This is a genomic window from Nocardia sp. NPDC004711 (assembly GCF_053601595.1).
Genome location: NZ_JBSGCB010000056.1, coordinates 1 through 55,910, shown reverse-complemented (window position 1 = coordinate 55,910; position 55,910 = coordinate 1). Strand labels below are relative to the sequence as shown.

General features: G+C 67.3%; 55 protein-coding genes. 25 read left to right on the top strand and 30 right to left on the bottom strand.

The features are described 5' to 3' along the window. Positions 1-42 precede the first annotated feature (42 nt). Together ACWEKS_RS39145 and ACWEKS_RS39140 are read right to left on the bottom strand one after the other, a co-directional pair. Positions 43-273: a hypothetical protein gene (locus ACWEKS_RS39145; RefSeq protein ID WP_452344778.1), complete on the bottom strand. Its 231-nt coding sequence runs from the start codon at positions 271-273 to the stop codon at positions 43-45. A 4-nt stretch (positions 274-277) separates the two neighbouring features. Further along, the gene (locus ACWEKS_RS39140) at positions 278-1,234 is read right to left on the bottom strand and encodes an MBL fold metallo-hydrolase (RefSeq protein WP_452344777.1); all 957 of its coding nucleotides are present in this window, start codon (positions 1,232-1,234) and stop codon (positions 278-280) included. Between the two features lie 47 nt (positions 1,235-1,281). Between ACWEKS_RS39140 and ACWEKS_RS39135 the strand changes: the two genes are divergently transcribed. Further along, entirely contained in the window at positions 1,282-1,704 is a 423-nt protein-coding gene (locus ACWEKS_RS39135) for a MerR family transcriptional regulator (RefSeq protein WP_452344776.1), read from the top strand. 106 nt (positions 1,705-1,810) lie between these two features. Further along, the gene (locus ACWEKS_RS39130) at positions 1,811-2,425 is read left to right on the top strand and encodes a DUF4232 domain-containing protein (protein ID WP_452344775.1); all 615 of its coding nucleotides are present in this window, start codon (positions 1,811-1,813) and stop codon (positions 2,423-2,425) included. Positions 2,426-2,435: 10 nt separating this feature from the next. Here the strand turns inward: ACWEKS_RS39130 and ACWEKS_RS39125 are convergent, their stop codons facing one another. Continuing rightward, the gene (locus ACWEKS_RS39125; RefSeq protein ID WP_452344774.1) at positions 2,436-3,764 is read right to left on the bottom strand and encodes a cytochrome P450; all 1,329 of its coding nucleotides are present in this window, start codon (positions 3,762-3,764) and stop codon (positions 2,436-2,438) included. A gap of 137 nt (positions 3,765-3,901) precedes the next feature. Between ACWEKS_RS39125 and ACWEKS_RS39120 the strand changes: the two genes are divergently transcribed. Both ACWEKS_RS39120 and ACWEKS_RS39115 read left to right on the top strand, forming a co-directional pair. Continuing rightward, complete coding sequence (locus tag ACWEKS_RS39120) at positions 3,902-5,050, top strand: epoxide hydrolase family protein (RefSeq protein ID WP_452344773.1); 1,149 nt, start codon at positions 3,902-3,904, stop codon at positions 5,048-5,050. 56 nt (positions 5,051-5,106) lie between these two features. Next, complete coding sequence (locus tag ACWEKS_RS39115; RefSeq protein ID WP_452344772.1) at positions 5,107-5,760, top strand: maltokinase N-terminal cap-like domain-containing protein; 654 nt, start codon at positions 5,107-5,109, stop codon at positions 5,758-5,760. Between the two features lie 52 nt (positions 5,761-5,812). On the opposite strand, the gene ACWEKS_RS39110 is transcribed toward ACWEKS_RS39115, so the two are convergent. Then, a complete protein-coding gene (locus ACWEKS_RS39110) occupies positions 5,813-6,616 on the bottom strand; it encodes a glycoside hydrolase family 25 protein (RefSeq protein WP_452344771.1) in 804 nt (267 codons plus the stop codon). 205 nt (positions 6,617-6,821) lie between these two features. On the opposite strand from ACWEKS_RS39110, the gene ACWEKS_RS39105 reads away from it, so the two are divergent. The 3 genes from ACWEKS_RS39105 (at position 6,822) to ACWEKS_RS39095 (ending at position 9,665) form a co-directional block, all read left to right on the top strand. Next, positions 6,822-7,991, top strand: coding sequence for a helix-turn-helix transcriptional regulator (locus ACWEKS_RS39105; RefSeq protein WP_452344770.1), 1,170 nt, complete (start codon positions 6,822-6,824; stop codon positions 7,989-7,991). A 20-nt stretch (positions 7,992-8,011) separates the two neighbouring features. Continuing rightward, positions 8,012-8,578, top strand: a complete 567-nt coding sequence (locus ACWEKS_RS39100; RefSeq protein ID WP_452344769.1) for a DUF308 domain-containing protein — start codon at positions 8,012-8,014, stop codon at positions 8,576-8,578. 214 nt (positions 8,579-8,792) lie between these two features. Next, positions 8,793-9,665, top strand: a complete 873-nt coding sequence (locus ACWEKS_RS39095) for an NAD(P)-dependent oxidoreductase (RefSeq protein WP_452344768.1) — start codon at positions 8,793-8,795, stop codon at positions 9,663-9,665. 93 nt (positions 9,666-9,758) lie between these two features. On the opposite strand, the gene ACWEKS_RS39090 is transcribed toward ACWEKS_RS39095, so the two are convergent. The 4 genes from ACWEKS_RS39090 to ACWEKS_RS39075 all read right to left on the bottom strand — a co-directional run bounded on the left by ACWEKS_RS39090 (position 9,759) and on the right by ACWEKS_RS39075 (position 12,597). Then, complete coding sequence (locus ACWEKS_RS39090) at positions 9,759-9,998, bottom strand: hypothetical protein (protein WP_452344767.1); 240 nt, start codon at positions 9,996-9,998, stop codon at positions 9,759-9,761. A 176-nt stretch (positions 9,999-10,174) separates the two neighbouring features. Beyond that, entirely contained in the window at positions 10,175-10,534 is a 360-nt protein-coding gene (locus tag ACWEKS_RS39085) for a VOC family protein (RefSeq protein ID WP_354832850.1), read from the bottom strand. A gap of 9 nt (positions 10,535-10,543) precedes the next feature. Further along, positions 10,544-11,392, bottom strand: a complete 849-nt coding sequence (locus ACWEKS_RS39080) for an alpha/beta fold hydrolase (protein WP_452344766.1) — start codon at positions 11,390-11,392, stop codon at positions 10,544-10,546. 149 nt (positions 11,393-11,541) lie between these two features. Next, positions 11,542-12,597, bottom strand: coding sequence for a LacI family DNA-binding transcriptional regulator (locus tag ACWEKS_RS39075; protein WP_452344765.1), 1,056 nt, complete (start codon positions 12,595-12,597; stop codon positions 11,542-11,544). 154 nt (positions 12,598-12,751) lie between these two features. On the opposite strand from ACWEKS_RS39075, the gene ACWEKS_RS39070 reads away from it, so the two are divergent. The 7 genes from ACWEKS_RS39070 (at position 12,752) to ACWEKS_RS39040 (ending at position 18,872) form a co-directional block, all read left to right on the top strand. Next, positions 12,752-14,059: an arylsulfotransferase family protein gene (locus ACWEKS_RS39070; protein ID WP_452344764.1), complete on the top strand. Its 1,308-nt coding sequence runs from the start codon at positions 12,752-12,754 to the stop codon at positions 14,057-14,059. Next, on the top strand, positions 14,056-14,919 hold the full coding sequence (locus ACWEKS_RS39065; protein ID WP_452344763.1) for an ABC transporter permease: 864 nt from the start codon (positions 14,056-14,058) through the stop codon (positions 14,917-14,919). Before ACWEKS_RS39070 ends, ACWEKS_RS39065 begins: the two co-directional genes overlap by 4 nt. Before the next feature lie 2 nt (positions 14,920-14,921). Further along, positions 14,922-15,680, top strand: a complete 759-nt coding sequence (locus ACWEKS_RS39060) for an ABC transporter ATP-binding protein (RefSeq protein WP_452344762.1) — start codon at positions 14,922-14,924, stop codon at positions 15,678-15,680. A gap of 64 nt (positions 15,681-15,744) precedes the next feature. Then, a complete protein-coding gene (locus ACWEKS_RS39055) occupies positions 15,745-16,707 on the top strand; it encodes an ABC transporter substrate-binding protein (RefSeq protein ID WP_452344761.1) in 963 nt (320 codons plus the stop codon). A gap of 74 nt (positions 16,708-16,781) precedes the next feature. Then, positions 16,782-17,264, top strand: a complete 483-nt coding sequence (locus ACWEKS_RS39050) for an NUDIX domain-containing protein (RefSeq protein WP_452344760.1) — start codon at positions 16,782-16,784, stop codon at positions 17,262-17,264. A gap of 130 nt (positions 17,265-17,394) precedes the next feature. After that, positions 17,395-17,946 (top strand): carboxymuconolactone decarboxylase family protein, encoded by a 552-nt coding sequence (locus ACWEKS_RS39045; RefSeq protein ID WP_452344759.1) that lies wholly within the window; start codon positions 17,395-17,397, stop codon positions 17,944-17,946. 98 nt (positions 17,947-18,044) lie between these two features. Continuing rightward, a complete protein-coding gene (locus ACWEKS_RS39040; protein ID WP_452344758.1) occupies positions 18,045-18,872 on the top strand; it encodes an alpha/beta fold hydrolase in 828 nt (275 codons plus the stop codon). A gap of 474 nt (positions 18,873-19,346) precedes the next feature. Here ACWEKS_RS39040 and ACWEKS_RS39035 read toward each other — a convergent pair whose 3' ends face one another. Beyond that, the gene (locus ACWEKS_RS39035) at positions 19,347-19,667 is read right to left on the bottom strand and encodes a hypothetical protein (protein WP_452344757.1); all 321 of its coding nucleotides are present in this window, start codon (positions 19,665-19,667) and stop codon (positions 19,347-19,349) included. Between the two features lie 236 nt (positions 19,668-19,903). Between ACWEKS_RS39035 and ACWEKS_RS39030 the strand changes: the two genes are divergently transcribed. Together ACWEKS_RS39030 and ACWEKS_RS39025 are read left to right on the top strand one after the other, a co-directional pair. Next, on the top strand, positions 19,904-20,632 hold the full coding sequence (locus ACWEKS_RS39030; protein ID WP_452344756.1) for a VIT1/CCC1 transporter family protein: 729 nt from the start codon (positions 19,904-19,906) through the stop codon (positions 20,630-20,632). An 848-nt stretch (positions 20,633-21,480) separates the two neighbouring features. Continuing rightward, positions 21,481-23,973, top strand: coding sequence for a patatin-like protein (locus ACWEKS_RS39025; protein ID WP_452344755.1), 2,493 nt, complete (start codon positions 21,481-21,483; stop codon positions 23,971-23,973). A 36-nt stretch (positions 23,974-24,009) separates the two neighbouring features. Here ACWEKS_RS39025 and ACWEKS_RS39020 read toward each other — a convergent pair whose 3' ends face one another. Beyond that, on the bottom strand, positions 24,010-24,720 hold the full coding sequence (locus tag ACWEKS_RS39020) for an SDR family NAD(P)-dependent oxidoreductase (protein ID WP_452344754.1): 711 nt from the start codon (positions 24,718-24,720) through the stop codon (positions 24,010-24,012). Between the two features lie 392 nt (positions 24,721-25,112). On the opposite strand from ACWEKS_RS39020, the gene ACWEKS_RS39015 reads away from it, so the two are divergent. Then, complete coding sequence (locus ACWEKS_RS39015; protein ID WP_452344753.1) at positions 25,113-25,658, top strand: hypothetical protein; 546 nt, start codon at positions 25,113-25,115, stop codon at positions 25,656-25,658. A gap of 49 nt (positions 25,659-25,707) precedes the next feature. Here ACWEKS_RS39015 and nuoN read toward each other — a convergent pair whose 3' ends face one another. The 14 genes from nuoN to ACWEKS_RS38945 all read right to left on the bottom strand — a co-directional run bounded on the left by nuoN (position 25,708) and on the right by ACWEKS_RS38945 (position 42,194). After that, positions 25,708-27,321, bottom strand: a complete 1,614-nt coding sequence (gene nuoN, locus ACWEKS_RS39010; RefSeq protein ID WP_452344752.1) for an NADH-quinone oxidoreductase subunit NuoN — start codon at positions 27,319-27,321, stop codon at positions 25,708-25,710. Further along, complete coding sequence (locus ACWEKS_RS39005) at positions 27,318-28,934, bottom strand: NADH-quinone oxidoreductase subunit M (RefSeq protein ID WP_452344751.1); 1,617 nt, start codon at positions 28,932-28,934, stop codon at positions 27,318-27,320. The genes nuoN and ACWEKS_RS39005 overlap by 4 nt, the downstream gene beginning before the upstream one ends. A 29-nt stretch (positions 28,935-28,963) precedes the next feature. Then, positions 28,964-30,853: an NADH-quinone oxidoreductase subunit L gene (gene nuoL, locus ACWEKS_RS39000; RefSeq protein ID WP_452344750.1), complete on the bottom strand. Its 1,890-nt coding sequence runs from the start codon at positions 30,851-30,853 to the stop codon at positions 28,964-28,966. 1 nt (position 30,854) lies between these two features. Continuing rightward, the gene (nuoK, locus tag ACWEKS_RS38995) at positions 30,855-31,154 is read right to left on the bottom strand and encodes an NADH-quinone oxidoreductase subunit NuoK (protein WP_357010729.1); all 300 of its coding nucleotides are present in this window, start codon (positions 31,152-31,154) and stop codon (positions 30,855-30,857) included. Then, on the bottom strand, positions 31,151-32,026 hold the full coding sequence (locus ACWEKS_RS38990; protein ID WP_452344749.1) for an NADH-quinone oxidoreductase subunit J: 876 nt from the start codon (positions 32,024-32,026) through the stop codon (positions 31,151-31,153). Before ACWEKS_RS38990 ends, nuoK begins: the two co-directional genes overlap by 4 nt. Then, on the bottom strand, positions 32,023-33,783 hold the full coding sequence (gene nuoH, locus ACWEKS_RS38985) for an NADH-quinone oxidoreductase subunit NuoH (protein ID WP_452344779.1): 1,761 nt from the start codon (positions 33,781-33,783) through the stop codon (positions 32,023-32,025). The genes ACWEKS_RS38990 and nuoH overlap by 4 nt, the downstream gene beginning before the upstream one ends. 79 nt (positions 33,784-33,862) lie before the next feature. Beyond that, positions 33,863-36,334 carry an NADH-quinone oxidoreductase subunit G gene (locus tag ACWEKS_RS38980; protein WP_452344748.1) on the bottom strand — a complete coding sequence of 824 codons (2,472 nt, stop codon included), beginning with the start codon at positions 36,332-36,334 and terminating at the stop codon, positions 33,863-33,865. Continuing rightward, complete coding sequence (gene nuoF, locus ACWEKS_RS38975) at positions 36,331-37,650, bottom strand: NADH-quinone oxidoreductase subunit NuoF (protein ID WP_452344747.1); 1,320 nt, start codon at positions 37,648-37,650, stop codon at positions 36,331-36,333. The genes ACWEKS_RS38980 and nuoF overlap by 4 nt, the downstream gene beginning before the upstream one ends. After that, positions 37,647-38,363, bottom strand: coding sequence for an NADH-quinone oxidoreductase subunit NuoE (gene nuoE, locus ACWEKS_RS38970; protein WP_452344746.1), 717 nt, complete (start codon positions 38,361-38,363; stop codon positions 37,647-37,649). The genes nuoF and nuoE overlap by 4 nt, the downstream gene beginning before the upstream one ends. Continuing rightward, positions 38,360-39,691, bottom strand: coding sequence for an NADH dehydrogenase (quinone) subunit D (gene nuoD / locus ACWEKS_RS38965; RefSeq protein WP_452344745.1), 1,332 nt, complete (start codon positions 39,689-39,691; stop codon positions 38,360-38,362). Before nuoD ends, nuoE begins: the two co-directional genes overlap by 4 nt. Further along, on the bottom strand, positions 39,691-40,440 hold the full coding sequence (locus ACWEKS_RS38960) for an NADH-quinone oxidoreductase subunit C (RefSeq protein WP_452344744.1): 750 nt from the start codon (positions 40,438-40,440) through the stop codon (positions 39,691-39,693). The genes nuoD and ACWEKS_RS38960 overlap by 1 nt, the downstream gene beginning before the upstream one ends. Further along, a complete protein-coding gene (locus ACWEKS_RS38955) occupies positions 40,437-40,991 on the bottom strand; it encodes a NuoB/complex I 20 kDa subunit family protein (RefSeq protein ID WP_326311010.1) in 555 nt (184 codons plus the stop codon). The genes ACWEKS_RS38960 and ACWEKS_RS38955 overlap by 4 nt, the downstream gene beginning before the upstream one ends. A gap of 74 nt (positions 40,992-41,065) precedes the next feature. Further along, the gene (locus ACWEKS_RS38950) at positions 41,066-41,446 is read right to left on the bottom strand and encodes an NADH-quinone oxidoreductase subunit A (protein ID WP_452344743.1); all 381 of its coding nucleotides are present in this window, start codon (positions 41,444-41,446) and stop codon (positions 41,066-41,068) included. 328 nt (positions 41,447-41,774) lie between these two features. Beyond that, a complete protein-coding gene (locus ACWEKS_RS38945) occupies positions 41,775-42,194 on the bottom strand; it encodes an Rv3143 family two-component system response regulator (protein ID WP_452344742.1) in 420 nt (139 codons plus the stop codon). Positions 42,195-42,403: 209 nt separating this feature from the next. Here ACWEKS_RS38945 and ACWEKS_RS38940 point away from each other — a divergent pair, with 209 nt between their 5' ends. The 3 genes from ACWEKS_RS38940 to ACWEKS_RS38930 all read left to right on the top strand — a co-directional run bounded on the left by ACWEKS_RS38940 (position 42,404) and on the right by ACWEKS_RS38930 (position 45,152). Further along, positions 42,404-43,600 (top strand): FHA domain-containing protein, encoded by a 1,197-nt coding sequence (locus ACWEKS_RS38940; RefSeq protein WP_452344741.1) that lies wholly within the window; start codon positions 42,404-42,406, stop codon positions 43,598-43,600. Between the two features lie 207 nt (positions 43,601-43,807). After that, entirely contained in the window at positions 43,808-44,239 is a 432-nt protein-coding gene (locus tag ACWEKS_RS38935) for a CBS domain-containing protein (protein ID WP_354832789.1), read from the top strand. 82 nt (positions 44,240-44,321) lie between these two features. Next, a complete protein-coding gene (locus tag ACWEKS_RS38930) occupies positions 44,322-45,152 on the top strand; it encodes a dienelactone hydrolase family protein (RefSeq protein ID WP_452344740.1) in 831 nt (276 codons plus the stop codon). Positions 45,153-45,375: 223 nt separating this feature from the next. On the opposite strand, the gene ACWEKS_RS38925 is transcribed toward ACWEKS_RS38930, so the two are convergent. Together ACWEKS_RS38925 and ACWEKS_RS38920 are read right to left on the bottom strand one after the other, a co-directional pair. Beyond that, positions 45,376-45,870 carry a hypothetical protein gene (locus ACWEKS_RS38925; protein WP_452344739.1) on the bottom strand — a complete coding sequence of 165 codons (495 nt, stop codon included), beginning with the start codon at positions 45,868-45,870 and terminating at the stop codon, positions 45,376-45,378. Positions 45,871-46,113: 243 nt separating this feature from the next. Continuing rightward, the gene (locus ACWEKS_RS38920; protein ID WP_452344738.1) at positions 46,114-46,278 is read right to left on the bottom strand and encodes a hypothetical protein; all 165 of its coding nucleotides are present in this window, start codon (positions 46,276-46,278) and stop codon (positions 46,114-46,116) included. Between the two features lie 163 nt (positions 46,279-46,441). On the opposite strand from ACWEKS_RS38920, the gene ACWEKS_RS38915 reads away from it, so the two are divergent. Beyond that, the gene (locus ACWEKS_RS38915; RefSeq protein WP_452344737.1) at positions 46,442-47,407 is read left to right on the top strand and encodes a zinc-dependent alcohol dehydrogenase family protein; all 966 of its coding nucleotides are present in this window, start codon (positions 46,442-46,444) and stop codon (positions 47,405-47,407) included. 238 nt (positions 47,408-47,645) lie between these two features. Here ACWEKS_RS38915 and ACWEKS_RS38910 read toward each other — a convergent pair whose 3' ends face one another. Continuing rightward, positions 47,646-48,275: a hypothetical protein gene (locus tag ACWEKS_RS38910; protein ID WP_452344736.1), complete on the bottom strand. Its 630-nt coding sequence runs from the start codon at positions 48,273-48,275 to the stop codon at positions 47,646-47,648. On the opposite strand from ACWEKS_RS38910, the gene ACWEKS_RS38905 reads away from it, so the two are divergent. Further along, entirely contained in the window at positions 48,253-48,537 is a 285-nt protein-coding gene (locus ACWEKS_RS38905) for a hypothetical protein (protein WP_452344735.1), read from the top strand. The genes ACWEKS_RS38910 and ACWEKS_RS38905 overlap by 23 nt on opposite strands. A gap of 256 nt (positions 48,538-48,793) precedes the next feature. Beyond that, the gene (locus ACWEKS_RS38900) at positions 48,794-50,275 is read left to right on the top strand and encodes an FAD-binding protein (RefSeq protein ID WP_452344734.1); all 1,482 of its coding nucleotides are present in this window, start codon (positions 48,794-48,796) and stop codon (positions 50,273-50,275) included. Between the two features lie 69 nt (positions 50,276-50,344). Here ACWEKS_RS38900 and ACWEKS_RS38895 read toward each other — a convergent pair whose 3' ends face one another. Beyond that, positions 50,345-50,707, bottom strand: coding sequence for a MarR family winged helix-turn-helix transcriptional regulator (locus tag ACWEKS_RS38895; RefSeq protein ID WP_379428619.1), 363 nt, complete (start codon positions 50,705-50,707; stop codon positions 50,345-50,347). 99 nt (positions 50,708-50,806) lie between these two features. Then, positions 50,807-52,573 carry an MFS transporter gene (locus ACWEKS_RS38890; RefSeq protein ID WP_452344733.1) on the bottom strand — a complete coding sequence of 589 codons (1,767 nt, stop codon included), beginning with the start codon at positions 52,571-52,573 and terminating at the stop codon, positions 50,807-50,809. Between the two features lie 559 nt (positions 52,574-53,132). On the opposite strand from ACWEKS_RS38890, the gene ACWEKS_RS38885 reads away from it, so the two are divergent. Then, complete coding sequence (locus ACWEKS_RS38885) at positions 53,133-53,816, top strand: MspA family porin (protein ID WP_452344732.1); 684 nt, start codon at positions 53,133-53,135, stop codon at positions 53,814-53,816. A 193-nt stretch (positions 53,817-54,009) separates the two neighbouring features. Continuing rightward, positions 54,010-54,654, top strand: a complete 645-nt coding sequence (locus tag ACWEKS_RS38880) for a hypothetical protein (RefSeq protein ID WP_452344731.1) — start codon at positions 54,010-54,012, stop codon at positions 54,652-54,654. A 150-nt stretch (positions 54,655-54,804) separates the two neighbouring features. Here ACWEKS_RS38880 and ACWEKS_RS38875 read toward each other — a convergent pair whose 3' ends face one another. Further along, positions 54,805-55,758, bottom strand: coding sequence for a redoxin family protein (locus ACWEKS_RS38875; RefSeq protein ID WP_452344730.1), 954 nt, complete (start codon positions 55,756-55,758; stop codon positions 54,805-54,807). Between the last annotated feature and the right edge of the window lie 152 nt (positions 55,759-55,910).

Here is a 55,910-nt window from a genome sequence, read left to right as displayed (position 1 = left end):
GCATGGTCACGCTGGCGACGACGCCGCCAGCATCAAGCCCGGTCATCGCACTACCGACGGCGCGGCCACCCAATCACCTGAGTGCAGTTGCAGTACTAGGGGAACGAAGTGGTGGCGGGCCTGGGCGGCGAAGAGGGCGGCGGCGCGGCGGGCCCGGGTGGCATCGTCCCGGATCAGCCAGGTGATGAGTGGATCGTCGGAGAACGCGATGCCGAGCACGCGCGCCAATTCGGGAATGTCGGACATTTGCGCTGGGCGCACGGTGATCCCCATGCGTTCACGGTAGCTGTTCGGCGGCCTCCGCATGAGGTGTGACGAGCTGCTGTGCCGCATCGTGATCATGGGTGGGGATCACCGGCAGGAGCTGTTGCGCCAGGTGCAGCCGGTGCAGGGTCTTGAAGGTCAGGTCGCGATTCTCGTCGACGAAAATGCCTGGGAAGCCGGACTTCTGGCGCACCTTCTCGATCTGCAACGCATGCCAGGCGGCATCGCCCGCCAGCAAGATCCACCCGCGCGCGGTGTGCGCGAGCAGGCCCACGCTGCCGGGCGTGTGGCCCGCGAGATCCACCAGGACCACGCTGCCGTCGCCGAACAGGTCACGGCTGCGGGTGAAGGTGAGCACCGGCGGGCCGTCGAGGTCGTACTCGACCGTGGGGCGGTCCACCAGTGCATCGCGCACACCGCCGACCGGCGCGACCGGCCCGGTCATGACCCAGTCCTTCTCTGTGCTGTGGAGGTGAACCGGCAGCCCCGGGAAGTCGAGGAGTCCGCAGACGTGGTCCCAATGCGCGTGCGTGGGCAGGGCGAAATCGAGCGCGGGCAGGGTGGGCTCGGACTGCAGGCCGGTGATGGTCGGGATTGTCTCGACGGGCGGGCGCACGATGGGACGAATGGCCGCGGGCAGCTGCGCGATGGCGCGGTGCTCCGCATCGATGCAATAGCTCGGATCGACGATGAAGGTGGCGTCGGGATGCTGGACGACGAACGAGGTCAGCGAGCTGGCGATGCGTCGCGGTGTGAACACCCCCTCCACGATCGCCGCGGTCGGCGCCGAGCGCGGAAACTGCGGCAGCGGCGTGACCGTGACGGTGCGCTCCGTCGCCGGCAGCCCGGCGTCGGTGATGGACCGCAGGAACCGCTGGTCGATGGGCCGCGGCCGGACCGCGCCGTGAATGGAACTCACTGCCGCGGTGCAGCATTGGACGATGGTGGACTTGCGCACTGGATCGGACATGCTGGAACGCTAATACTTAAGGTCGACATGAAGTAAAGGGGTAAATCGTGGCCACAGCCCAGGACATGAGAATCGGTGACGCCGCTGCGGCGCTCGGTGTGGAGACGCACGTGCTGCGGCACTGGGAGTCGGTCGGCCTGCTCGCGCCGCCGCGCAGCCCGTCGGGTCACCGCAGCTACAACGAGTACATCCTCGACTACGCTCGCATGATCCAGACGCTGCAGCGAACCGGACTGTCACTGGAGCAGATCCGGCAGCTCGGCGTGAGCGGGTATGACGGCCGTCGGGACATCATCGCCGACCGCCGCGCCGAGGTGCGCGAGCGCATCGAACTGCTGGAGGCGACGGACCGGTTCCTCGAGCACCTGCTCGAATGCACCCATCCGATCATCAGCGAGTGCCCCGACTGCTCGGGGTTCGTAGCGCGGGCGCACGCGCGGCGAGCCGCGGAGTTCCCGGACCGCCCCTAGGCTGGGCGGTGGAGTGAGCGCTCACAGTCGCGCGGCGTGAACCGATACAAGGTGTGGGGACGCGGGGGGCGCCCGCCAAGGTTCCCGGACCGGGAGGAGTTGGGAAATGCGCTATCGCACAGGGATTCTCGCCGCGCTGGGGGTCCTCGCACTCGGCCTGACCGCCTGTTCGTCGAGTGCGTCCACCACCTCACCACCGGCGACACCGCCGGGCGTCACGGGCGGGGCCACGGTCGCGGGCGGGAGCACCGCGGCTCCCGCCATCCCGCCGAGTTCCCAGGAAGCAAAGACCACGGCCCCGGCGCGGCAGGCGGCCTGCGGCGCGGGCCAGGTCGACGTGACCGCCGATGTCATGTCCCCGGCCACCGGGCACCGGGGCGTGAAACTCACTTTCAGCCTCGCCGCCGGCGCGGCCCTCTGCACGCTCACCGGCTATCCGGGCGTCGACACCGGCGCGGGCGGCCCACTGCTGTACGCCGATCGGACCCCGCGCGGATACATGGGCGGTCTGCCGCAGGGCAGCGACGAACCGCCCACCGTGACACTGGAATCCGGCCGTCCTGGTGCCGCGGTCGTCGAGGGCATCGCCGTCGACGCCTCCGGCAATCACTGTCCGCTGTACGCGAATCTGCAGGTCACGCCGCCGGATTCGACCGACACCCGCACTGTCACAGCGACTATCGACAGCTGTGCCCTGCACGTGCACCCGGTCACCGGGTGAGGCCCGGCAGCTACACCCGAACCGTGTTGTCGGTGGTGACCACCACGCGCGCGCCGTGTGCCGGAACGTGGGTGATGTTGCGCATCCGCGACGGTTCGCTGCCCGCCCCGTCGGGCAGTGAAAGCTGGTAGCGGGTCAGGATTTCCCGCAGTACCGCCGTGCCCTCCATGAGCGAGAACCCCGCGCCGATGCAGCGCCGCACCCCGCCGCCGAACGGCAGCCAGGTGTTGGCGGCGACCGAACCGTCCAGGAACCGCTCGGGCCGGAAGGTCAGGGCGTCCGGGAAGGCTTCCGTGCGCCGATGTGCCAGCAGGATCGAGGTCGCGACCACGGTTCCCTTCGGCAGTTCGTATCCACCGAGTGTCATGTCGCGGGTAAGTCGCCGTCCGGTCCCGCTGATGACGGTGTGCAGGCGCATGGCCTCCTTCAGCACCGCCTCGAGGTACTTCTCGTCCCCGTCGTGCGCCGCCCGGCGCGCCAGGTCCTGAACATCCGGGTTGGCGGCCAGCTCGTGGCAGGCCCAGGACAGCGCCGACGCGGTGGTCTCGTGCCCGGCCAGCAGCAGTGTCACCAACTGGTCGCGCAGTTCCTCGTCGGACAGCGGTACGTCGGTGGAGTTCTCGCCGGAGCCGACCGCCAGCAGCCGCGACAGCACATCGGTGCGCGCCTCCAGGTCCGGATGCGCGCGCCGCTCCGCGATCTCGCTGTAGAGCAGCTCGTCGATGGCGTTCTGGTTGTCGCGGAAGCGTTTCCACGGCCCGCGCCGTTCCAGGAACGGATACTTCCAGCCGAAGAAGATGATCGGATCGATATTGACGATCCGGCGCAGCCGCGGCGCCAGCTGGGCGCGGCGGCGTTCGTCGGTCATGCCGAACACCACCTGCATGATGACATCGAGTGTCAGGTCGTTCATCGCGTCGAGCGTGAGCACCGTCGACCCCGACACCCACCGGTCGACATGTGTCGCGGCGATGGTGTCGACCAGCCCGCGATATCCGCGCAGCGACGAGCCGACGAACGCCGGCATGAGCAGCCGCCGCGCCCGCGCGTGCTCGTCCTCATCGGTGAGCAACAGCGAATGTTCGCCCATGATGTGCACCAGCAGTCGATTGCCCTCGCCGGCGTGCAGATCCGCGGGGTCGGCGGCGAAGATCTCGCGGATGTGCTCTGGCCGCGAGAACACCACCAGGTTCTCGGCATAGGGCGCGACCAGATGGAGCGTGAAGACGTCGCCGTAGCGGCGCGCGGACCGGCGCACCAGGGTCCCGCGCCATTTGCCGTAGAGGGCGGTCTGCACCGCGCGTGGCAGCGGCGGTCCGGGTGGAAAAGCGGTGCCCACGATGCCTGATCCCTTCACCTGGCCGCCTCGCTGCGGCTGAAACGCTTGTCCAACAGCGTAGAACGCGGGCGAACCCGAGGGGAATCCGCTGACGGTATAGGACAGCACCTGACCTAGTTGGTTCCTACCGTGGACGCATGACGATTTTCGAGCCCTTCCGAATCGACATCCCGGCCACCGACATCGAGGATCTGCGGACCCGCCTGGCCCGCACCCGCTGGCCCGCGGACCTGCCCGGGGTGGGCTGGACCTACGGCATTCCGACGGCCTACGTGCGGGAGCTCTGCGAGTACTGGGGGAGCGGCTACGACTGGCGCATCCACGAGGCCGAGCGCAATCGCCACCCGCAGTTCCTGACCGAAATCGATGGTCAGCGCCTGCATTTCGTGCACGTCCGCTCGCCGGAGCCGCACGCGCTGCCGCTGGTGCTGGTCCACGGCTGGCCCTTCGCGGACTTCACCGGCATGATCGGCCCGCTCACCGATCCGCGCGCCCACGGCGGCAATCCCGCAGACGCCTTCCACCTGGTCATCCCGACCCTGCCGGGCTTCGGCTTCTCCGGTCCCACCCACGGGCCGGGGGACGCCTCGACCGAGCGCAGCGCGGAACTGATCACGAAACTCATGGCCGCGCTGGGTTATGGAAGATACGGGGCGCACGGTGGTGACGCCGGGTCCTTCATCGCGCCACAGATGGGCAGGATCGCGCCGCAGCACCTGGCCGGTATCCACCTCAACGACCCGATCACGATCCCGGCCGGGGACATCGACCCGGCCGACCTCGGCGCCCGAGACCGGGAGAAGCTTGCCCGGTACCAGGACTGGAACCGGTTGGAGACATCCGGCTATGCGGGCATGCACTCCACGCGCCCGCAGACTCTCGCCCCGGCGATGTCCGATTCGCCGGCCGGGATGCTGGCGTGGGTCCTGGATGTGGTCAACACCTACAAGGATCCGGCGAAGCCGACACCCGATGCGGCGATCGACCGCGACCTGCTCCTCACCGCTCTGTCGCTACTGTGGTTCACCGATACCGCAGGCTCCTCCATGCGGCTCTACAAGGAATCCCGGCAATGGGGTGCCGCACCGGCCGATTCCGGCGTTCCCACCGGTGTCGCGGTCTTCCCGGGCAGCAGCAGTATTCGCGGTGTCGCCGAGCACCGGAACACGATCGTGCACTGGTCGGAATTCGATCGCGGCGGCCACTTCGCCTCGACGGAAGCCCCCGATCTGCTGACCGCCGATCTGCGAGACTTCTTCCGAAAGTTGCACGGACCTAACGAATAACGCACCGCCGCAAGAAGTTCCGCCGCTATCCCGCCGATCTCTGGCAGGATGGCGGCATGGCCGAGATCCACAGGACGACCATGGCGCCCACCAAGCTGGAGCTGCTGGCGCGGTGGCTGCCCACCCGGCACTGGTACTCCGGTGCCGAGTCGCCGGTCCTGTCCAAGTCCGGCGGCTTCCGGCTCGACGATCCGGTCGGCGAGGTCGGCATCGAGCTCATGGTCGTCACCGACGCCTCGGGCGCGGAGCCGGTGGCGTATCTGATCCCCATGACCTACCGCGGTGCGCGGGCCGGGGACCTCGACCGCGCACTGATCGGCACGTCCGAACACGGCGTGCTGGGCCTGCGCTGGCTCTACGACGCCGCGTACGATCCGGTCTTCATCGAGCAGGCCGCTCTGCTGCTGACCGGCAAGGCCACCGCCCAGGACCAGAGCACGAGCGACACCCCCGACCTGACCGTGCACGTGGTCCCCGGCGACATTCTCTGGCCCGCACCCGGATTCCGTCCGACGGTCATCGACACCGATACCCACACCGATATCGCCTTCGATTCCGACCGCTCGACCAACGCGGGCGCGGAGCTGATCCGTGTCCACCGCCGTCTCACCACCGGACCGGCGCTGGAGCGCGACCGCAGCCACGTCGACGCGCTGTGGTCGGCCGCGGACGGACCCTCGTCACGCGGCGTGTTCCTGAGCGCTCCGTAGACGCGGGCCGGCCGGTGACACACCGTACGTCACCGGCGGACCCGGGCGTGGCTCAGTGATGTTCGAGATCGTCCTTGATCTCGCTGAGGGCGTCGACCGGAGTGAGGTTCTGGCCCTGGGGGTTCTGCCCGAGCTGGGGCCAGCCGTGGCCGTCCTGTCCGAGCAACTGGGTCCAGATGTCCCGCAGCATGCGGCGGTCGTCGTCGGTGAAGCTCATGTCGTCTCCTGTGAGTAGGGCGCGGAATTGGTCGGGGCTGCCACGGAAGGCATCCACGTCCAGGGAGCGACCGGCCACCGAGCCGCTGTCGCTGAATTGGAACACCGCGACCTCGGCGCCGCCGTAGGGCTGCCAGCCGATGTCGTCGTCACCGGGGTAGATGGCCGAGGCGTAGCCGGAGCGGCCGTCGCCGTAATTCGAGGTCATCAGCGGCGGAATTCCGCTGAGGTCGGGTGAGCCCATCGTGCCTTCCCAGTACCAGTGCGGCAGGTACGAGAGTGCGACGCGCACACCACGATTCTCGATAGCGGTGCGCACCGCCTCGAACACGCCGATGTCGCCGGAGTTCAGCTCGTGGTCGAGCATGGCCGGGATCCCGAGATCACCGAGGTGATCGACGAACAGCGCAGCCTGGGCGTCGGCGTCGACATCGCCGCGCACGTAGTGATAGCCGACCAGGATCTTGCCGGCCGCCAGGGTGGCGTCGCGGAACGCGGGCCAGGAGTCGTCGGTGTAGTAGTCGCCCTCGCTGACCTTGGCGATGACGAACTCGAATCCCTCGGCGAAGACCTCCGTGAGGTCGAGTCCGCCCTGGTAATTCGAGATGTCGATGCCGAAAATCGTTGCGTCGGAAGTCATATCGGGTCCGTTCTGGACAGCCGATCCGGTGCCCGTCCGTTTGCTGTGACCCGAGTAAAGCGGGATCGCCCGTCCGATTCCTCACCCGAACAGATGAATTTCCCTGTGATAACTCGCTGCGCTCGGCCGATAAACTGGTATCACCTCCGACCGGGGCTCGGCGGCCGGGACGTGATCGTTCTTGATGGGGGGCGGGACAATGGACATGGGGGAGACGGGCATCTCGCTCGCTCGCTTTTCCGAGCTGATCGCGGAGATCAACCGTGCAACAGGGCAGCCCGGCGCGTGGACCCGCGCACTGCGAGCCATCACCGACAGCCTCGGCGGCCACCATGGCTGCCTCGTCGCAGCACAGGGCGGGCGGCGGTACATGATCGCGAGCACCACCGCGGGGCTGCGGGATAGCTACAACGAGCGTTACGGGCGCATCGATCCGTTCGCGGCCGTGCTCGAATCCGCGCTCACCGCAACGGTGCTCACCGGTAGCGAGCTGATCCCACCGGATGGCGGGCGCCGGCATCCGTTCTGCACCGGCTGGGCCGCGCCACACGAGCTCGGGGTCGGCGTGTTCGCGCGGCTGGCGACGCCGGGCTCCTGGATCGCCGTCTATCCGCGCGCGGACCGGAACCTGGACCGCGTCCTGGCCGAACGGGTGCTGAGGTTGTTCCTGCCGCACCTGGACCACGCCCTCGGCATCGCCGCGCGACTGGCCGATGCCGTCATCGACCGGGATCTCGCGCTCAGCGTGCTCGACCGCCACCGGCACGGCCTGGCCCTGGTATCCGCTTGCGGCCGTGTCGATTACGCCAACCCGGCGGCGCTGGCGATATTGCGGGCCGGCGACGGTCTGCGCCTGGGCGCCGTGGCGCGCCTCGAATCGAACGACCCCGCGGTGTCGAGTCGGTTGCGTCGCCTGCTGGGGGCGGCCGCGCAGACCGGCCCGTCGAATGCCGCGGCCCGCCTGCTCATTCCACGCGACCGCGACCGGCTGCCGCTGACCGTGTCGATCCTGCCGCTCTGCCCGAGTTCGCAGGAGTCACCCCGCCGCGCGGCTCTGATGGTGATCGTCGATCCCGAACGTGAGGAGCCCGGCGGCCGCGAAACCCTGCGCGAGCTCTACGGACTGACCCGGGCCGAATCGCAGGTCGCCTTCGAGGTTCTGCGCGGCAGTGGGCTGGCGTCGGTTGCCGAGGAGCTCTATATCTCGGTCAATACCGCGCGCACCCACCTGCGCCAGGTGTTCGCCAAGACCGGCACCTGCCGGCAGGCCGAGCTCGTTCGCCTGCTCTCGTGCGTGCTCTCGGGTGCCGGGCAATTCGCCGACGGGCGACGCGCCGGTGCCGGTGAGAACGCAAACGTCCAGTTACCTGGGTAAATCGGTCATATCATTGATGGATGCCCGCCAATCGGATCGAGGGGCGAACCGATGTATTCGCCGACTGGGCTTGGCAGTCGCTGGTCGTGACCGGCGGCTGCTCGGTGGTGCTGGGGTTGGTGATGGCGGTGTGGCCGGACAAATCGCAGACGGTGGCGGGGATTCTGTACGGGCTCACGCTGGTGGCGTCGTCGGCGGTGCAATTCGTCGTCGCGTTCGGGGCGCGGATCGCCACCGCGTTGAAGGTACTGGAGGTGGTGAGCGCGATCATCGCGCTGGTGCTGGCCGCCTGGGCGTTCACCAGCGGTGAGTGGGTTGCGTTGCTGTCCTTGTGGATTGGGATGGCCTGGGTGGTGCGGGGCATCGTGCAGGCCATTGTGGGCGTGTGGTCGGAGCAGTTCGCGGGGGCGGGCCGGCTGGAGGTGGTCGGGCTGTTGACGCTGGCCGCCGGTGTGATGGTCGGGGTGGTCCGGTTCGAGTCGCTGACATCGCTGTCGATCGTGGTGGGCCTGTTGACCATTGCCCTGGGTGTCTCGGAAATCCTGCTCGGCGTGCGGGTGGAACGCGGGGTCGTCGGAACCGCCTGACAATTGCCGTGGTCGAATACCGGATCGCTCTCGCGTAACTGACCAGTCTGAAATTCGTCAATTGCCCAAAATTTGCCGATAGGTTCGGAATCGCAGCCGGGGCGTCGCTGGGAGCAGGTCGGCCACTGGTTCGATCTCGCATCTGGGCCAATGTGCCGAGCGCAAGCCGGAATCCGTTCATCCGGATACCTCCGGGCTCGGTAGGGTTCGGCGGGTGGCGAGGATTGCGTTTCTGGGTGTCGGGCGTATGGGTGCGGGGATGGCGGGGCGGCTGGTGGCTGCCGGGCACGAGGTGACGGTGTTCAATCGGACGCCGGAGAAGGCGGACGAACTCGTCGGGGCGGGAGCGGCATTCGCGGCGACCCCTCGGGAGGCGGTGCGTGGCGCCGAGGCCGTTTTCGCCATGGTGGCCGACGATGACGCCTCGCGGGCGGCATGGCTGGGCGCGGATGGCGCGCTGGCGGGGGAGTATGCGCCCGGCGCGTTCGCGGTGGAGTTTTCCACCATCTCCCGGCCGTGGGTGCTGGAGCTGGCGAAACATGCCGCAGCACAAGGTCTTCGTTATCTCGACTCACCGGTGACCGGGCTGCCGGATGCGGCGGCGGCAGGGCGGCTGACGCTGTTCGTCGGCGCGGACGTTGCGCATCTCGACGCGGCGCGGCCGCTGCTGGCGCCGCTGTGCACCGACATCGTGCATTTCGGCGCGGTCGGGGCGGGCACGAGCTACAAACTCATCCAGAATCTGCTGGGCTCCATTCAGATCGCCGCCACCGCCGAAGCGCTGCGCACCGCCGAACTCGCCGGACTCGATCTGGCCGTCGTCACCGACACCCTGTCGCGGGGTGGGGCGGCCAGCCCCACCGTCATCCGCATGTGCCAGGAGATGACGGCCGGCGTTCACGACCGCGATATCGCCTTCACGGCCGCGCTCCGACTGAAGGACACCCGGATCGGCGTGGAACTGGCCGATGCGGTCGGCACCCCCGCCGCCCTCGGCCACACCGCCGAGCAGATCTTCCAGCGCCTGATCGACGCCGGGCACGGCGACCTCTCCGAAACCAAACTCATCGACCTGCTGCGTGACTGAAACCTCGATCCGCCACCGCTGCGGCCGGTCGCTCGGCACATGCTGTTCCCGTGAGGCGATCCTGACGATCGAATGGCTGTTGCACGCGGCCACCTATGTGTCCGTGCCCGCCTGGCGGAAGGCTCCGGTGTGAATTGTGGCCCACTGCCGGAAGGTTCGCGGTGCACGGCCGCTGACCTGCTCGACGGTGGGCCGCACGATGGACTCGTCGATCGCGCCGGCGACGTAGAAGTCGAAGAACGCGTCCACGTATTCGACGGGCGTGGATTTCAGCATGTCGGCGCGGGCGTCCTCGTCGCTCAGGCCGACGCATTCCAGGTCCCAGCCGAGCACGTCGCCAAGAATGGCGAAGCGCCCGCTGCCAGCGCCTGCACGAGTTCGGAGCCGACATTGCCGGTCGCGCCCGTCACCAGAATCATCTCCCGCCCTTCGGGTCCGGGCCGGGTACCGGCTGTCGGTTCAGGCTGTCACGAAAAGCGAACGGGTGCAAAGCATTCGATAGGCGGTAATCAGGGCAGATCGTAGGCGGTGGCGTGGCGGGGCTGATACAGCCCGATCTCGCCGGCGCCGGGCACCTTCAGCATGGTGAGCATGCCCCAGCCCGCATTGGTGACCTCCGAGGTGAATTCGACGCCCTTCGCGTGCAGGTCGTCCATGGCGGCGGCCAGGTCGTCGCACATGAGGTACAGCTCGGCGCGGCCGCTGTCCGGGGCGGCCGCGGGATGGACCGCGAGTTCGGCGGGCGGTGACTTGAAGATCAGCCATCCGTCGTGGGCGTCGACGTGGGCCAGGCCGAGGACATCACGGAAGAAGGCCCGCGCCGCCTCGGCGTCCTCGGCATACAGGATGGTGTGTGCGCCGGTGATCATGCGCTGACGCTAACAGCGGGCGGCGCTTTCGGCCCGTAGGCGAGCGGTCATGGTGTCGGCCAGTTGTGCGGCGAATTCGGGTGCTTCGGTGCGCATTCCATTGTGGGCGCCGGGGAATTCGGTGACCTCGCGGCCGATCCGGCGGGCGATCTCCACGGCGGGGCGGTACGGCAGGCAACCCCGCGTCTCGCGCCCGACTGCCAGGACCACCCGGTCGGCCACCGGGGACAGCGCCTCGTAATCGGGCAGGTACGAGGTGAATTCTCGTAGTTCGTACTCCAGCATGAGCGGACCGTTGGCCGCCAGCCGCGCCCACATTTCGGCAGCGCGCGGCGGTAGCTCGGCCGGCACGGGAGACGGCTTCATCGCATTGCCGATCCCGGCCAGGAAGCGCGCACCCGCCGCGGCCGGGCCCCCGGTGCGGAACAGCGTGTAGACCTCCTCGATCATGGCGCGCTGTTCGGCGGCATCGGGAAGCACCGCGAAGCACGGCGGTTCGTGCGCCACCAGGAGGCGCACCCGATCCGGATGCCGGGCCAGTAGATCCAGGCCGACGATCGCACCCGCACTGCCGCCGACGACGAACGCGGGCTCCTCGGTGAGATGGTCGAGCAGCCGGAACGCGTCATCGCTCTGCACCTCGACCAGCTGTGTCTGCTGCGGCCCGTCCAGCACGCTGCGCGAATACCCGCGCGGATCCAGCGACACCACCGTGAACCGATCCTCGAGCACCTCGGCGATCGGATCGACCGAGGCCGCGTCACCCCCGCCGCCGGGCAGGAACAACACCAGCGGCCCCCTGCCGCGCACCTCGTAGTAGAGGGACGCGCCGGGTACGCGCAACATCTCGGATCTCATTGCGGTAGTTCCTCTTTCGAATTCGGACTGCATGGCAACCGCAGTCGGCGGAACAGCACCCAGCCTAGGTATATAAGGGTAAAACCTAATGTACATAGGTTCGGAGGGTTCGCCAAACGAGATTCCGGCTCGGTTCGATGGAGCGCGGATCAGTCGAGCTGGGAGATGGTCCGGTCCGGGGTGCAGCCGCAGGTCTCACCGATGCTGAGCTGGACCGCGATCGGCGCCGCAGGGGCGTTGGCGGACTGTGGATTGCCGGCGGCATCGAGCACGCGGGACAGGGCCGTGCGCGCGATGTCGCCGATCGGCTGTTGCACGGTGGTGAGCATCAGTGGGGCATAGGCATTCGCGGTGTCGGCGTCGTAGCCGACCAGGGCGACGTCCTGTGGTATGCGCAGGCCGGTGTCGGCGACCGCCCGTACCGTCGCGGCGGCCTGAGCGTAGGTTCCGATCACCATCCCGTCCGGGGCGGGGCGCTCGGCCAGGTATCGGCGCACCGCACGATAGGCGCCCTCCGGAGTGAGATCGGTGGGAATCCGCTCTGCCGCAGCCGATCCCACGACGGACAGGTAGCCCTCGTAACGTTGGGCCACCGTCTCGCGGTCTCCGTGTGCGACCTCGTCCGGGGTGAATCCGCCGACGAAGACGATGTTTTCGCGGTGATGAGTCTGTGCGAGATGACGGGCGGCGAGCCGGCCCGCGTCCACGTGGTCGGCGCCGACGACGGCGGTGTCGATGTGGTCCCGATTGTTGTGGACCCAGACGATGGGAATGCGGGCCTGCCGGCACAGCTCGGCCGTGGCGCGGCCATTCGCGCCGCCGACCACGATCAAGCCCTCGATGCCGGAATCCGCGAACGCGGCGGCGAATTCGATCTCGCGTTCGGGGTCGTATCCGGTGTTACCGATCAGGGTCAGATGGTCGCGCTCCCGCGCCTCGATCTCGATGCGGCCCACCAGGGTGCCGAACAGGGGCAGCCGCACATCGGGGACGAGCAGGCCGAGGTGCCGCCAGCGTCGTGGCCGGCGCAGCGCCCGGGCCGCACGGTCGGGCCGGTAGTTGAGTTCGTCCAGAGCCGCGACGACACGGGCGCGCAAGGCGTCGGAAACCGGGCGCGGCCCGTCGTTGAGCACGTAGCTGACGACCGCGGTGGAGGTGCCCGCCCGCCGGGCCACATCGGCGAGGGTCGTGCGTTTGGCAGTCACGTTCGTCCTACTCTCGTCGCTCGCGGGCCGGGCGGCCATGCTTGAAATCGTTCTGATTCTTACAGTCTGCGCACGCGCAACGTTCCACGCAAATCGATTAGATTCGTAACATCCACGACCTGATCGCTTAACAGCCGACTGATGGAGTGAATACATGGCCTTCGTACGACTCACGGGCGTGACCCATTACGAACCGGATTCAGCACATGACAGCTACCTCCTGTTCAGTGGCGCGGACTCGATCACCCGTCTCATCGACATGCACGGCGTGGTGTGCCACCAGTGGCCCTACGCCGGTGTGCCGCCCCGCATTCTCGACCCCGCACTGACCGGCGGGCGACTCGGCGACCTCGGTGTACAGCTGTCGCTCAGTGGCGACCCGCGTGGCGGCATCTACGCCAACGGCACTGTGGGGCAATTGAACTGGGACGGCGAGCAGGTCTGGGAATGGGGTGCGCAGGCCCCCGGGGGCGCGGCGCGCCAGAACCATGACTGGGAGCTGCTCGACAACGGAAACCGATTGCTGCTGGTCACGATTCCGCGGGTCGTCCCGCAGTTGGGTCCCGCCGTGGTCGGCGACCAGGGGCTGTACGAGATCGCCCCCGACGGGTCGATCGTGTGGAAATGGCGTGCGGGCGACCACCTCGATGAGCTCGGGTTCTCCGAGGCGGGGTGGAATGCGCTGCGCGAGACCGTCGCTCGCGACCCCGACGATCCCTGGGGAGTGCTGGAGATCAACAGCGCCAAGACACTCGGCCCCAACCGCTGGCACCGAGCCGACCCCGGCACGGTGTTCCAACCCGGCAACATCCTGATCAGCAGCCGCAAGGCGAACGTGATCGCGCTGATCGACAAGACCACCGAATCCATTGTGTGGAAACTCGGTCCGTACTTCACCGCCGAGGCCGGGGCGCAACATCAGCGGATCAACGCGCACAAGGTGCCCCGGCCGCTCGATCAGATCTCCGGACAGCACAATCCCCACCTCATCGCCGACGGCCTGCCCGGCGCCGGCAATATCCTCGTCTTCGACAATCAGGGCGGCGCCGGCTTCCCGCCCGCACCCCTCGGCATCTACGCGGGATCGCGGGTCCTCGAGATCGATCCGTCGACCGAGCAGATCGTCTGGCAGTACACCGCCGAGGACTCGGGACTGCCGTCGTGGACATTCTTCAGCTCGTTCGTGAGCAATGCCCAGCGCTTGCCGAACGGCAACACGCTCATCACCGAGGGCATGAACGGCCGCATCTTCCAGGTGACGCCGGACGGTCAGGTGGTGTGGGAGTACCTGTCGCCGTACGAAGGTCACGGCGTCGCCGGTGAGCCGGAGGTCCACGAACCCCGGGTGCCCGGCGTGGATCGGCTCAGCCGCACCCGGCTGGTCTATCGAGCCCAGGCGGTGCCGTTCGACTGGGTACCCCTGGGCGCTCCGGTCGCACACTCAGGAGGACGAATCCCATGACATCGAGTCTGCAAACCGCTGCGGTGAGCATTCGGTCACCGCTGGCCGGCACCACCGCCGACGAACGGCCGCGGAGAATTCGGCCGTTCGCGCGCCTCGGACCGCACTGGAGGAAGGCCGGGGGCACCGTGGCCGGTATCGGTCTCGCCGCACTCGTCTGGTCCGTGGTGGCGGCCACCGGAATCTTTCCGCGCCAGCTGTTTCCGACCGTGGCGCAGATTCTGCGCGCCGGACATACGCTGTGGGCCGATGACCTGTTGATCTCGGATGTCGCGGCGAGCCTGCGGCGGGCACTGGTCGGGCTGGTCGTCGGTGCGGTCACGGGCGTCGTCGCGGCGATTGTCACCGCGAACACCCGAACCGGGCATGGGCTCCTGCAGCCGGTGCTCCGTTTGCTCGCACCGGTCCCGACCATCGGTATGGTGCCGCTCGCGATTCTGTGGTTCGGCATCGGCGAGAACAGCAAGATTCTGGTCATCGCGCTCGGCGTCGTCGTTCCGGTCTGGATCAGCAGTCATTCCGGATTCGCGGGCACCCCGGCCGACTATCTGCAGGCCGCCCGCTGCCTGGGCGCGGGGCGCTGGCAGACGCTGATGCGGGTCATCGTCCCGGAGGCGGTGCCCGATGTGGTGGCCGGCGTACGGGTCGGCGCCGCAATGGCATTCGTGCTGATCGTGGTCTCCGAGATGACCGGCACCACCGCCGGGATCGGCTATCGCATCTATCAGGCACAGCTGTTCTCACAGGCCGACCGGCTGATCTTCTGCCTGCTGGTGCTCGGTGTGCTCGGCGCGGTCTGCGATCTGCTCATCGCCGCGATCACCGCGCCGATCCAGCGCTGGGCGCGGGAGGTGAACTGACCATGGCCATCGCCACCCGAGACCTGACGGTGCACTTCCCGAACGCCGCGCACCCCACGCTCCACGGGATCGATCTGACCGTGCCGGACGGTTCGTTCACTGTCCTGGTGGGGGCATCCGGAAGCGGGAAATCGACGCTGCTGCACTGCCTCGCCGGGCTCATCACCCCGACGTCAGGCACGGTGACCGACAACGGCGCACCGGTGCTCGCGCCCGATCCGCGCCGCGGCGTCGCCTTCCAGCGTGACGTGTTGTTTCCGTGGCTGAGTGTCGCGGGCAATATCGACTTCGCCCTACGGGCACACGGGGTTCCGGCCCGGCTGCGCCGCAGCCGGATCGACGAGCTGATCGGCCTGGTCGGACTGTCCGGTGAGGTACGCGGCAAACGACCCACGCAGCTCTCCGGCGGAATGCGCCAGCGTGTCGGGATCGCGCGCATGCTCGCCGGTGAACCCGACATCATGCTGATGGACGAGCCCTTCGCCGCACTCGACGCGCTCACTCGGCTGAAGATGCAGGACCTGCTCATCGACCTGTGGAATCGGCTGCGCCGCACCGTCGTCTTCGTCACCCACGACGTGGACGAGGCGATTCGGTTGTCCGACACCATCAGTGTGCTCGGCGGCGGCCGGATCACCAACCGGATCCCCAATCCGCTCCCACGACCCCGCCCCGCCGACGCCCTCGCCGACCAGCCCGGCTACAGCGAGCTGCGGCGCATCCTCCACCACGAACTCGGTGTCGAGAGCGTGACGGCGTAGACCGGCACCTGTTGCCGGCCAAGCGATTCAGCCCAATCCGTGAATTACGAAAAGAAGATCAGCCGTGAAGAAACTCATCCGCCCGCTGACGGCCGCCGTCGCACTCCTCGCTCTGCTCGGGCCGCTCACCGCCTGCGGCACAGCCGACAATTCCGGCCCGAAGACGCTCACCGTGGGATTCGTGGTCGACCCGTCGTGGGCCCAGATCCCGGTGGCCCAACAGTCCGGGTACTTCGCGAACCACGACGTGAAGGTCAAGGTCGTCAACTTCTCGACCGGAGTGGAGGCGTTGCAGGCGCTCGCGGCCCACCAGCTCGACATCGCCACCGCCGCCGATGTTCCGGCCGCGGCCACCTTGACCCGCTCGCCCGCACTGCGCATCGTGGGCGACGGATCCCGGTGGCAGGGTTCCCGCATCGTGGCCCGGCGTAGCGCCGGCATCACCTCCCTCGACAACCTCGCCGGGCATTCGATCGGCACCCCGCTGGGCACCAGTGCGGCCTACTTCGCCTCGGATGTGCTCTCGCACAACAAGATTTCGGCGAATCTCGTTCAGGTCGCGCCGTCCGCGACGGTCACCGCCGCCACGCAGCACAATGTCGACGCCGTCTCGATCTTCCAGCCCTACCAGGCCCAGGTGGCCGAGGCGCTGGGCGACGACGCGGTCCAGCTCACCGGTGGGAGCTACAACCAGCACAGCCTGTACCTCGCGAGCGATACCGCGATCTCGGCGAAATCAGCGGCGTTGACCGCCTTCTTCGCCGCGCTGAACGACGCCGGAGCGCAGCTGACCGCGCGATCCGACGCCGCCGTGTCCGCGGTCTCCACCGCCACCCAGTTGTCCCCGGAACTCATCCGGAAGATCCTCCCGGAGTTCGACTATGCCGTGCAGCTGCGACCGGACATCGCCGATACTCTCGGCGCGCTCGCGACCTGGGCGAAAGAACAGGGGTCGGTCGACCGATCGACCCCGCTACCCGACTACCGGACGCTTCTCGACACCACCTTCGTGAGCCACGGGAACTGACTCGTTCCGCCAGTCCGCAGCCCGCGCGGTCAAGCTCGACCGAGGCGGGGAAGTACCGGTTACTGTTGTGCCGCATGGGTTCTGAACTGAACGACTATGTCGCCGGACTGCCTCGCAAGCGCATGGGTGCGGGTGCGCTGTTCGTCGACGAGCAGGATCGGGTGCTGCTGGTCGAACCGACCTACAAGCCGTACTGGGAGGTGCCCGGCGGGGTCGTCGAGGCCGGCGAATCGCCCTACCGTGCGGCTGTGCGGGAGATCCGCGAGGAGCTGGGGCTGAGTGTGCCGATCGGGCGGCTGCTGGCGGTCGACTGGGTGCCTGCCGGTCTGTATCCCGATGACGGGGTGATGATGGTGTACGACGGTGGGCTGCTGGCCGCCGAGCAGATCGACGCGATAACCCTTCCGGCGGACGAACTTCGGAGCTGGGCGTGGTGTGACACCGAGACGGCGACACGGCTGCTGCCCGCGGTGCTGGCCCGGCGCGTGGCGGGAGCGCACCGGGCCAGAACCGCGGGGATCACGCTCTATCTGGAGGATGGCTTCGAGATCGGTTGACGTTCGATCCGAGCGCGGCCAGCCCCCGGAGTGCTCGCCCGGTCATGAGGCAATATCTACTACGTCTCGTCGTTTTCGGCTTAGGATGTCTTCAAGGGAGCATCCGCGAACGCGAAGGGGAGTGGAGCGCATGCGAGTAATCACCCGAATCCTGAACTACGTCAAGGCGATGCGGCGGGCTCGCCGTAATCGGACGGATCTCGTCGGCTGGCTCATCCGGCGGCCGCAGCTGCTGGTCGGCACCGTGATCCAGGAGGCGATGCTGTTGTTCTCCAACCGGGTTGACCCGCATCTGAAGGACCTGGCCGAGCTCAAGGCCGCCGCCCTGGTGAACTGCCAGTTCTGCCTCGACATCGGTTCGACGCTGGCCCACTACGGCGGACTCACCGAAGCCCAGGTCACCGAGCTGCCGAAGTATCGGGACAGCGACGCGTACAGCGATCTGGAGAAACTCGTCCTCTCCTACGCCGAGGCCATGACTCTCACCCCGACCTCACTCGATCTGAGTGAGATTCGCGCCCAGCTGCTGACCCACCTGAGCAAGGCCCAGCTCGCCGAACTGGCCGCGGCCATCGCGTGGGAGAACCAGCGCGCCCGCGTCAACCAGGCACTCGGCGTGCGCCCGGCCGGGATGGCCGAGGGCATGACCTGTGCGCTGCCCGAACCCCGCCAGGCCGGCTGACATCTTCAGGGTCACACCTCTTCCATTCGCGCAGCAATGAATTCGGCGCGGTCGTACCGTCATAACCGGTGTCCATGTACTGACCACTTGGAGCAACCATGACCTCGACCGCACCCGTCACCTCCGGAACCGTCGCCGTGCCGGACGGCACCCTCTACTACGAAGTCCGCGGCAGCGGCCCACTGATCGCCCTGATCGGCGCGCCGATGGATTCCGGACCGTTCGGCGCGCTGGCCGAACTGCTCGCCTCCGACTACACCGTGCTCTGCAGCGACCCGCGGGGCCACGGCCGCAGCCCGGTCAACGACACCGACAAGGACTCGACGCCGGAACTGCGCGCCGACGACCTCGCGCGCGTGCTCACCCATGTCGGCCAGGGCCCGGCCACCGTGCTCGGGTCCAGCGGTGGCGCGATCACCGGTCTGGCGCTGGCCATCGCCCGGCCCGATCTCGTGCCGACCCTCATTGCACACGAGCCGCCGCTGCGCGAACTGCTCTCCGATCGCGACGAGCTGCGTGCTCGGACCGACGAGGTCCGGGCCGTCTACGAGACCGGCGATGTGCTCGGCGCGGTCCGCAAATTCTTCGCCATGACCGGCCTGTTCATGCCCGAGGAAGTGCTGCAGGAGATGTTCGGCGGCGAGCGGGACCCGCAGTCGATCGCCTCCGACGACTTCTTCTACCGCCACGAGCTGCACACCACCTCCGGCTGGCAGCCCTCCCTCGATGCTCTCCGTGCCACCCCGACGAAGATCATCATCGGCATCGGCGACGAATCCGCTGACAAGTTCTGCGATCGCACCTCCCGGGCCCTGGGCAGCGAGCTCGGTATCGAACCGACCCTCTTCCCCGGCGGGCACGGCGGTTTCATGGAACAGCCCGACGCCTTCGCCGAGCGCCTGCGCGAAATCCTGCAGCACAACTGACCGAATTCGTCGACGACCATGCATGGGCGGCAGCGCCACCCGGGTTTTGCCTGCGGCAATGCATGGTCGTCGGTAAACGTGAGGATTAGGCTGAGAACACACTGATCCGAGGGCGCGGAGGTGTGGACTATGAGGATTCGAATGGTTCGGGGCGTGGGATTCGGGGTGGTGGGGCTCGCGATATTCACGGCCGCCGTGGCGGTCTCGCCGGCGGCTCACGCCGATCGGCAGCTCTACGTGTGTGATGACGTGCAGGTCACGATGGACGGGCACGGGCTCGGGACCGGGAATTGCGTGTCCGCGGGAGGCGGAGCGCCTGCCATGGGATTGATTACCGGCGCTTTCGATATCTCGAGGCGTTCGGACAACTACACGGTGCATTGTTCCGACAATGGCGGCACGACCGGGGAATCATGGCTCCCGGGTGAGGTGAACGGGGGCTCGACACAATGCGCTCCGACTTCCTGACCGGATTCAGTCGGGACGAATTGCCCAGCGCGCGTAGGTGTTTTCGGGATTCACCGTGACGATGTCGGCGACCTGCACGATATCGTCGGGTATCAGGCCGCCGAAATGCGCGAGGCTGGGGACGATCACCGCATCGGCCTCGAGGCGGGAGATCAGGGTGCGGACGCGCACGAACGGGCGATCGGTCTCGGGGCCGAAGACCAGGGTCTTGCACAGGTCGTAGCCGAGCCGGCGAGCCAGATGCTGGATCTGAGCCTCGTCCCACTGTTTCTGTGCCCCCGACACATCGTGCCGGAGGAAGCCGATCGCTGATGGTTGTGGCCGCATCTCGCCGCTCTCTTGAACTGATCCGCCTGGCGCCGGTGTCAACGCTACGGCTAACCAGTGCCGAACATAGGGTGATCGGCCGAGAAACTGCTCCTCGCAAACGTGTCGCGATCGGAGTGTCCGCGCCGGCGCCACCGCGAATACCACCGAAAATGCTTGGTATGCAATGCGTTACCTAATTTCGGTGAGCCTCTCTTTGCTGGCGGGAAACCCTCTGAAGCATTACCGTTCCCCTCGTGAGGGACGATTTCGACGGGTCGGTGGCGGTCGCGCAACCGACCGAACCGCATGCGGTGGGATTGGCGACGCGCCTGAATTGGCTGCGCGCCGGTGTATTGGGAGCCAACGATGGAATCGTCTCCGTGGCAGGCATTGTGGTCGGTGTGGCGGCGGCCACCAGCAACAGCACCGCGATCATGACCGCGGGCGTGGCCGGACTCGCGGCCGGCGCGGTCTCGATGGCCTTGGGCGAGTATGTCTCGGTGAGCACCCAGCGCGACAGCGAGCGCGCGCTACTGGAAACCGAGCGACGCGAATTGGCCGAGCAGCCCGAGGCCGAACTGGCGGAGCTCGCAGCCATCTATCGGGCGAAGGGCCTCTCGCCGGCCACGGCTCAGGCTGTGGCGGAAGAACTCACGGCCCGGGACGCGTTCACCGCGCACGCGGAGGCCGAGCTCGGCATCGACCCGGACGAACTGACCAACCCGCTGCACGCCGCGCTGTCCTCGGCGCTGTCGTTCACACTGGGCGCACTACTGCCCCTGCTGGCAATCCTGACGCCCCAGACGATCCGGGTACCACTCACCATGGGCGCGGTGCTCGCCGCACTGGCCTTGACCGGGGCCGTGGGCGCCCGGCTCGGCCAGGCGCCGGTGGCGCGGGCGACCGTGCGTGTACTGGCCGGCGGCGCGCTCGCCATGATCACCACCTATGCGATCGGACACCTGGTCGGCATCGCGATCTGATCGGGAATCGCTGCGGCCAACCAGGTCTCATGCGATCGACGTGGGCGAGAGTCGCCGCTTCGAGATTGCGATCGGCGGTCGGTGTCCAGAATGCATGCAGCCATGTCACCGCGGCGGGCCACCGCGTTTTCGAACCGATCTCGGCCCCGCCGACGTGGCGGTGCCTGCTTGTATTGGGTACCCGATGGCGCGACGGCCCGGACGCTGCGGAGACGGCGTCCGGGCCGAGCTGCCCTGACACTGCACGCGCTGCCCAGCGCAACTGCTGGGCACCGGAGGTCCTACGGCGTCACCGGTGGCGGGGAGTCTGAAGTCTGCCGCCGGTGACACGGGGGTGCATTTCCTGCGCGGTGCCGCGCGCAGTGCGCCGCGTAGTGCCCGGATCAATGCCGGCGGGCGCGAAGTTCCGCCGGTGCCAACGAGTTTCGCGTATCCGGCTGGGCCTGGCATCTCGGGAAAGCTGGTAGGCACGCAAGGTCTCCGGCTTGGCACGACCGGTCGGTCATGCGCGGAGGACGGCCGCAGCTCGTAGTTGAGGCCGTTCCTCACGACTGGTCGAGCTGAGCGGCGGGGCCAATGACCAGGAGATCGCGCGGCGGGGCCGCTGGTCCAATCCCGGACCGGTACGGGGACATTCGAGCCGCGAATCCACTGGAAGACAATGCCGTGACCGAACTTTGATTGTGATAGGTGTTCAGGAATAGACTGCGTCACTATTCTGGTCGGCAGTCCAGATTATTGGAAGGCTCCGGATCGAATCGAGTAGTGCAATACTCAGGTTGCCCAGGCGGTCGGGGGATAGGGTGATGGCATCAACTATCCGGGCGTCTCAATAAGGGGGGACCTCGATGTCTCGGGATGCCGAACCTGCTGAACTGCGCATAGCGCTCGTCTGCTATGGCGGTGTATCGCTTGCCATTTATATGCATGGCATAACTAAAGAACTGCACAAACTCGTCCGCGCATCGCGTGCTCTGGATCAAATTCTGGAAAGCGACTCGCAGGTCGTGAATCCGTTCATGGGAGCCGATGGTCAACCATCGGATACGGAAAGTGTTTACTTCGAAGTCCTTTCGCGGATGCGGGCGAAGGGGCAGCCGCTGTCGGTCGGGATCGACATCATCGCCGGAACCTCCGCCGGAGGCATCAACGGCGTGGTCCTCGGCAAGGCCATCGCGCAGAACGCGGATCAGGGACCGTTGAAGCGGCTCTGGATAGACGAGGCCGATCTGGGAATATTGGCCCGCAGTGTGCATATCGGCGGGCCGAAGCTGCGCACGGCGCTGGCGTTCATCGGCAAGTTGGCGACCTTCTGGACCGATCGCGCGGTATTGAACGGCGAAGTCATGTCGCGGCTCCTGTATCAGGCGCTGGCCGGGATGGATGAGAAGCGACCGGTCGCTTGGTCGGCGAATTCGCGCGGGCCCGCGGCCGAAACGCTGATTTCGCGAACCGGTGAGTTGTCGCTCTTCGTGACCACGACCGATCTGAACGGATTCGACGTAGCGGTGGCGTCGAGCGATGGCGGTGTGGGCCAGCGGGACCGGGAACATGCGCAGGTACTCGAGTTCATCCGGGACGACAACAATAAAGACGCATTCGGCCCGCAGGCGACACCGACCCTGTCCTTCGCGGCGAGGGCGACCTCCGCCTTCCCCGGTGCGTTCGAACCGGTCAATCCTGGAACTTTTCCGGCCCAGGCTCAGTTTCCTGGTGGCGCACGCGTGAATACCGATCTCTTCCACTACAGCTATCAAGAAGACGGCCGTAACGCGGACGCCGCCTGGTTCGTGGACGGTGGCGTGCTCGACAACGCGCCGTTCGACCTCGTCGTCGACGCGATCAGCCGCAGGCGGTCGTCCACCGAGGTGCATCGCCGGCTCGTCTACATCGAGCCGGATCCGGGATGCGCTCTCTCGGCTCCACCTGCCGACACCAACAGCGGCAAGGCCGCGAAACGCAGTTGGGCAGCGGATGTTCAGAAAGTGCTCGTCGGAATCAGGGGCAGCCGATCACTGATCAGAGATCTGATCCGACTGCGTGACATGAACGAGAAGATCACCGAGATGGGCGCCATCGCCATGCGCCAGGAGGTCGAGGTGCTCGACCGGATCAGCGCTGCCGTCGCATCGATACCCGGGTGCGAACAGGCTGCGCCACAGGTCGATTCGAAAGATCTCGGTACGGCCATCGAGGCAATGCCCGCACTCGGGTTCTTGCGGGACCAGGAGAAATTTCAGGAGGTTTCGGCCAACATGCACGCCGAAGCCGTAGCCGCACTCGGTTCGACCTGGAATACCTATCAACGGCTGAAAGTCGAGGCGGCCGCCCGATGCATCGCGGACGCGATCGTGCAACATTTCGCGTTGCCCGGCGAATCGGGGACCGCGGTGTTCATCCGATGCGCCATGGCCGCCTGGCTGCGCCGGCAACCATGCTGGACCGCCAACGACTCCGCAGAACTGTCCACGCTCCTGCAACACATCGATACCCCGTATCGGCACCGCCGGGTCATGTTCATCCTCGCCGGGCTCAACCACCTCTATACGGCCGAGGGCGGGCCGCCGCGGGCGGATATCAACGATCTCAAGGGCCAGGCATGGTCGCAGCTCGATGAGATAACCGCTGCACCCGTCGCCGCGATTCGAGCCCTGGCCGACCAGGGACTGCTCGACTTTCTGCGCCCACAACGGTTGCAGGCCAACTTGTTCGAGGGCGAGAGGTTCCGGACGCCGGAGGACTTCGCCGGACGCGAGGAGAACGCGAAGAGTTTCACCGACCTCAAAACCGCTTACGCAGAACAGATTCAGGAAAGACTCGGAAACGGTGGACAGGCGCTCTGGGACGCGTTCGCGGCGACGACTCAGGAGTGGAACAAGCGCGATCGCATCCTGCTGGCCAGCCGGTACCTGGGCTTCCCGCTCTGGGACGGGCTGTTGTTCCCGACGATCTCGTTGGCGTATCTACCGCAATTCACTCCCGTTCCGATGACTCAGTTCAGCCCCCTTCGCGCGACCGCACTCCAGCCGCTCGGCGCGGGCAAGCTCAAGGGTGTCGAGCTGCACCACTTCGGCGCGTTCGCCCACGCACCCGACCGGGAGAACGACTACCTGTGGGGCCGGCTCGACGCCGCCGAGCTGATACTCCGCACCCTCGACGAAACATTCCCGGACGGAACACCACTGGGCCGAACCCTGCTCCCGCAGGCGCTGTCTGCTGTGCTGACGACCGAAGACGATCTCCGGCGGATCCCGGCGCAATTGATCGAGTCCCTCCGCGCACAGATTCCGGTGCTCAGCGCCGAGATCGCCGAAGGCGGTGACGCCGCACGCTGGCCATAGCGAAAACAGCCGGCGGCTGATCTTCAGCGGGCAGGACTACCAGGGCAGCGGCCCATTGATATCGAAGAAGCCGCCGGTCGGGCCGTCCGCGCCGATCAGCGCCATCCGCAGGATGATCTCGGCCGCTTCCTGAACTGTCTGATGACCGCTGTTGTTGTTCAGATCGGTCTTCGTGTAGCCGGGCTCGACCGAATTGATGCGCAGCCACGGAAAAGCCTTGGCGTACTGAATGGTCAGCATATTGACCGCCGTCTTCGACGCCGGATAGGCCACACCGGGATACGCATAGGCCGGACTGCCCGGCGTGGCGACCCCGGTCAGCGAGGCCAGCCCACTGCTGACATTGACGACCACCGCCGCCGCGGACTCCTGCAGCACCGGCAGAAACGCGTGCAGCACTCGCACCGTCCCGAACACATTGGTCTCGAACGTCTCCCGCATGATCTCCGCCGTCAGCCCGGCCGCCCCGACCACAAGCCCGTCGGCACTCATCTCCGCCTGGACACCCGCATTGTTGACCAGCACATCCAGCCCACCCTCGGCCCGGATCTCCTCCGCAGCCGCGACCACGGAACCCTCATCGGTGATATCGATCCGAATCGCCTGCGCCCCCACCTCTTTCGCCGCCTGCCGCCCCCGCTCGGCGTCCCGGCTCCCGAGATACACCGTGTGCCCGTCCGCTACGAGCCGCCGCGCAGTCTCGAAGCCGATCCCTTTGTTGGCTCCAGTCACAAGGATTTTGCTCATGCCCCGAACCTAGAATTTGGAGCACACTCCAAGTCAACCCCCGGACGCCATGTTGCGGTCATGGCGGCCGTAAAGAACGACGGAGATCGCTTGATGCCTGGTCACAGGGCACGGGTGGTCACCGACAGGTAGCTGTCGTTGGGCTCTGTATCCGTTCGATCTCGAGGGGAGTTATGTGCTCATTTGTCCGTTACGGTGATCTTCCCACTTGAGCCATGTTCGCCGCCGAGGATTCGGGAATGAGCTCGAAGGGTGCTATTGGTTTGCTGCGCGGCGGTCGGGCGTCGGGTACGAGGACCGGCGCAGTGGTCTGGGGTTGTGTTGTCGGCGGTAGGGCTGCCGGTGAGCTCGGTGGGTCTGGTGGCAGCCCGAATTCCGAAAGGGGCAGGGCAATGGCGATCCTCGATGATGGTGTTGTGCAACAGGTTTCGTTGTCGGCCGAATTGCTTTTGGACGATTATGATGCCTGGTTGGCTGGGCATTCCGCTGCGCTGGAGTTGTTCTTCGCGCAGGACGCGCCGAGTGTGGGCGCGCTCGACGACCCCTGGACACTGCAGGGGCTGCAGGCGGCGGTGCGGGTGGCACGGACACGGATCGTGGATCGTCGTGGCATCCTCGCCCCTGAGAATCGCGCTCTGATCGATCGGTTCGGACGGTTCGTCGGGGAAGTGTTCGTGCGTCAGTTCGACGGTTCGTGGACCAACGTGCTCGACAACGCACCGCCCGACGTGCTGGTCTGGCCGATGGTCCGTTGCGCCGGCTACCTCGCCTGCATCGCACCACACAGCGCGATCGAGATAGCCATCGCGCAGGGCCGCCCCGAGGGGCCCGCCGCAACGCCCGACGGCATCCTCACCGATCTGTACCGGGGGGTGCAGGACAAATACCTGACCTGGATCGCCAATAACCCGACATCGCCGTACCGGGCGACAGCATGAATCGGGCCCGCCGCGAATGTCGCGGCGGGCCCGATCGATTGGCCGAGGCTCAGCGGGTGAAGGTCGAGGCGTTCTTGGCCAGGTCGAGCAAGGGTTGGGGGAAGATGCCGAGGACCAGGGTGGCCGCGGCGGTGAGGGCGATGACCGTGCTGGTCAGGGTGGGGTAGACGACGGTGGGCGGGGTGGCCGGCGGGTCGGTGAAGAACATCAGGACGATCACGCGGATGTAGAAGAAGGCCGCGATGGCGCTGGAGATGACACCGACGATGACCAGGGTGGCGGCATCGCCGCCGGTGGCCGCGGCGAACACGCCGAACTTGGCGATGAAGCCGCTGGTGAGCGGGATACCGGCGAAGGACAGCAAGAACAGGGAGAAGATGGTCGCCAGCCAGGGGGAGCGCCGGCCCATGCCGGCCCAGGCGGGCAACGCCGTTGCCTCGTCACCGTTCTCGTCGCGGACCAGACTGACCACGGCGAAGCCGCCGAGGGTGCCGAGGCCGTAGACGGCGAGGTAGAACAGGACGGACGAGACGCCCGCTGTGGTCGCGGCCACCAGGGCGGTCAGGATGAATCCGGCATGTGCCACCGAGGAATACGCGAGCATGCGCTTCATGTCGGTCTGGGTGATGGCGAGGATCGCGCCGACGACCATGGTGGCGATGGCGACCGCCGCGAGCACCGGCCGCCAGTCGTTGCGCAGGTCGGGGACCGCCACGTACAGCACGCGCAGCAATGCACCGACTGCGGCGATCTTGGTGGCGGCGGCCATGAATGCGGTGATCGAGGTCGGCGCGCCCTGGTAGACGTCGGGCACCCAGGACTGGAACGGGACCGCGCCGATCTTGAACAGCAGGCCCACCGCCAGCATGGCGATGCCGAGAATGGCCAGGGTGTGCGAGTTTCCGGCATCGCGGGTGACGGCTTCGGCAATCCCTGCCAGGCGGATGGTGCCGGCGTAGCCGTACAGCAGCGCCATGCCGTAGAGGAAGAAGGCCGACGAGAACGAGCCCAGCAGGAAGTATTTCAGCGCGGCCTCCTGCGACAGCAGCCGGCGCCGCCGCGCCAGCCCGCACAGCAGGTACAGCGGCAGCGACAGCACTTCCAGCGCCACGAACATGGTGAGCAGGTCGTTCGAGGCCGGGAACAGCATGAGACCGGCGAGCGCGAACAGGGTGAGGGGGAAGACCTCGGTGGTGGCGACTCCGGCTTTGGTGGCGGCGATTTCGTCGACGCTGCCGGGCGTGGCCGCCGCCTGCGGGGTGAAGGCGTCCACCCCGCCGCGCGAGGCGGTCAGGCTCCAGGTGCCGGGCCCTTCCCGCCGCACCGGCATGCGGTCGGCGTGGCGTTCGGCGATGAACAGCAGTCCGAGGATGCCGACGACGAGGATGGTGCCCTGCAGGAACAGGGAAACCCCGTCGATGGCAACCGCGCCCACGACCGCCGTCTCGCGGACATCGCGCAGTCCGATCACCGCGCCGAGCGCGACGGCCAAGCCGCCCAGTCCGAGCACCAGCTGGATCCCGTATCGGGATCGCCGGGGCGCGAAGGCTTCCACCAGGACACCCGCGACGGCGACGCCGAACACGATCAGCATCGGGGACAGGTCTCGGTATTCGATGCTCGGTGCCGGGACTGTCGCGGCGAGCAGCAGACCTCCACTCATTTGTGGGCACCTCCCGTGGTCGTCTGGGCGGCTTCCGGCTGCACGGCCGGCGCCGGGTTGTGCTGTCCGATGGTGGTGAGGGTGTGGGCGACGGCCGGATCGATCCGGTCCAGCGCCGGTTTCGGGTACGCGCCCAGGAACAGCAGGGCGAGGATGAGCGGGACCACGACCACCAATTCACGGGGAAGCAGGTCGTAGAGCCGCTCGTTGCCCTCCTTCACCGGGCCGGTCATCATGCGCTGGTACATCCACAGCACGTACAGCGCCGCCAGCACCAGCGCGGAGGCCGCGAAGACGGCCGCCACCGGGTACCGGGTGAATGTGCCGATCAGGACCAGGAATTCGCTGATGAACGGTGCGAGACCGGGCAGCGAGAGGGTGGCCAGGCCGGAGATGAGGAAGGTGCCCGCCAGGATGGGTGCGACCTTCTGGACACCGCCGAACGCGGCGATGAGCCGGGTTCCCCGGCGCGACACCAGGAATCCGGCGATCAGGAACAGCGCCGCGGTGGAGATGCCGTGGTTGACCATGTACAGCGTCGCGCCGGTGCCGCCCTGGGTGGTGAGCGCGAAAATGCCGAGAATGATGAACCCGAAGTGCGAGATCGAGGTGTAGGCGATCAGTCGCATGACGTCGGTCTGGCCGATGGCCAGCAGCGCGCCGTAGATGATCCCGATCACCGCGAGCACGCTGATCAGCGGCGCGTAAGTCGAAGTGGCGGAAGGGAACAGCAGCAGGCAGTAGCGCAGCATGCCGAAGGTGCCGACCTTGTCGACCACCGCCATCATGAGCACCGCACTGGCCGGGGTGGCCGACACCGCGGCGTCGGGCAGCCAGGTGTGCAGCGGCCACAGCGGGGCCTTCACCGCGAAGGCGAACATGAAGCCCAGGAACAGCGCGTTCAGCACCGCGGGCGTCGCACCGAGGTGTCCGGAGTTGGCGGCCTCCATGACCGTCCGGAAGTCGAAGGTGCCGCCGCCATTGCTGCCGAGCTTGTCGCGTGCGGTGATGACGTACAGCCCGATGACCGCCGACAGCATGATGAGCCCGCCGAACAGGTTGTACAGCAGGAACTTCACCGCGGCCCGCGACCGCTGCTGCCGCACCGCCGCATCCCCCGTCCGCGGCCCGAAGCCGCCGATGAGGAAGTACATCGGAATGAGCATGACCTCGAAGAACACGTAGAACAGCAGGATGTCCAACGCGGTGAACGAGATCAGCACCATGGATTCGACGACGAGGGTGAGCGCCACGTAGTAGTGCGCGACCCGCGGGCCGCTGCCGACCTCACGCTCGTCCTGCCATCCGGCGAGCAGCAGCAGGGGCACCAGCCCTGTGGTCAACAGGACCAGGACCAGCGCGATGCCGTCCATGCCGAGGGTGTAGCCCGCCCCGAAGGCCGGGATCCACTGCTGCTTCTCGACGAATTGGTATTGGGCGCCGCCGGTTTCGAACCGGGTGGCCAGCCAGATGGCGATGCCGAGGGTGCCCAGCGAGACCAGCAGTGCGAAGACCCGCACCCCGGTGCGCCGGCCCGCCGGAAACAGCAGTGCGAGTGCGGCTCCGGCGAGGGGCACCGCCCACAGCGTGGTGAGCCAGGGGAATTCCCGCACGGCGCCCAACGATGAACTAGCAAGGTCGTTCACAGGAACCTCACCGCCAGCAGGGCGGCGACCACCAGGGCCGCGCCGGTGAACATGGACAGGGCGTAGGAGCGCACGAAACCGGTTTGCACGCGCCGGATCCGGGCCGACAGGCCGCCGATGACGGCGGCCGTGGTGTTGACCAGGCCGTCGATGCCGCGGTTGTCGACGAACACCAGCGACCGGGTCAGGTGCTGGCCGGGGCGCATGAACGCGGCCTCGTTGGCGGCGTCGCCGTAGAGGTCGCGGCGTGCGGCCTCGACGAGCGGGCCTGCGGCAGGGGCGGTTTCGGGGATCTTGCCGTGTGCGTACTGGTCGTAGGCCACCCAGATGCCGGCCGCCACCACCGCCAGCGCGAAGAAGGTGATCGCCCAGGACGGGATGAACGGTTCGGCGTGATGCTCACCGACGACCGGGGCCAGCCAGTTGGTGAGTGAGGAGCCGTAGGCGAAGAGCATGCCGGAGAACACCGAGCCGAAGGCCAGCAGGATCATCGGCCCGGTCATGGAGGCGGGCGCCTCGTGCGGGTGCACGCCTGCACGCCAGCGGCGTTCGCCGAAGAACGTGAGGATCATGACGCGGGTCATATAGAAGGCGGTGATGCCCGCGCCGCACAGTGCGGCGAAGCCGGTGATGATGCCGCCGAATCCGCCGTGCGCGAACGCCGCCTCGATGATCCGGTCCTTGGACCAGAACCCGGCGAACGGCGGAACACCCAGGATGGCAAGGTATCCCAGCCCGAAGGTGACGTAGGTGACGGGCAGCAGTTTGCGCAGTCCGCCGTAGCGGCGCATATCGGTCTCGTCGTCCATGGCGTGCATGACCGAGCCCGCGCCGAGGAACAGTCCGGCCTTGAAGAAGCCGTGCGTGAGCAGGTGCATGATGGCCGCCGCGTAGCCGATCGGGCCGAGCCCGGCGGCGAGGACCATGTAGCCGATCTGGCTCATGGTCGAGGCCGCGAGGGCCTTCTTGATGTCGTCCTTGGCGCAGCCGATGATGGCGCCGAACAGCAAAGTGATTGCGCCGACTGCCATTACGGCGGCCTGTGCGCCGGGAGCCAGATCGAAGATCGGGTTCGAGCGGGCGATCAGGTAGACACCGGCGGTGACCATGGTTGCCGCGTGGATGAGCGCCGACACGGGCGTCGGGCCCTCCATCGCGTCCCCGAGCCAGGACTGCAGCGGCACCTGCGCGGACTTGCCGCAGGCTCCGAGGAGCAGCAGCAGCCCGATGGCCGTGAGGGTTCCGGTGCCGGCCTGCCCGGCGGCCCCGAACACGGTCCCGAAGTCGATGCTCCCGAAGGTCGCGAACATGACCATGAGCGCGATGGCCAGCCCCATGTCGCCGACCCGGTTGACCACGAACGCCTTCTTGGCCGCCGTTGCGGCGGAAGGCTTCTCGTACCAGAACCCGATCAGCAGGTAGGACGCCAGGCCGACGCCTTCCCAGCCCAGGTACAGCACCAGGTAGTTGCCGGCGAGGACCAGCACCAGCATGGCGGCCAGGAACAGGTTGAGGTAGGCGAAGAAGCGCCGCCGTCCCGGATCGTGGGCCATGTAGCCGACCGAGTAGATGTGGATCAGCGAGCCCACGCCGGTGATCAGCAGCGCGAAGCACATCGACAACTGATCCAGTTGCAGGGCGAAGTCCACCTTCAGCCCGGTCACCGGCAGCCACTCGAACAGGCTGTAGTGCACGGCCCGTTGCGCATCCGACCGATCCAGCATGTCGCTGAACGCCCGGGCCGCCACCACGAACGAGGCCAGCGCCATGAGCGTGCCCACGAGGTGACCCCACGTGTCGCTGATCCTGCCGAGCAGCAGCAGGACCACGGCGCCGGCGAGCGGGAGCGCCGGCAGCAGCCACAGCGTCATCTGTGCGGTATCCATGTCAGTACCGCAGCAGGTTCGCGTCGTCGACCGAGGTCGAGCGGCGGGCACGGAAGATGCTCATGATGATGGCCAGGCCGACCACGACCTCGGCGGCGGCGACCACCATGGTGAAGAAGGCGAACACCTGGCCGTCGAGGTTGCCGTGCGTGCGGGCGAAGGTGACGAAGGCCAGGTTCACCGCGTTGAGCATGAGCTCGATACACATGAACACCACGATGGCGTTGCGCCGCACCAGGACTCCGGCCGCGCCGATGGTGAAGAGCAGGGCCGAGAGATACAGATAGTTGTCCGGATTCACCGCAAGCCTTCCTCGTGGGAGTCTTTGCCGTCCTGGCTGCCGTTCGCGTCGGTGCCGTTGTGGCCGTTGCCGTTCCGGTGAGTGTCACTGCCATTGCCGACGGTGAGCACCACGGCTTCGGTGTGGGCCCGGTTGCGCCGGTGCCGCAGGATGGTGCTGACCGACAGCTCCTCGAAGGAGCCGTCCGGCAGTCGCGCGGGGGCGTCGACCGCATTGTGGCGGGCGTACACGCCGGGCGTCGGCAGCGGCGTGACCCGGGTGCCCTGGCGGAAGCGTTCCTTCGACAGTGTGCGCTGATCGGTGGGCGGCCCGAACTTCTCGCGGTGCGCGAGCACCATGGCGCCGATGGTGGCGGTGATGAGCAGCGAGCCGGTCAGCTCGAACGCCCACACGTAGCGAACGAAGATGAGTTCGGCCAGCGCCCCGATGCTGTAGTTGCCGCCCAGGCCGGGCCCGGTCTCGGCGACGCTCTTGCCGGACATCCCGTGCGCGATGCCGCCGATGAGCAGCATGCCGAAACCGATGCCCACCACGATGACCGCGAGCCGCTGCCCGCGCAGCGTCTCCCGCAGTGACTCGGCGGAATCCACGCCGACGAGCATGAGCACGAACAGGAACAGCATCATGACCGCGCCGGTGTACACGACGATCTGCACGATGCCCAGGAACAGCGCGCTCTGGGCGATGTAGAACGCGGACAGCGTGATCATGGTGGCGGCCAGGCACAGTGCCGAGTGCACGGCCTTGCGCGCGCACACCATGCCGAGCGCGCCCAGCACCGCGACCACGGCGAGGATCCAGAACTGCACCGCCTCACCGGTGGAGGTGTGGGTGACGATCTGCTGGGCCGGCTGGGACAGGTGGTCGATCATTGCTGCGCCCCTTCCGCTCCGGTGAGTTCGCCTGTGGCGCCCGGGACTTCACCGCGGTAGTAGGAGCCCTCGTCCGCGCCGGGATACATGGCGTGCGGCGGGGCGATCATGCCCGGCTGCATCGGCGCGAGGAGGTCCTGCTTCTCGTAGATGAGGTCGGCGCGATTGTCGTCGGCGAGCTCGTATTCGTTGGTCATGGTCAGTGCCCGGGTCGGGCAGGCCTCGATGCACAGGCCGCAGCCGATGCAGCGCAGATAGTTGATCTGGTAGACGCGGCCGTAACGCTCACCGGGGGAGAAGCGTGCCTCGTCGGTGTTGTCCGCGCCCTCGACATAGATGGCGTCGGCGGGGCAGGCCCACGCGCAGAGCTCGCAGCCGATGCACTTCTCGAGACCGTCCGGGTGCCGGTTGAGCTGGTGCCGGCCGTGATAGCGCGGCGCGGTCGGGGTTTTGACCTCGGGATACAGCTCCGTGTTCGGCTTCTTGAACATGGTCGAGGCCGTGACCAGGAAGCCGCCGAGCGGTTCCAGCAGACCGGCCTTCTCGGTGGCCGCCGGGGGCGCGGCGGGCATCGGCGGCACCGGGAAGTCCGAGTATGCCCGGGTGGAGTCCGGATCCGGCGAAGCCTTGGTGCGGTCGCCGCCCGCGTGCCCGGCCCGGATGACCAGCGCGAGCAGCACGACCGCGACCACGATCCCGCCGATCACCATGCCCGCGGTCTGGATGTGGGTCCCATTGTCCTGCAGCACCTTCAGCGTGGCGACGTACATGACCCAGGCCAGCGACACCGGGATGAGCAGCTTCCAGCCCAGGTTCATGAACTGGTCGTAGCGCAGTCGCGGCAGGGTGCCGCGCAGCCAGATGAACACGAACAGGAACGTCCACACCTTGGCGGTGAACCACAGCATGGGCCACCAGCCCGAGTTCGCGCCCGCCCACAGACTGATCGGGAACGGCGCGTGCCAGCCGCCGAAGAACAGCGTGGTGGCCAGCGCGGAAACCGTTGCCATGTTGATGTACTCGGCCATCATGAACATGGCGAACTTGAGCGAGGAGTACTCGGTGTGGAAGCCGCCGACCAGCTCGCCCTCGGCCTCGGGCAGGTCGAAGGGCGCCCGGTTGGTCTCGCCGACCATCGACACCGCGTAGATCAGGAACGACGGCAGCAGCAGGAAGACGTACCAGGTTCCGTTCTGCGCCTTGACGATTCCCGAGGTGGCCATGGTGCCCGAGAGCAGGAACACCGCCGCGAAGCACAGGGCCATCGCGATCTCGTAGGAGATGACCTGCGCGGTGGAGCGCAGGCCGCCCAGCAGCGGATAGGTGGAGCCCGACGCCCAGCCCGCCAGCACGATGCCGTACACACCGACCGAGGCCATGGCCAGGATGTAGAGCACGCCCACCGGCATATCGGTCAGCTGCAGCGCCGTGCGGTGCCCGAACATGCTGACCTGCGGCCCGAACGGGATCACCGCGAACGCCATCACGGCCGGGATGAGTGAGATCACCGGCGCGAGAATGAAAATGGGCTTGTCCACGATGACCGGGACGATGTCCTCCTTGAGAAGCATCTTGACGCCGTCGGCGATGGACTGCAGGCTGCCGCGCGGGCCGACCCGGTTGGGGCCGACGCGCATCTGCATGAAGGCCACGATCTTGCGTTCGGCGTACACCGCGAGCATCGGTATCAGCAGCAGGAAGACGAAGATGCCGATCGATTTGACCAGCACCAGCCACCAGGGGTCGTGGCCGAACATGGCGGTCACGTCAGCCCCGGAGGAGGCAGCCTGCGTAACCACGGAGGGGCCCGTGGCCGCCAAAATGGACACAGCCAGGTCACTCACGGTGGTCCTCCCGTCGGATGCGCACGAGGTGTCCGGGCGTGGTGCCGAGCTGCACCAGCACGTCGGAGCCGGGGGAATTCATGGGCAGCCACACCACGCGGTCGGGCATCTCGGTGATGACCAGGGGCAGGGTGATGTGGCCGTGATCGTTGCCGACCGTCACCGGATCGCCGGTGGTGGCGCCGATCTCGGCGGCCGTGTGCGCCGAGAGCCGCACCACCGGGGTGCGGGCGGTGCCGGCCAGATTGGGTTCGCCGTCCTGGAGGCGGCCGCGGTCGACGAGCATGCGCCAGGAGGCGAGCACCGCGGTGCCCGCATGCGGCTGGGCGATGGGGTGCGGGCGGTGCACCGGAGTCGCGGCGGGCGGGCCTTCCCACGCGCCCAGATCCGCCAATTCGGCTCGGGCACTGGCCACGTCGGCCAGGCCGAGCCGGATCCCCATGTCCGTGGCGATGGCGTCGAGCACCCGGTATTCGGGCATCGGCGCGGCCTCGCGGCGCACGGTGGCGTCACGCAGGGCGGCGTCGAACTGGCGGTGGCGGCCCTCCCAGGTGAGGAAGGTGCCGTTCTTCTCCATGGCCGAGGCGACGGGGAAGACGACGTCGGCGCGGTCGCTGATATCGCTGCGGCGCAGTTCCATCGACACCACGAAGCTCGCGGCATCGATGGCCGAAAGGGCCGCGTGCGGGTCGGGCAGGTCGCCGACCTCCACCCCCGCGATGAGCAGCGCGCCCAGTGCCGGGGCGGCGGCCAGGATGGCGCTGGTGTCGCGGCCCGGAGCCGCGGGCAGATCGTTGACATTCCACGCGTCCCGAACCTGCTGGCGCGCCGCGGAATCCGCGACGGGCCGCCCGCCCGGCAGGAGCACCGGAAGCGCGCCGGCCTCCAACGCGCCGCGCTCACCGGCACGGCGGGGGATCCACGCCAGGGTGGCTCCGGTCTCGTCGGCCAGGCGGGCGGCCGCGGACAGGCCACCCGGGATGCCGCCGAGACGTTCGCCGACCAGGATCAGGGCACCGGGCTGGCGCAGCAAGCCCGCGATCTCGCGCAAACCGGTGTATCCGGCGGTGGCGGCATCGGCCTCACCGGTGCGGATCTCCTCCAGCACATGCGGTTCCGAGCCGGGCGCGGTGAGCAGCAGGGTGCCGGACATGCGCTGCAGACCGCGGGTCAGGTAGGGGGCCAGCGAGTAGATCGGCGTGCCGTTCTTGCGGGCCGCCTTGCGCAGCCGCAGGTACACCATCGGCGATTCCTCTTCGGCCTCGAAGCCCGCGAGGAGCACGAACGGGGCGCGTTCGAGCGCCGCGTAGTCGACCGTGATGCCCTGTCCCGCAATGCGAGCCGCCAGGAAGTCGGCCTCCTCGCCCGAGTGCTCGCGGGCGCGGAAGTCGATATCGTTGGTGTTCAACGCGATTCGCGCGAACTTGGAGTACGCGTAGGCATCCTCGAGCGTGACGCGGCCGCCGATCAGCACACCGGCATTGCCGCGTGCCGACGCCAGTCCGCGCGCCGCGGCCCTGATCGCCTCGGACCAGGAGGCGGGCTGCAGCGTCCCGTCTTTCCAGCTGCGCACCATGGGCGTGGTGAGCCGGTCCGGTTCGGTGGCGTACGCGAACGCGAAACGGCCCTTGTCGCAGTTCCATTCCTCGTTGACCTGCGGGTCGTCACCGGCGAGGCGGCGCATGACCTTGCCGCGGCGGTGGTCGGTGCGCTGGGCGCAGCCCGAGGCGCAGTGCTCGCACACCGCCGGGCTGGACACCAGGTCGAAGGGCCGGGCGCGGAAGCGGTAGGTCGAGCCGGTGAGCGCGCCGACCGGGCAGATCTGCACGGTGTTGCCGGAGAAGTAGGAGTCCAACGGCTCCCCGGCGGCGATGCCGACCTGTTGCAGCGCACCGCGATCCATCAGTTCGATGAACGGGTCACCGGCCACCTGCTGGGAGAACCGGGTGCAGCGCGCGCACAGCACGCAGCGTTCCCGGTCCAGCAGGATGGCCGCCGACAGCGGAATCGGCTTGGGATAGGTGCGCTTCTCGCCGTCGAAGCGGGATTCGGCGCGGCCGGTGGACATGGCCTGGTTCTGCAGCGGGCATTCGCCGCCCTTGTCGCAGACCGGGCAGTCGAGGGGGTGGTTGATGAGCAGCAGCTCCATCACTCCCTCCTGTGCCTTGGCGGCGGCGGGGGAGGTCAGCTGGGTGTGGATCACCATGCCCTCGGCCACCGTCTGGGTGCAGGAGGCGACGGGCTTGCGCTGTCCCTCGATCTCGACCAGGCACTGCCGACAGGCGCCGACGGGATCGAGTAGTGGATGGTCGCAGAACCGCGGGATCTGGGTGCCGATGAGTTCGGCGGCCCGGATCACCAGGGTGCCGGCGGGCACGGCAACCGTTGTGCCATCGATGGTTACGGTCACCATGTCGGTGGGGGTCACCCCGCCGCCGGTCGTGGAGCTCACTGTCGAGGTCATCGCGCTCCTTCAGCCCAGACGGTGGACCGGGCCGGGTCGAACGGGCAGGCGCCGAGGCGGATGTGCTCGGCGTACTCGTCGCGGAAGTACTTCAGGGAGGAGAAGATCGGGCTGGCCGCGCCGTCGCCGAGGGCACAGAAGGACTTGCCGTTGATGTTGTCGGCGATGTCGGCGAGCTTGTCCAGATCGGTCTCGTGGCCCCGGCCGTTCTCCAGCCGCTGCAGCAGCTGGACCAGCCAGTAGGTGCCCTCGCGGCAGGGGGTGCACTTACCGCAGGATTCGTGGGCGTAGAACTCGGTCCAGCGCAACACCGCCCGCACGACGCAGGTGGTGTCGTCGAAGATCTGGAGGGCCTTGGTGCCGAGCATGGAACCCGCGGCCGAGACACCCTCGTAGTCGAGGGCAACGTCGAGGTGCTCGTCGGTGAAGATCGGGGTGGACGAACCGCCCGGCGTCCAGAACTTGAGGGCATGGTCGGCGCGGATGCCACCCGCGTAGGTCAGCAACTCCCGCAACGTGATTCCGAGCGGCGCTTCGTACTGCCCCGGTCGCGTCACGTGACCGGAGAGCGAGTAGATGGTGAAGCCCGGCGACTTCTCGGTGCCGAACGACCGGAACCAGTCCACGCCATGGGCGATGATGGACGGCACGGACGCAATGGATTCCACATTGTTGACCACGGTCGGGCAGGCGTAGAGACCCGCCACCGCCGGGAACGGGGGACGCAGGCGCGGCTGGCCGCGGCGGCCCTCGAGCGAATCCAGCAGGGCGGTCTCCTCACCGCAGATGTAGGCGCCCGCACCGGCGTGCACCACGATCTCGAGGTCGAAGCCGGAGCCCTGGATATCGCGGCCGAGATAGCCTGCGGCATAGGCCTGCTGGACCGCCGCCTGCAGGCGGCGCAGCACCGTCACCACCTCGCCGCGCACGTAGATGAAGGCGTGCGAGGCGCGAATGGCGTAGGCGGCGATGATGACGCCCTCGACGAGGGTGTGCGGGCTCGCCAGCATGAGCGGAATGTCCTTGCAGGTGCCGGGTTCCGACTCGTCGGCGTTGACCACCAGGTAGTGCGGCTTGGTGGTGCCGTCGGGTCCGGGGCCCTGCGGGATGAAGCCCCACTTCATGCCGGTGGGGAAGCCCGCGCCGCCGCGGCCGCGCAGGCCGGAGTCCTTCACCGTGGCGATGACCTCGTCCGGGTTCATGCGCAGCGCCTTCGGCAGTGCGCGGTACCCGCCCTGGCCGCGATAGGCCGCCAGGGTCCAGCCCTCCGGGTCCGCCCAGTGCTTGGAGAGGACTGGAGTCAGAGCGGTCGTCACTGCGCGCCTCCGTCGGTCGGCTTCTGTTCCGCGACATGCAGATCCCGTTCGGCGACATGCAGACCCGCGAGAGTGGCGGGTCCGGCGGCGCCGTCGGTGGCGCCGGGCCGCTGGTCCTCGTATCCGGCGAGAATGCGGGCGGTCTCGCGGAAGGTGCACAGCGGGATGCCGCTGCGCGATCCGGTCGCGGGTTCCCCGCGCCGCAGCGAATCCACCAGTCCTCTGGCCGATTCCGGGGTCTGATTGTCGAAGAACTCCCAGTTGACCATGACGACCGGCGCGTAATCGCAGGCCGCATTGCACTCGATGTGCTCGAGGGTCACCGCGCCGTCGGCGGTGGTCTCTCCGTGCGTGATTCCCAGGTGCTGCGTCAGCTCCGCGAGGATCTGATCGCCGCCCATGACCGCACACAGTGTGTTCGTGCAGACACCGACGTGATAGTCGCCGGTCGGCGTGCGCCGGTACATCGAGTAGAACGTGGCTACCGCGGTGACCTCGGCATCGGTCAATCCCAGCTGCTCGGCGCAGAATTCGATGCCGGTCCCGGAGACGTACCCCTCCACCGATTGCACCAGATGCAAAAGGGGAAGCAGTGCAGAACGCGGGTGGGGGTACCGGTCGATGATCTCGCGGGCCTCGAGTTGCAGACCCTCGCGCACCTTCTCCGGGTAGGGAATCGGCCGCGTGGTCAGGTTGAGCAGGATCTCGGTCATCGGTCGACACCACCCATCACGGGGTCGAGGGAGGCGACGGACGCGATCACGTCGGCCACCAGGCCGCCCTCGCACATCGCCGCCACCGCTTGCAGATTCGTGAAGGAGGGGTCGCGGTAGTGGACCCGGTAGGGCCGGGTGCCGCCGTCGCTGACCATGTGCACGCCCAGCTCGCCGCGCGGTGATTCGACCGCCACGTACACCTGGCCCGGCGGGACGCGCAGGCCCTCGGTCACCAGCTTGAAGTGGTGGATGAGCGACTCCATGGAGGTGCCCATGATCTTGCCGATGTACTGCGGCGAATTGCCGAGGCCATCCGGCCCGAGCTGCAGATCGGCAGGCCACGCAATCTTCTTGTCCTCCACCATGACCGGGCCCGGCCGCAGCCTGTCGAGGCACTGCTCGACGATCTTGACCGACTCCTTCATCTCGTTGACGCGGATGAGGTAGCGGCCGTAACAGTCGCAGCCGGTGTCGACCTGGACGTCGAACTCGTAGTTCTCGTAACCGCAGTAGGGCTGGGACTTGCGCAGATCGTGCGGCAGGCCGGTGGCGCGCAGTACCGGACCCGTGATGCCCAGCGCCATGCACCCGGTGAGGTCCAGGTAACCGACATTGCGGGTACGGGCCTTCCAGATGGGGTTCTGATTGAGCAGAAGTTCCATGTCCCGCAGGCGCTTCGGCAGCAGGTCCAGCAGCTCGCGCACCTTCTGCACGCCGTCGTCCGGCAGATCCTGGGCGATACCGCCGGGCCGGATGAAGGCGTGGTTCATGCGCAGACCGGTGATGGTCTCGAACACGTCCAGGATCAGCTCGCGTTCCCGGAAGCCGAACAGCATGGGGGTGAGCGCCCCCAGTTCCATGCCGCCGGTCGCCAGCGCGACCAGATGCGAGGAGATGCGGTTGAGCTCCATGAGCATCACCCGGATGACATTGGCGCGCTCGGGGATGTCGTCGGTGATGTCCAGCAGCTTCTCGACCGCCAGGCAGTACGCCGTCTCGTTGAAGAACGGCGACAGGTAGTCCATGCGGGTCACGAAGGTGGTGCCCTGCACCCAGCTGCGGTACTCGAGGTTCTTCTCGATGCCGGTGTGCAGATAGCCGATGCCGCAGCGGGCCTCGGTGACGGTCTCGCCCTCGATTTCGAGAATGAGCCGCAGCACCCCGTGCGTGGAGGGGTGCTGCGGGCCCATGTTCACGACGATGCGTTCTTCGGCGACCCCGTTCAGGGCAGCGGAGATCTCGTCCCAGTCGTTTCCCACCACGGTGACCGTGTGTTCGGGTCGTTCCTCGGTGTTGCGACGGGACTTGGCGTCGATGTCGTTCATCAGCTGTACGTCCTCCGCTCGTCGGGCGGCGGGATGCGCGCGCCCTTGTATTCGACCGGGATCCCACCGAGCGGATAGTCCTTGCGCTGCGGGTGGCCACGCCAGTCGTCGGGCATGGCGATGCGGGTCAGCGAGGGGTGACCGTCGAACAGGATGCCGAAGAAGTCGTAGGTCTCCCGCTCGTGCCAGTCCACGGTCGGATAGACCGTGTACAGCGAGGGCAGGTGCGGATCGTCGTCCGGCACCGAGACTTCCAGCCGCACCCGGCGGTTATGGGTGATGGAGTTGAGGTGATACAGCGCGTGCAACTCGCGCCCGGTTTCCTCGGGGTAGTGCGCGCCGCTGACACCCAGGCACAACTCGAAGCGCAGCGCTTCGGTGTCGCGCAGCGTCTTCGCCACCAGCACCAGGTGCTCGCGGCGGATGTGCAGGGTCAGCTCGCCGCGGAAGACGACGATCTTCTCCACGGCCACGTCGAACGTCTTCGCCAGTGCCAGGCGCAGATTCGCGATGATCTCGTCGAAGGCCGGACCGTAGGGCGCGGGCGTGCCGCCGGGCATGGCGACCGTGCGGACCAGCCGGCCGTAGCCGGAGGTGTCGCCGGTGCCGGAGACACCGAACATGCCCTTGCGGACGCCGATCACCTCGTCGGCGGGCTCGGCGGCTTCGGTTGTCTCCGGGGTGTTCTGAGTCGGTTCCACCGCCGCCTCCGGGGGGCTCTCCGTGCCGGTAGGTGCATCAAAGGTCATCGCAGCAGCCCCTTCAACTGAATGGTCGGGGTGCTGGCGAGCGCGGCGCGCTCGGCCTCGCGCACGGCTTCCTCGCGATTGACGCCGAGCGGCATCTCCTGAATCTTCTCGTGCAGCTTCAGGATCGCGTTCAACAGCATCTCCGGCCGCGGCGGGCAGCCGGGCAGATAGATGTCGACCGGCACGATGTGGTCGACGCCCTGCACGATGGCGTAGTTGTTGAACATGCCGCCCGAGGATGCGCAGACACCCATGGCCAGCACCCATTTCGGTTCGGTCATCTGGTCGTAGACCTGGCGCAGCACCGGGGCCATCTTCTGGCTCACCCGGCCCGCGACGATCATCAGATCGGCCTGGCGCGGCGAGGCGCGGAACGCCTCCATGCCGAAGCGGGCGATATCGAATCGCCCACCGCCGGTGGCCATCATCTCGATCGCGCAGCACGCCAGGCCGAACGTCGCCGGCCAGAGCGAACTCTTGCGCAGATAGCCGGCCAAATCTTCCACCGTGCTCAGCAGGAACCCGCTGGGCAGCTTCTCCTCGAGACCCATGTCGGACTACATCTCCCGGATCGGGACACCCCGTCTCGCACGGGGTGTGTCATTGGAAATCCCCTGTGCGCCAATCAATCCCAGCTGAGACCGCCGCGCCGCCACTCGTAGGCGTAGGCGACCGAGACGTTGAAGATGAACAACGCCATGGTGGCCAGTCCGAACACTCCGAGCGCGTCGAAGTGCACAGCCCACGGGTAGAGGAACACGATCTCGATGTCGAAGATGATGAACAGCATGGCGGTGAGGTAGTACTTCACCGGAAAGCGCTGGCCCGCAGCATTTCCCGGCCCGCCTGCGACAGCGTGGGGGGTGGGTTCGATACCGCATTCATAGGCTTCGAGCTTTGCCCGGTTGTAGCGTTTGGGGCCGATCAGGGCCGCCAGGAAAATGGAGAACACCCCGAACGCGGCGGCCACCGCGCCGAGCACCAGGGTCGGTACCTCGATATTCACAACAGCACTACCCCTCCTGCGAGCTGGACGACGCAATACGGACGGCAGCTGCCGAGGCGCGGGCTGACATCGTCGTCCGCCGGCCAGTCTCGTTCCCCGGGCACCGCTCAGCGACGGCACGGACCTTCGGGGAGTGAGGCGGCGGCTTCATTGATACCGATGCCCGCGCTCGTGTGAGCTACGGCACAGCCTACAACTCGGATGAGAAGATACATCACGATTCGCAATCGCGTTTGATCGAATTCGGAACGGTCTTTTATGACCGATCGGACGCAATCGCGAATGTCACGTGACATGGGTTTGCCCTGATCACGAGGGCGAACGAAGATCAGGCCGCGAAGCTATTACCGAGCACACCCAGGACAGCGTCGGTGAGCCGTATGGGGTCGATGGGGTGGGGCACCGCGGCCTCGGCGCGCGACCAATTGGCCAGCCAGGCATCGTCCGGGCGGCCGGTCAGCACGACGATCGGCGGGCAGTCCGCGATCTCGTCCTTGAGCTGCTTGGCCAGGCCGAGACCACCCTCCGGGGCCGACTCGCCATCGAGGATCAGCAGATCCAGATTGCCGGCGTCCACGCGCTCGAGGGCGACCGGCCCGGTCGCCACCTCGAGATATTCGATGGGCGGCAGATCCGGGTGCGGCCGTCTGCCCAGCGCCAGCATCACCTGGCTCCGGGTATCGGCGTCATTGCTGTAGACGAGGACCCGCACCACGGCGGGACGTTTCGCATCGGCCACGTTCCGCATGCTACGTCCCTGGTGGGGGAGCGCGGGGCAGCTTCGCCCGAAGTCGCGCGCGCGTCGCGGAATCGCCTGTCGTGTACTACGTCGATGGCCGATTGTTCGTAATTCGCGACCGGTACCATCCAGCGAATGAGGGGATCCATCACGCAGCGCCTCATCGAAACCGACGCGTGGACCGACGGGTTGGCGGGGCAGGCGGGGGCCCGGGTGAGATGAGCACGCGGGTCGAGGTGGTGCCGGGCAGCCACCTGGTGGCCAGTGCGGACGGTGTGGTCGTGGTTGTCGCACACCGGGATTCGCGGCCGCTGACCGCCGAATCCGACGCCGTGGCGGTGCTGGACAAGCTGCTGGATCTGGTTGCCGAGGCGTCGCCGCGGGAGACCCGGCGGACCGGGCGGACCTTCGCCCGGCTGGTCAGCACCTGGCTGATGGCTCGCGACGACGAGGAGAAGGTCGAATTCGGGGTGCTCACGCCGGGCACCCGCGGGCTGGCCGTATTCCTGCACGGGCAGGTCACCGCGATCCTGGAGGGTGGGCAGGGCCGCGAGGTACTGCACGGGCGCGACGCGGGATTCAGCGTCGACCGGGTGGTCAGCCCCGTGCCCGCGCGGGCTGCGGCGGTGTTCGTGGACGACGGCGAGCCGCGGGCGACATTGCCGCCTCCGGGTGTTTTCGCGTTGCGCGATGGGCGGGTGACCGGATCCGGGGCGGTGATGTGGCGGGAGGACGCACCCGATACGCCGGTCGATGGAGTGTCGGCGGGAGCACGCAGTTCCTGGGCGCGCACGAATCCTGATCGCCGCGTGCGGCAATCGAGACGCAATGGGCAGCAGGCCAACGAGCCCGCAAAGCCGGGGGACGCCGCGTCCGGCAGTGCAGGCAAGAATGCACCACGTGCCACTCGGATCGGGGTCGTCGTGCACGGATACGATTGCGCGCGTGGGCATCTCAACGATCCGCGCGTGCCCCTCTGTGCGGTGTGCGGCATTCGGATGGAGCCGGTGACCTGTGTGCTCACCGAGGGCATCCGGCCGCCACTGGGTGTGCTGCTGCTCGATGACGGGACCTCGTATGCGCTCGACAGCGATCTGGTGATCGGGCGGGAGCCGGAACGATCCGACCAGGTGCGGCGCGGTGCGCAGGCGATTCGGATCCCCGACACCTCCGGCGGCATGTCGCGGGTGCACGCCGAGATCCGGCTCGTGGGGTGGGACGTGCTGGTGATGGACCGCGGCTCGGCCAACGGCACTCACATTCGCCCGCCGGGCCGTCCGGATTGGGTGCGCGCGGCGCCCGGGCGACCGACAGTGTTGAAACCGAGCAGTCAGCTACTTCTTGGCGGCCGGGTATTCACCTTCGATTCTTCGATCAATCCGAGCTCCCAACCCCCAGAAAGCCCGAGAATCTAGTCCGATCCGGCAGACTTTCAGCGCAGCGATACGGCAGATAGTGCCAGTTGGCAAATATTTAGATAACCCTGTTGTCGGAAGATGGCACGCGGATCTCGATACCCACGCATCCGGTTAGGCATCGAATCGCAATCTTTGCTGGTCACGCCCGGTTATCAGCGGCATCCTAGTAACCACGGATAGTCCCGAGCGTTGGGCGGTGGACACATGCGAATCTCCGAAATACTGCGCCGGAAGGGCAGCGGCGTGGTCACGATTGCACCGGATGCATCAGTGCGTGAACTGCTCAGAGTTCTGGCGACCCACAATGTGGGCGCGGTGATCGTCTCGCGAGACGGTGCCGCCATGTCGGGCATCGTCTCCGAACGAGACATCGTGCGCCGGCTCCATGACCAAGGCGCCGCACTCCTCGACGCCTCCGTCTCCTCGATCATGACCGCCGCCGTGCACACCTGCTCGCCGGACGATCGCGTGGAAACCCTCAACGCCACCATGACCGAGCACCGGATCCGCCACCTCCCGGTCCTCCGCGATGGCCGGATGATCGGCATCGTCAGCATCGGAGACGTCGTCAAGAGCCAGATCTCCGAACTCGAAACCGAGCGCGAAGCCCTGGTCAAGTACCTGCAGCACGGCTGACGGATAAACACACTCGTTTCACCCGACTGCCTGCCCGATACGATCGAATCGATTCGTCGTATCGAGGAAAGGCCCTGCGCCCGTGCAGTCCGAAAACCCAACGCCTGACGACACTCTGGGCGATTTCACCAAGCGCACCATTGCACTGGAAGGCGCGGACAAGACCGTCTATGTGGCAGGCAGCGGGCCGGCGGTGATCGTCATGCCGGAGATGCCCGGCATCAGCCCCGACGTGCTGCGCTTCGCACGGTGGGTCCGCGACGCGGGCTTCACCGTCTACGTGCCCTCACTGTTCGGTGTGGACGGCGCGTACCCGACGGTCGAACTGGGCGACCCGATCGCACGGAAGACCTGCGTCAGCAAGGAGTTCCGAGCCTTCGCCGGCGGCGGCACCAGCCCCGTCGCAGTATGGCTGCGCGCCCTGGCCCGCCTGGCCCACGCGGAATCCGGCGGCCCCGGCGTCGGCGCGGTGGGCATGTGCTTCACCGGAAACTTCGCACTCACCATGACTCTCGAACCCGCGGTCATCGCCCCCGTCATCAACCACCCGTCCCTCCCGCTCGACGACCCCGCCGGCCTCGAGCTCTCCCCGGAGGACGCGACCGCCATCGCCGCCCGCTTCGAACGCGACGACCTCCGCGCCCTCGCCTACCGCTTCGACAACGACAAATGGTGCACCGGCCAGCGTTTCGCCGCTTACACGCAACTCCTCGGCGACCGCTTCGACGGCCGAGTCCTCTCCGGCACCCACGCCAACCCCAACCCCCCACCCTTCTTCCAGCACATCGTCCAAACCCCCCACAGCGTCGTCACCGCTCACCTCGTCGACGAGCAAGGCCACCCCACCCTCCAAGCCCGAGACGAAATCCTCACCTACCTCCACACCCGCCTCCACCCCGAACCCCCCGCGTAACCGCCCTCAGCCGCCGAAGTCTCCGACCCGCCGCGTTCCGAATGGCGCAACACCACACGCCGACCAGGCGATCCGCACTGACGAGCTCGTCTATTCAACTGAATGTCATCCTGCTGCCCCCGACGACAGCACCTTCGCCTACCAGGTCTCGGATGCCTTCACTGAATTGCCGGGGCCTCAGTAGCTTTCGTGTCGAGAACAACGGATGGCGGCGGCTCGACCCTCACCGGCGTTTCTTGAGCCTTCCCTTTGGCGTCTTCAGTGTCTGTTCGGCTTTCCGCGCAAAGTCGCCCTCCGATTCGCGGCGGTGCCTCCGCAGCGCCACGTCCACTGGTTCTGCGCCGACGATACGGAGATGCACTCCCGGTAGACCTTTGTGCGCGCCGTGCTTGGACATGCGGGTCACCACCGCGTCCCCGACGCGCAGGGGTTTGTTGAAGTTCGTCGGGACATAGGCCAGGACCTGCATCGGAGCAGCGCCAGGTCTGTCGTAGGGCGTGAGGGAAACCACCCGAGGCAACGGCGACTTGTTCGGGCGATCGGTGGACGCAGGTTCCCGGGTAGGACCGACGTCGGTCACCACAAACGTCCTGTCCGGCCATTTCTTCCGTCGTGTCGCCACGTACCCGAGCGCAGCCGAATGATACGAGTGACCAGAAACTGCGAGCTTGACGGCATTTTCACCTTCACCGCGAAGCTTCTGGCTGCTTCTACTCATTGCCCTCACCTTCCCGCGAGTCGTCTGCGGGTAACGGCGTGCCCGCAGCTGTGCTGAACCCAGTTGAGCAGGGGACGTATCCGCTGCTCAGCATGCCATCACGCAGGGCCGACCGAGGCCGAACCCCGGTAAATCCGCCATGTGCCGGGCACCCCCCCACCTGATCGTGCTGATTGATCCGTTCCAGTAGGGCATCGCGGTCAAGATCCTCGGCCTCACCGCCGCCGCACCCGGCCTGCTCCACTACGCGTGGGCGCAGTTCCCGCGGCCGTCCGACCGGCCGAGTGGTGGTCGTGGCCGCCTCCGCATAGCGGCGAGGGCGGCGAAGACGACGTGCTCGCGGGCGATCTCGTATTCGCGCACGGTGACCGGGCCCCACCAGCGCAGCGCGTCGACCACTGCGTCCACCCGGCACCGACATCGCCCGCCGCTTCCTCGATCGAGTGGTGGATATACTTTCCGAGGGAAGGTGGCCGCGCCTGGTTCGACGCGCCCACCGGGTCTTATTTCCTCCTTGCTCGTTAGGCAGTCGCTCACACAGCGGCCCGACCTTCGATGGAGAGGAATTAATATGCGCGCCATCCAGATTGAACAGTTCGGCGACCCCGCGCAGGTGCTCCGCGTCGTCGACATCGAGGAGCCGCCGCCACCGGGTCCGCATGAGGTTCTGTTGAGCGTTGAGATCTCGCCGTTGAACAAGCACGACCTGCTGGTTGTCACCGGCATGCTGGCGCGACCACCCCTGCCTCACATACCGGGCGCAGAGGGCGTCGCGCGCGTGCTTGCCACTGGCGCCGAGGTCGATGGACTTCAAGTCGGCGATCTGGTCGTGCTACCCCTGTATGCCGGTGCGTGGCGTGAGCGGCTCGTCGTGCCCGCCGACGGCCTGTTCGCACTCCCCGCCGGCGGCAACATCGAGCAGTACTCGATGCTGGGCAGCAACCCCCCGACGGCAGGGTTGATGCTCAGCGAGGTCACCCCCATGCAGCCCGGTGACTGGGTGGTTCAGAACGCCGCGAACTCCGGTGTGGGACGGTCATTGATCGGGCTGGCCAAACTTCGTGGACTGAAGACGATCAACCTGGCCCGTGACGAGGCGACGTTCGCCGAGCTCACAGCAGCCGGGGCCGACGTGGTCCACGTCGACGACCCCGATGCGGTCGGCGATGTTCGAGCAGTGATCGGCGATGCGCGAGTGGCGCTGGCAGTGGAAGCCGTCGGTGGTCCGGGGGTGGCGCGGCTGCTCGAATTGCTGTCCGACGGTGGATGGTTGGTCAGCTATTCCTGGGCCAGGAACGAACCCATGTGGGTCGACACCTCGGCACTGGTCGGCAAGCACCTCACCGTCCGCGGATTCTTTGTCGGCGACTTCGACTACCACGACAAGGTGGTGCCCGTCATTCGTGAGGCGGCACCGCTGGTGGCCGACGGCGCCCTCGTTGTCCCCGTGGCGGCCGTGTACCCCCTCGAGCACATCCAGGACGCGGTGCAACATCTCCTCCGTGGCGGCAAGATCCTGCTGAAAGTGGCGGGGTGATGATGGCGACGAGCGCGACCTCGGCACGGTGCGTCGGCAAGATGTTTACGTGACCAACCGACTTGACGCCCGGGCATCGCGCGGAACAGGGCCCGAACACCGCGGATCCTTGCGATCGGGCCAACCTCCGCCCATTCCGCCGCCTTGTCGGGCGTCCGGACTGGTGAGGTCGCCCCTTCGACTGTCGCGGATTATTGCGTGTCTCTAGGCATCTCGGGAACTGGTGGAGCTGAGCCAGTTATGCGGTGATCGCAGCAACTGGGTCGTGGAGTTGCATGACCAGCTGTCGAACGATGGATGGGGCTGCCGTGAGGTCGCCTTCGATCCGAAGTTTGCCGCTGTCTGTTGCGAGTTCGCGGCGGTGTTCGGAGGCGGCGATGGCTTCCGGGTTGCCCGCCCAGGCTTGCCTGGAAAGCTCATGGTGCGTGACGTAGTCGGCGACGATTCGGATGTCGGCGTATTCGACAGAGCCGCCGCCGACCTCGAGCTCGTTGTCGCGGATGCGGATGAACCAGCTCAGTGTTCCGGCGGGCGTGTTGGCCCTGCCGGGTGGTGGGTTCGTCAGGTCTTCACAGATGCAGAAATCGAGGGAATCGAGATCGTGGCCGTCCAGTAGATCCGCGATGATCACGGCGACGGCATCGAGCCACTCCAGGCTCACGTATCCGAACTTGCGGGTGGGTGCCATCTTCCGAATGTTTCCATGCAACGGCCCGCTGATCTTGTGGTGATCTGTGGGGTTCCGGTGGCAATCGCGCGAAAAGAGCGAAGTGGTCGCCGGGGTCGGTGTCCGGCTGCGGGTGCGCGTGGAAATCGCCACCGGCCGCGCATTAGGGTCTGACCGCATGGCAGTGCTCTCGCGTCCCATCAGAAGCCTGGCAGTCGTACTCGGTGTGGCCGTTGCGATTCCGATGCTCGCGACCCTGGCCTTCGCGGCCATCGGCCACCCCGAATGCGCGACCATCCCGGAAGATGTGGGCCCCTGCGGATACTGGGCCCGCGTGGGGGAATACGGGCCGTTCATCATGCTGTGGGGAACGGTCGTCACCGCAGGCTTCGGGTTGACGGTGTGGCTGGTGGTCGTCGGTGTGCTGAGTCTCTTCGCAGCGCTACGGCCTCGCCGCGAGTAGATAGCCGCGCGCCTTCGCCCGGTGGCTCATTCCGCCCGGCACTCCGGCTGACAGGGGATCTCGGTAGCGGAGCGGTCGACACACCCGGGCTCGATTGAGCGAATGAACAGTGGGTGAACCATGATCGAGTGGTGTTGTGTTGTCCGATGGGTATAGGTGGGTCGCGAACGTTGATATCTAAAGCGAATAACCGGGCGGCGCACCGCATCTCGATCGGATTCGGGGGACCGTTGTGAGACCCCGCTTCGCACGCAGCGTGTTTCTGCGGGGAGCGCTCGGAATCGCGGTCGCCGGTGTGGGTTTCGCCGGAACCACCCGACTGCCCGCCTCCGACGCGGCGCCCGCCGCAGGCTCCTCCGACGGCACCACCGGCTCCTCGGACAGCGCCGCCGGCTCCAGCACCGGCAGTGCCGACCCGAAATGGCGTGCGTTGCAGGACAAGCTGCACGGCCGGGTGATACTGCCCGGCGATCTCGGATACCCGATGGCCAAAGAGGTCTTCAACACTCGCTTCGACGACGAGATGCCCACGGCCATCGTGCAGGTCGCGGATGCCGCCGATGTGGCCACGGCCTTCGGCTTCGCGGCCGAGAACGATCTCGAGGTCGCCGCGCGGGCCGGCGGGCATTCCTACGCCGGCGTCTCCACTGCGACCGGCACACTGATTGTCGACGTCCGGCGGCTGCGCGGCGTCCGAGTCGAGGCCGGACAGGCCGTCATATCACCGGGCCACACCCTGTACGAGGTCTACGGGGAACTCGACCGGTCCGGGCAGAGTCTGCCGACGGGCATGTGTCCCAGCGTCGGCGTCGCGGGTCTCACCATGGGCGGCGGGTTCGGCTTCGAATCCCGTGCCTACGGCCTCACCTGTGATCGGCTGACCGCCGCCACCCTGGTCCTGCCCGACGGCACCATCACCGAGGTGTCCGCCACCGCCAGCCCGGACCTGTTCTGGGCGCTGCGTGGCGGCGGCTCGCTGTTCGGCATCGTCACCTCGCTGACCTTCGACACCATTCCGGCCACCGCGAAAGACGTGGTGCGCCTGACCTTCTCGGGCGAGAACGCGGATCGCGTCATCGGCGGCTGGCAGGAGTGGCTGCGCGGCGCCGACCGTGAGCAGTGGGCCGATGTCAGCCTGGACGCCGACGGCGAGGGCGGTCTCCGCTGCTGGATGCAGCTGGTCTGCCCAGCGGGTTCGGCCGATACGGTGACGGCCGCGCTCACCGATGCGATCGGCGTCGCGCCCACCAACATCGATCCCCGCACCCTCAGCCATATGGACACCGTTCTGTATCTGGCAGGCGGCACGGCGGATCAGCCGCGCGTCGCCTTCACCAACGGCTCCGATATCGTCTCGGACATCACCCCCGACACCATCGGCCGGGTGCTCGAGGCCATCACCCGGTTCTCCAGCGTCGGCGGCACCGGCTGGGTGCAGATCAACACCCTCGACGGCGCGATCCGCGACCTGTCGCCCACCGCCACCGCTTTCCCCTGGCGCGACCACGCCGCCATGGTGGAATGGGGTGCCTACGAACCGATTCCGCACGACGCCGCGATGGCCTGGCTCTCCGACGCCCACGCCACCCTCGCCCCCGATTCGGTCGGCGCGTACGTCAACTACCTGGAGCCCGGCGATCCGCTGTCCCGCTACTACGGCGACAACCACACCCGCCTGTCCGAGCTCCGCGATCGTGTGGACCCGGACAATCGGATCCGTTCCGTCCTGACCTCCTGACCACGCGCCCGACGGTGACCGGGCACAGGGGGAGTGCTGCCAGACGTCGCCTCGCCGAGCGGGGCGACGCTACTGGTCGAGGGCCTCGATGAGGGTGTGGAGGCCGGATTTGACGGACTCGCGCTGGGCCGGGGTGAGGGATTCGAGGGCGCCGGCGAAGCGCTGGATGCGGGCGGAGGTGAGGCCGGTGACGAGGTTGTGGGCGGCGGCCGTGGCGGTGAGGAGTTGGGCCCGGCCGTCTTCCGGGTCGGCGTCCCGGGTCAGGTAGCCGCCCTTTTCCAAGCCCGTCACTATGCGGGACATGGTTGGGGCGCTGACCCGTTCGATATTGGCGAGGTCGCCGAGGCGGAGGGGGCCGGAGCGGGCGACGGTCGCCAGGGCCGAGGCCGCCCCGGGGCTGAGGGCCCCGAGGTCGCCGGAGTGGCGCAACAAGCGTAGGAGGCGGCCGATCGAGTGGTACAGGTCGGCAGCTTCGGTGAGCTGGTCGGGGTCGGCGACGCTCGTGGGCTCGGGCAGCGTGATCTCCTCCGGTCAGATTCCCTCGCGGACGGCTTCCCGCAGTTCGGCAGCCTCGTCCGGGACGGTGGGGCTACCGGCGAACCACGAGGCCACCGCGCCGATCAGCATCATAATCGCGGCTCCCAGGAAGACCACGACCAGACCCGAGTGGAACGGGCCGGAGATCAAGTGCGGGAAGAACTCCTGGCCCGTGAGGACGTCCTTGTGCACGCCCGGGTGGTCCAGGATGCCGGTCGGGCCCAGCAGCGCCTCGATCGGATTCACACCGAGGAAGGCCGCGAACAGGCTGCCGACCGGCGGCAGACCGGAGATGTTCTCCGCGACATTGGCGGGCACACCCTGCGCCTGCAGACCCGAATTCATCGCGCTCGGCAGCGTATTGGACAGGCCGATGATCATGAGCGAGAAGAACACACCGATCGACAGCGCCATACCGCCATTGAGCAGCGTGCCGCGCATGCCGGACGCGACACCGCGCTGCGACGCCGGCACCGCGGACATGACCTCGGCGGTGTTGGGCGAGGCGAACATGCCCGAGCCCAGGCCGTTGAGCGCGATGACCACCGCGAACGCCCAGTAGGGGAAGTCCACCGGCAACACCACCAGCAGCACGAACGTCACCGCGGTGATCGCCATGCCGAGGGTCGCGAACAGCCGCGGGCCGTAGAGGTCGGACAGCTTGCCCGAAACCGGCCCGGCCACAAGGAATCCCACCGTCAGCGGCAGCAGGTAGACGCCCGCCCACAGCGGCGTGGACTCGTAGTCGAAGCCGTGCAGCGGCAGCCAGATGCCCTGCAGCCAGATGATCAGCATGAACTGCAGACCGCCACGGCCCAGCGACGACATCAGGCCGGCCAGGTTACCGAGCCCGAACGCTCGGACCTTCAGCAGCGACAGGTGGAACATCGGCTGCTCCACCTTGGTCTCGATCCAGCAGAACAGCGCGAGCACCGCGATACCGCCGAACACCGCGGCCAGCACCCACGGGTTGGACCAGCCGGTATTCGAATCCCCGTACGGCTGAATGCCATAGGTGATGCCGGTGAGCAGAGCGGTCAGTCCGACCGCGAAGGTGACGGTGCCCGGAATGTCGAGCGAGCCCGCGTTGCGCTGACCGTTGTCGTGCAGCGACCGGTACGACCACACGGTCCCGAGAATGCCGAACGGCACGCTCACCCAGAACACGGCCTTCCAGTCCCACTGCGCCAGCAGGCCGCCCAGCAGCAGGCCCAGGAACGAACCGGCCACGGCCGCAACCTGATTGATGCCGAGCGCGAAGCCGCGCTGGGCGGCGGGGAACGCGTCGGTGAGGATGGCGGCCGCGTTGGCCATGAGCATGGCGCCGCCGATTCCCTGGAACACACGCCATCCGATGAGCCACACCGCGCCGCCGCCGTGGGTGAACGGATCGAACGAGAGCGCGACGGCCGCGATCGTGAAGATCACGAACCCGTAGTTGTAGATCTTGACGCGGCCGACCATGTCGCCGAGCCGCCCGAACATGACCACCAGCACCGCGGACGCGAGCAGGAAGCCCATCATCATCCACAGCAGGTAGCTGACATTGCCCGCCGCGAGCGGGTTGAGATCGATGCCCCGGAAGATGTCGGGAAGCGAGATGATCACGATCGAGGAGTTGATCGTGACCATGAGCATGCCCAGGGTCGTATTCGACAGGGCTACCCACTTGTAGTGCGGGTGGTCATGCTCGATTCGGAGTCGCCTCCGAATGGTCTGGACATCACCGGTATCCAAACCGGTGGTTGGGGCCGCAGCCATCAGAGCCTCCCGCAAGTCAACGAACGAACAGCGCCTAAATATAGTTGCATGCCGCTAACTAATGAAATCGTGTGATGGCTCACTCACCGGAATCGCCTGCCGCGCCCGGCCCACTTCGGCACCCGCCCGTAACCGATGAGCGCTCCGCCACCGACAGGATCGGGCGCGTCGCGTCGAGGGTGAGAGGACCGGGCGTGCTGAGGTCGCGAGACGGCGCGGGCATGCGGCCGAGTGTGTGAGAAAGGTCCGACAAGGGTTGTTGGACAACCCGACTGCTCAATACGTTTCTCGGACGTCCCGAAGTTGTTGCGGTGCTGCGGATTTCGCGCGGCACCCGAACTGTATGAGAACCGTTTACCGAACGCGAGCGTGAATCGACAAGGGAGGCGGCTTCGGTGTCGATGTCCGTCGGGTCGACGGGGTGGCCAGGTCGACACGCTGTGCTGTGACACCGCCTGGCCGGTGGCACCGTCTAGGCTTGCCGAACGGTATCCCTCCCGTGTGGGTTTGTTCCTGTGCTGTCGAGTCGCCTATCGTCGCGAACCGGAAGGCTCCAGGCATGCGACGTTCGTTCACCGGCGCCGTGGCCGCTATGGCCGCGGCAAATCTGGCCGTGGTAGGCCTGTGTACCGGTGGCGCCGGACTCGGCCGCGCCCAGCCGCCCGGTGCGGAGGTCTCCGGTGGGGGAGTCCATCTGACGGCGTCGGTCGGCAGCATCGAGGCGAACCCGCCCGGTGACCGGACGCCGAACTACCTCATGACGTTCTCGCATGCCGCGCAGATGTCCGGCGATTACTCGGTCACCGTCGACGGCGGCCAGATCAGGTCCGGACGGGCGGTCGCGGGATTCATCCTCGGCTGCGGGATCAGTGTGGACGGCGGCTTCGGTGTCGAGATCGGCACCGATCAAGGGCTGGGAGTCAGGATTCTCCCCTTGGTCGGCCTGCCCAGCGCCTCGGTCATCCTGCCCGGTACGAGCCGGCCCAGTGTCGGCGGGACTCTGGGCGCCGGCGAAGGCGTGTTCGCGAACTTGGGACCCGGCCAGGTCACTATTGCGAGAACGGAGACGGCCCGCCTGGATGCCACCACGACGTTCCCGCATCGCATCGCGTTCAACAATGCCCCGCTGAGTATCGCCCAATGCGCCTCGCCGGTGTCGGCCGTCCCTTTCGTCACCACCACGGTGAGCACCCCCGTGGGACTCGCGCAGACCACCGCCTACGGCGACCAGTTCACCTTCTGACCCGGCCGAATCGGGTCCTACGAGCCAGATCCTGTACCGGCTGGCCAGGCTCGTCTGCGGGCCCGACGGTGCAGGTAGCATGGGCTGCGCCCGCGCGTGTGGGGTGCGCAGTTCGCACCATGCCGCGCTGCGGGGTATCTGCTGCAAGTTCGGTTCTTCTCCGGATCTTCCCGACCACGTGAGGAGTTCGACGATGACGACTGTGGCACCAGCCAGTAACTGGCCTCTCATGCTCGGCAGCGCAGCGGTGTTTCCCGCCCGGGACGGCGGTCTGAGCGCACCGTTCATCTTGGTGGGCGACTCGGACATGACGGCCGCCGATCCCGGTGCCTTCGCTCGGCAACTCGACAGCCCGAGGTACTCGTTCCGGGAGGCGCTCCGCGCCGCCGGCGCCGATTTGATCCTGGTGTCGCTGGGCGGTAGCGACACTCTCGACGGCGCCGCCCACCGCAGTGTGCTCGAGGTCCTGTTCCGCGCGATCGGCGACCGACTGGGCTCGACTCCGTTCACGGTGTGCGGGATCGGGCGCGGAGCCCTGCAACTGCGCTACACCCTGGCCAGGTGCGAGTGCGACCGCATCGACCACCAGACCGGTCAGTTCGTGTCCTACTCCGGCACTACCCCGACCGGCGCAGAGGCCGACGCGCTGAACGAGGTCGGCTGCTGGCCGGTCATACCCCGGAGACTCGAGGTCGCAGGCCCCGGCATCACCGCGGACAGTTTCGACTACGAGAACAGCGCCTTCGACGACCTCATCACGGGCGCGGCAGCCAACCGGGACCCGCTGTTCACCGAAGAACTGGGCACCCACATCATCGAACAGACCGTCGACCTATAGGACCTGCGCCCAGCGTGTGCCGGATCGGTAACCATCCGGACAAACACCGGGCCCGTTCGGCAAACGCTCGCCTTCACCACGCAAGGCGAGCGTTTGTCGTTCCCTTCCTTCTGGAGCAGCGTGTCTACCAGCAGCGATGCAGGCGCCGCCCTACCCGGCCCGCGAGCGAGTGGTACTCGATCGGAGCCACTCGATCACCTGCTCGGCGTGGCGGTCGGGCGGGAAGACCGGGTAGAAGACGTGCTCGACGACCCCGTCTCGGACGACGAGAGTCAGGCGCTTGTAGAGGTCGCGGCCGCCCGACTCGAAGGTGGGAAGCGATAGTTCGGCGGCCAGGTGGAAGGAGGTGTCGCAGAGCAATCCGAACGGAAGGTTCAGGCGGTCGACGACCTCGCGCTGATAGTCGGTGTCCTGACTGGACAGTCCGAATACCCGGGCGGCGCCGGCTGCCAGCAGTTCAGTGTGATGGTCGCGGAAGCCGCACGCCTCCGGGGTACAGCCACGTGCGCCGGGGATCTCGTTCCACCCGAGGGGTATGTCGGTATCGGGCCGGCCGGTGAGCGGGTAGAGGTAGATGATCGTCCGCCCTGCGGGCAGCGCGGCCAGATCAACCTTCGTCCCGTCCGTGCAGTCGAGCACGAGTGCGGGCAGTCTCGTGCCGGGCAGATGTGCTGCCGCGCCGTCGTCCTCGGGCACGGGCAGGTCCGACGGCAGTGTGAAGAGGTCGGTCACAGGTGGTGCGACCCGGCTGTGGCGATAGGCGGCGTCGCGCAATCGAGCCGTGAGCGCGCCCCTGCGTACATTCAAAGCGGTGATGCGCGAGTCGATTTCATCGATGGCCCGCTGGTACTTCGCCAGCGATGCCGGGCAATCATCGACGTGCTCGCCGCCCGAGGCGAGGCATTCGAGAAACGGCCGCGTCTCATCGACCGGAATCCCGAGTCGGCTCAGCTCCTTGAGCTCATACACGAGCCGCGCGTCGTACTCGGAGTACTCGCGGTAGCCGTTGCCGGAACGGCCCGGGGAGATCAAACCCATTGCCTCGTAGCGTCGAATCGCCTTCGGGCTCACCTTCGCCAGCTGCGCAACCTGCCCTATTCTCACCCGCAGACGATAAACGTTGCCCCCAGGGACAAGGTCAAGCGTGCCGACGGACCGCGTGGTCAAGTCCCGGGGCGTGGTGTAACTGGGGTGGTCACCGCATGATCCGGAATGGGGTCAGGCGGTGAGTTCTGCTGGTGCTGGGTCCTCCTGTT

Excerpts from the sequence above, each read along its gene's own strand:
- ACWEKS_RS38980 (WP_452344748.1), bottom strand. The coding sequence starts at position 36,334 with ATGACCTCGACAGTGAGCTCCACGACCGGCGGCGGGGTGACCCCCACC.
- ACWEKS_RS39035 (WP_452344757.1), bottom strand. The coding sequence starts at position 19,667 with ATGCGGCCACAACCATCAGCGATCGGCTTCCTCCGGCACGATGTGTCG.
- ACWEKS_RS39040 (WP_452344758.1), top strand. The coding sequence starts at position 18,045 with ATGACCTCGACCGCACCCGTCACCTCCGGAACCGTCGCCGTGCCGGAC.
- ACWEKS_RS38915 (WP_452344737.1), top strand. The coding sequence starts at position 46,442 with ATGCGCGCCATCCAGATTGAACAGTTCGGCGACCCCGCGCAGGTGCTC.
- nuoN (WP_452344752.1), bottom strand. The coding sequence starts at position 27,321 with ATGAGTGGAGGTCTGCTGCTCGCCGCGACAGTCCCGGCACCGAGCATC.
- nuoD (WP_452344745.1), bottom strand. The coding sequence starts at position 39,691 with ATGAACGACATCGACGCCAAGTCCCGTCGCAACACCGAGGAACGACCC.
- ACWEKS_RS39140 (WP_452344777.1), bottom strand. The coding sequence starts at position 1,234 with ATGTCCGATCCAGTGCGCAAGTCCACCATCGTCCAATGCTGCACCGCG.
- ACWEKS_RS39085 (WP_354832850.1), bottom strand. The coding sequence starts at position 10,534 with ATGATCACCGGCGCACACACCATCCTGTATGCCGAGGACGCCGAGGCG.
- ACWEKS_RS38960 (WP_452344744.1), bottom strand. The coding sequence starts at position 40,440 with ATGACCTTTGATGCACCTACCGGCACGGAGAGCCCCCCGGAGGCGGCG.
- ACWEKS_RS38940 (WP_452344741.1), top strand. The coding sequence starts at position 42,404 with ATGAGCACGCGGGTCGAGGTGGTGCCGGGCAGCCACCTGGTGGCCAGT.
- ACWEKS_RS39015 (WP_452344753.1), top strand. The coding sequence starts at position 25,113 with ATGGCGATCCTCGATGATGGTGTTGTGCAACAGGTTTCGTTGTCGGCC.
- ACWEKS_RS39050 (WP_452344760.1), top strand. The coding sequence starts at position 16,782 with ATGGGTTCTGAACTGAACGACTATGTCGCCGGACTGCCTCGCAAGCGC.
- ACWEKS_RS39080 (WP_452344766.1), bottom strand. The coding sequence starts at position 11,392 with ATGAGATCCGAGATGTTGCGCGTACCCGGCGCGTCCCTCTACTACGAG.
- ACWEKS_RS39045 (WP_452344759.1), top strand. The coding sequence starts at position 17,395 with ATGCGAGTAATCACCCGAATCCTGAACTACGTCAAGGCGATGCGGCGG.
- ACWEKS_RS38955 (WP_326311010.1), bottom strand. The coding sequence starts at position 40,991 with ATGGGTCTCGAGGAGAAGCTGCCCAGCGGGTTCCTGCTGAGCACGGTG.
- nuoE (WP_452344746.1), bottom strand. The coding sequence starts at position 38,363 with ATGACCGAGATCCTGCTCAACCTGACCACGCGGCCGATTCCCTACCCG.
- ACWEKS_RS39110 (WP_452344771.1), bottom strand. The coding sequence starts at position 6,616 with ATGACTTCCGACGCAACGATTTTCGGCATCGACATCTCGAATTACCAG.
- nuoH (WP_452344779.1), bottom strand. The coding sequence starts at position 33,783 with ATGTTCGGCCACGACCCCTGGTGGCTGGTGCTGGTCAAATCGATCGGC.
- ACWEKS_RS39020 (WP_452344754.1), bottom strand. The coding sequence starts at position 24,720 with ATGAGCAAAATCCTTGTGACTGGAGCCAACAAAGGGATCGGCTTCGAG.
- ACWEKS_RS38890 (WP_452344733.1), bottom strand. The coding sequence starts at position 52,573 with ATGGCTGCGGCCCCAACCACCGGTTTGGATACCGGTGATGTCCAGACC.
- ACWEKS_RS38935 (WP_354832789.1), top strand. The coding sequence starts at position 43,808 with ATGCGAATCTCCGAAATACTGCGCCGGAAGGGCAGCGGCGTGGTCACG.
- ACWEKS_RS39105 (WP_452344770.1), top strand. The coding sequence starts at position 6,822 with ATGGGGGAGACGGGCATCTCGCTCGCTCGCTTTTCCGAGCTGATCGCG.
- ACWEKS_RS39130 (WP_452344775.1), top strand. The coding sequence starts at position 1,811 with ATGCGCTATCGCACAGGGATTCTCGCCGCGCTGGGGGTCCTCGCACTC.
- ACWEKS_RS38945 (WP_452344742.1), bottom strand. The coding sequence starts at position 42,194 with ATGCGGAACGTGGCCGATGCGAAACGTCCCGCCGTGGTGCGGGTCCTC.
- ACWEKS_RS39120 (WP_452344773.1), top strand. The coding sequence starts at position 3,902 with ATGACGATTTTCGAGCCCTTCCGAATCGACATCCCGGCCACCGACATC.
- ACWEKS_RS38885 (WP_452344732.1), top strand. The coding sequence starts at position 53,133 with ATGCGACGTTCGTTCACCGGCGCCGTGGCCGCTATGGCCGCGGCAAAT.
- ACWEKS_RS38905 (WP_452344735.1), top strand. The coding sequence starts at position 48,253 with ATGGCAGTGCTCTCGCGTCCCATCAGAAGCCTGGCAGTCGTACTCGGT.
- ACWEKS_RS38925 (WP_452344739.1), bottom strand. The coding sequence starts at position 45,870 with ATGAGTAGAAGCAGCCAGAAGCTTCGCGGTGAAGGTGAAAATGCCGTC.
- ACWEKS_RS39100 (WP_452344769.1), top strand. The coding sequence starts at position 8,012 with ATGCCCGCCAATCGGATCGAGGGGCGAACCGATGTATTCGCCGACTGG.
- ACWEKS_RS38880 (WP_452344731.1), top strand. The coding sequence starts at position 54,010 with ATGACGACTGTGGCACCAGCCAGTAACTGGCCTCTCATGCTCGGCAGC.
- nuoL (WP_452344750.1), bottom strand. The coding sequence starts at position 30,853 with ATGGATACCGCACAGATGACGCTGTGGCTGCTGCCGGCGCTCCCGCTC.
- ACWEKS_RS39145 (WP_452344778.1), bottom strand. The coding sequence starts at position 273 with ATGGGGATCACCGTGCGCCCAGCGCAAATGTCCGACATTCCCGAATTG.
- ACWEKS_RS39065 (WP_452344763.1), top strand. The coding sequence starts at position 14,056 with ATGACATCGAGTCTGCAAACCGCTGCGGTGAGCATTCGGTCACCGCTG.
- ACWEKS_RS38990 (WP_452344749.1), bottom strand. The coding sequence starts at position 32,026 with ATGATCGACCACCTGTCCCAGCCGGCCCAGCAGATCGTCACCCACACC.
- ACWEKS_RS39070 (WP_452344764.1), top strand. The coding sequence starts at position 12,752 with ATGGCCTTCGTACGACTCACGGGCGTGACCCATTACGAACCGGATTCA.
- ACWEKS_RS39060 (WP_452344762.1), top strand. The coding sequence starts at position 14,922 with ATGGCCATCGCCACCCGAGACCTGACGGTGCACTTCCCGAACGCCGCG.
- ACWEKS_RS39025 (WP_452344755.1), top strand. The coding sequence starts at position 21,481 with ATGTCTCGGGATGCCGAACCTGCTGAACTGCGCATAGCGCTCGTCTGC.
- ACWEKS_RS38910 (WP_452344736.1), bottom strand. The coding sequence starts at position 48,275 with ATGGGACGCGAGAGCACTGCCATGCGGTCAGACCCTAATGCGCGGCCG.
- ACWEKS_RS39115 (WP_452344772.1), top strand. The coding sequence starts at position 5,107 with ATGGCCGAGATCCACAGGACGACCATGGCGCCCACCAAGCTGGAGCTG.